Here is a 56,879-nt window from a genome sequence, read left to right as displayed (position 1 = left end):
GCGCTACCTGGGGCAGTTTTTGTCCGATCAGCGGGTGGTAGAAATTCCCAAACCGCTGTGGTGGCTGATTCTGCACGGCATCATTTTGCGCACCCGCCCCCGCAAATCAGCCGCCAAATACGCCAGCATTTGGACGCCCGAAGGCTCCCCCCTGGCCGTTTGGACGGCCAAGCAGGCGGCCTTGCTGCACGATGCGCTGGACGATGCTGGACAACAGGTGCTGGTGCGACATGCCATGCGCTATGGCAACCCTTCTATTGCCAGCCAACTCGACAGCCTGAAAGCCGAAGGCGCCACACGCATCCTCATACTGCCGCTATACCCACAATACTCTGGCCCCACCACAGCCAGTGTGTTGGATGCAGTCTATGCTTGGGCCGCGCGCACACGCCACATTCCCGAGCTGCGCTTTGTCAACCACTACCACGACGATGCAGGCTACATCGACGCCTTGGCCACCAGCCTCAAGGCCCACTGGAAACACCACGGCCCCCCCGACAAGTTGGTGATGAGCTTTCATGGCGTGCCTGAGCGCACTTTGCACCTGGGCGACCCCTACCACTGCGAAAGCCATAAAACCGCGCGCCTGCTAGCCGAGCGCATGGGTTTGCACCCAGACGACTATCAAGTCACCTTTCAGTCTCGTTTTGGCAAGGCCAAGTGGTTGCAACCCTATACCGAACCCACTCTGGTACAACTGGCCCAGTCTGGGGTAGGCCGGGTGGATGTGATCTGCCCCGGCTTTAGCAGCGACTGCCTAGAGACGCTGGAAGAGATCAACCAAGAAGCGCGCGAGGCCTTTTTGCACGCGGGGGGCAAAGAGTTCCACTACATTGCCTGCCTCAACGATAGCCCCAGCTGGATTGCGGCCCTGCAACACATTGCACAGCAACACCTGCAGGGCTGGCCCACCCAAGCCCCTGACCGGCTAGCACAGGCCAGCGCCAAGGCCCACGCCTTGGCTGGTGGTGCGCCCAACGGCGTCTGCCAAGCCCCCGATTAACCACTTGTCCCCTCCACCACACCCATCCATGCCTGCTGCCGCCCTTGCCCCCCACCAACTGCGACTGACCATCGATCCGGCCACCCTAGGTTTTGCCAGCACCGCAGAACTGCAAGGGCTGCCAGTACCTTGGATAGGCCAAGAGCGCGCACAAGCGGCAGCCCAATTTGGTCTGGGACTGCTCCAACCCGACTACCATCTGTTTGTGCTGGGGGAAGTGGGCAGCGGGCGCACCTCCCTGTTGCGCCAAGCCATGCAAGCAGTGGCCCAAGAGCGCCCCGTGCCACCCGACGTCTGCTACTTGCACGACTTTGATACGCCCGAGCATCCCCATGCACTGCGTCTGCCTGCAGGCCAGGGCCGCCTGTTGCGCCAAGGCATGGAGCAATGCACCCGCACCTTACAAACCGAGCTACCCAAGCGGCTAGAGGGAGCCGACTTTCGTGCCGAAGCCGAACGCATCGAAAAAACCTACCAAACGCAAGAAAACGCCGCCTTTGCCGCACTGGATGCCTTGGCCGAGACGCTGCACTTTCGCCTCAGCCGCGATAACGGTCACATGGTTTTTACGCTATTGGGCGCCAAAGGCCACCCCCTCACCGAGAACGAGGCCCATGCCCTGCCCCGTGAGCGCCGCACTGAAATAGAGGCGGCTGAACAGCGTTTACGTGCAGAAATTGCCCATTTTCTCGATACCACCCGCCCATTGGAGCGCGCTCGCGACGAGGCACTAGAGCAATTGCGCCGCCAAACAGCGCAGCCCTTGGTAGAGCAGGCCTTGCAAACGGTGCTCCACAGTCTGCAAGTGGCACCAGAGACTCCAGAGACCAACCACACCCGCCTGACACAATGGCTGGCCCAAGTGCAAAAAGAGGTACTGGAGCATCTGGAACTGTTTGTGGGCAGCGAGTCCGCCAACGAGGCTGCTGAAGAAGAGCGCAAGGACGATCTGGAAGACCTGCTGGCGCGTTGCCATGTCAATCTGGTGGTAGACAACGCCGGACTGAACAGCGCCCCAGTGCTGATTGAAGACAACCCGCAGGTGCGCACCCTGTTTGGCAGCATCGAATACCAAGCCCAAGACGACATGCTGCTGGCCGATTTTTCCTGCATCCATGCCGGTAGCTTGCTGCGGGCACATGGCGGCTTCTTAATGCTGCACCTGCGCGACCTGCTAGAGGATGAGGGCTTGTGGGAGCGTCTGCGCCGCTTTTTGCGCTGCAACCGGCTGCAAATTGAGGAGCCAGGCGCACCACACGGCCAGTTGGCTACGGTGGCGCTGCAACCCGAGGCCGTGCAGGTAGACGTCAAAATTGTGCTGATTGGCTCGGTGGAAGAATATTACGCCCTGCAAGAAGGCGACCCCGAAGTGGCCCGGCGCTTTCGTGTCAAGGTCGATTTTGTCGAATCTTTTCGTGCTACGGCACACACCCGGCACAACACTGCCGTTTTTATCGCCCAAACGGTGCGCAAGCGCCAGCTCACCCATTTTTCTGCGGCGGCTGTGGCCCGGCTGCTAGAGCAAAGCCACCGCGAGGCGGACGACCAAACGCGCCAGAGCGCCTTGTTTGCCCAAACCGAGGCACTGGCTATCGAGAGTGCCGCCCAATGCAGCAGCCGCAATGGCACACTGGTGGAAGCCTACGACATCGACGCTGCCCTGCAAGCGCGCATCTTGCGCCACAACTACCCCGAAGAACAGCTGCACGAATCCATCGCCGATGGCGAACGGCTGCTGAGTTTGCGCGGGAGCCACATCGGCCAGATCAATGCCCTGACACAAATTGACTTGGGCGACTACCGCTTTGGCTTTCCGGTGCGCATCACGGCACGGGCCTTTGCGGGGCACGAAGGACTGCTCAACATAGAACGCGAAGTAGAAATGTCTGGCCCCATCCACGACAAAGGGGTGCTGATTCTGCACAGCTACCTGATGGCGCTGTTTGGACACATTGCCCCGCTGGCGCTGAACGCATCGATTGTGTTTGAGCAAGAATACAGCGGCGTTGAGGGCGATTCGGCCTCCTGCGCCGAGCTGTATGCCCTGTTGTCGGCGCTGTCGGGTTTGCCATTGGCACAAGGCATTGCCGTGACTGGTGCCTTGAACCAGCATGGCGAGGTGCTGCCCGTGGGTGGTATCAATGAAAAAATCGAGGGTTGGTATCGCACCTGCGCGGCAGCAGGCTTGGATGGCAGCCAAGGCGTATTGATTCCAGCGCGCAACCGCCACCACCTGATGTTAGAGCCACACATTGTGCAAGCGGTGGCGCAAGGGCAATTTCATATCTACACGGCCAGCCATGTGGGTGATGGCATCGCCCTGCTCACGGGCTGCACCCCCGGCGTGGACGCCACCCGCATGACGGCAGAAACAGGCAGCGTGCTTGCACTGGCCGAACAAACACTGCGCCGCTTTCGCCGCGCCTGTCAGGCTGCGGCACGCACACGGCCATCACGGCGCCCATCATAAACCTGTCCCCCCACAGCCTATCGCCCTTTGCAGGAGGATAAAACAATGACCTCTGCGGCCCCTTCGCCCACGATGATGCTCATCGCCCTGCTGGGCGGCATTGGTTTGTTCCTGTTGGGCATGACCATGCTGACCGATGGCCTCAAATTGGCCGCAGGTCGGGCCTTAGAGCGGATTTTGGCGGCTTGGACACGCACCCGCCTGCACGGACTGATCACGGGCATTTTGCTCACGGCGCTGGTGCAATCGTCCACCGCCATGACGGTAGCTGCCATTGGCTTTGTCAATGCAGGGCTGCTCACGTTTTCTTCAGCACTTTGGGTGGTGTTTGGCTCCAACTTAGGCTCTTCGGTCACGGGCTGGCTGGTGGCTTGGATTGGCTTCAAAATGAAAATTGACGCCTTTGCCCTGCCCTTTATCGGCATTGGCATGGCGCTCAAACTCACCGGATCGGGCACGCGCCGGGCTGGTCTGGGCATGGCGCTAGCGGGGTTTGGTGTGCTGTTTTTGGGTATTGATATGCTCAAAAACGGCTTTGCGGGGCTGGGGCCAGAATCTTTGCCCCAATTGGGCAACGACTGGCACGGCGTGAGCACGGCCATGCTGATTGGGCTGGCGCTGACTATCGTTTTGCAAGCCTCATCAGCCACCCTGACGCTGGTGCTCACTGCCGTGGCCGGGGGCATGATGACGGTGGAAGTGGGCGCGGGCATGGTGATTGGGGCCAATGTGGGCACCACACTGACTGGCATTCTGGCCGCCATTGGTGCCACGGCCAATGCCCGGCGTCTGGCCGCAGCGCATGTGTTTTTCAACGCCGTCACGGCAGTGGTGGCCATGGCGCTGCTATCGCCCTTGCTGGGGCTGATCCATGCCATCAGCGTGGGTGCCGTGGGCAGTGGAGACGCTGTGACACAACTGGTGGTGTTTCACACCGCCTTCAATTTTCTGGGTGTCCTGCTCATGTGGCCACTCTCGCGCTGGCTGGTTCCGTTCCTGCTGGCCAGGTTTGGCAAAAGCAATGAGGATCTGGCCCGTCCACGCTACCTAGACCGCAACGTCACTGCCGTGCCCGTGCTGGCCTTGCAAGCCCTGCGGCGTGAGTTGGCCCGCATGGGCCATTTGGCAGTCCAACTGGGAAGCCACGCCACCCGCCTAAACCCCTTGGCCTTGCCCTGGGCTGCTGCGCCAGCCCACGCCGACCAGCAACTGGCCCGCGAGCTAGAGACCGTGGAGCACCTGCAACGCGCTATTGGTCACTTTGTGGGCGAACTCAGCCGCCAGCCCATGCCCTTGGATGTGTCGAGCCAACTGCCCGAGCTGTTGCGCATTGCCACCCACTTTGATACCTTGGCGCGTGTGATGCACCATGTGGGTCTGCAAGGCTGGCATATGCCCCGGCCCGAACCGGCCACGGCCAGCCCTGGCCCCTCACTGCTGATACTGCCCAACGCGCTACAACAGATACTGACCCCCACCAATACCCCCACCGCTGCAATGCCTGCGGATACGGCCCATGCCAGTGGCGACCACCCGCATACGCCCAGCGGCGATATCGTCGCTTGCGTGGTGCCGGTGTTTCAGGCGGCACTGGATTTTTTTACCGCCGCCGATCCCGAGGGAGAACAGCAAGGCCCAGGCAATGAATGGCTGCTGGCCGAAGCACGCGATAGTTTTGAAGACAGCTATCAGGCCGCCAAAGCCGCTTTGTTGCACGCCGGTGCAGGCGGGGCGGTGGAGGTGAGTGCGGTATACGACTGGCTGGCACGCCTGAGCGACTTGCGCCGTGCAGTAGAGCAAGGCTATAAAGCCGCAGAGCGGCTGGCGCGCTTGTCCGACTTGGCCCCGGTGCCACAAGATACCGATCCCATGCGCAACCCCAACGCCCCCGCATGAAGCCCCAACCGCCATGCACCTGATGATTCCAGCCCCACCACCATTTTGTTGCACAGTTGCAGGCTTTGATTTTGCCGTGCCAGCCACATCTGTCCAGTCTATGCTCCACCCACCCTTGCCATGAACCCACCCGAAACCTTGCGCATCGACAAATGGTTGTGGTGCGCGCGCTTTTTCAAAACCCGCAGCCTGGCGGCTGAGGAGATTGCCAAAGGCCGTGTCAGCGTCAATGGTCAGGCTGTGAAGGCCGCACGCGAGGTACGCCCTGGCGACACGGTGTCTCTGCGCCAAGGACAGGTGCCACGCACAGTGCTGGTGCTAGGCATCAGCCATACCCGTGGCCCCGCCCCTGTGGCACAACAGTTGTACCAAGAAACCGCTGACAGCCTCTTGGCCCGCGAGCAGGCTGCCGAACAGCGCCGCTTGGCCCCAGAACCCGCCGCCAGCCTGCACGAAGGCCGCCCCACCAAACGCAACCGGCGTGAACTCGAACGGGCCCGAGATTGGGGCGACCGTTGGAGTGCCTCGGTAGAAAAATGAGCCATCTTCACCCCCTTCCCTCCTTTTCTGGCAAACACCGTGTGGCCTGGGCAGCCAGCCTGTGCTGTCTGGCACTGCTGACTGGCTGCGCAACCAACCGCACCAAAGTGCTGGGGCCACAGGAGAATTTCTCCTCGGTGGCGACTTATTCACGGCTCTTTGATGCTGCCCCGGCACAAACCTGCGAGGCTGCGCGCCGCGCACTACTCAGCCAGGGCTACATCATTGAAACCAGCCGCCCCGACCTGATCGAGGGCAAGAAAAACTTTCAGCCCAATGGCGACACCCACCTGCAAATGTTGATCCGGGTTGTCTGCGTGCCCGAAGGCAACAACGGTGCGGTCAGCTTGGGCTTTGTCACGGCCGTGCAAGACAGTTACACCCTCAAAAAGATCAACAACTCTGCCAGCTTGGGGGTTGGGGGTGTGGGGTCGGTATCACTGCCATTTACTTCGGGTGGCGAATCATTGGTCAAGGTGGGCAGCCAGACCATCTCCTCCGACAGCTTCTACGAGAGTTTCTTTGATCTGGTCAAGCGTTACCTGCTCGATGGCACGCCACCGGACTCCTGAAGCAGCACCGCACTACACCACCACAGGCTCTGGCTCCAGCCGGATGCCAAAGCGTTCGTAAACGCTGGTCTGAATGGCCTTGGCCAGCGTCATCACTTCGCCGCCAGTGACGCTGCTCTCACCTCTGCCCCGATTGACCAGCACCAGCGCCTGTTTTTCATAAACAGCCGCTTGGCCCACGGTTTTGCCTTTCCAGCCGCAGGCATCAATCATCCAGCCTGCGGCCAGCTTGATGGTGCCATCGGGCATAGGGTAATGCACGATCTTGGGATCTCTGGCGATGATGTCTTGGCACTGCTCTGGCGTGACCGTGGGGTTCTTGAAAAAACTGCCCGCATTGCCAATCACCGCCGGATCGGGCAACTTGGCGCGGCGAATTTCGCACACCCAGTCAAAAATCTGCTGCGCACAGGGTTGCTGCACCCCTTCTTGGGCCCGGCGGCGCTCCAACTCCAGATAGCCCAGCTCAGGCTTCCAGGGCTTGGGCAAACGCAAACGCACCTGCGTAATGATGGCACGCCCAGCCAACCCCATGCCGCGCGGCAAACCATCGGCAGTGCCGGGTGCAGGCAGATGCTTGAACACCGAGTCTCGGTAGCCAAAGGCGCACTGGGCGGCATCCAAGGTAAAGGTCTGGCCTGTGGCCATGTCGATGGCATCCAGAGCATCAAAACGGTCTTGCAGCTCAACACCATAGGCACCGATGTTTTGTACCGGCGCTGCGCCCACCGTGCCCGGAATCAAGGCCATGTTCTCCAACCCTGGCCAGCCCTGCGCCAACGTCCAAGCCACGGTGTCGTGCCAAGACTCACCAGCGCCTACCTCCACTATCCAAGCACGCTCGGTCTCTTGCACCAGCCGACGGCCCCGAATTTCCATTTTCAGCACCACAGCCGCCACATCACCGGTAAAGACGATATTGCTGCCGCCGCCCAGCATCAGCCAAGGCTGACGCCCCAGCAAAGGGTCGGTGCGCAAGGCGTACAGATCGTCTACGCTGCGCACCCGCACCAAGGTTTGGGCACGGGCCATGATGCCAAAGGTGTTGCAAGGCTGTAAGGAAACGTTTTTCTCGACTAACATCGCCCGGATTGTCGCACCAGCCCTATAGGGCACAGTCTTGTGTGCGTCACCTGTTTTTGGAAAGAAACCGACCATGCCATCGTTTGATACCGTTTGCGAAGCCGATTTTGTCGAAGTAAAGAATGCCGTGGACAACGCGGCCAAAGAAATTGGTACCCGCTTTGACTTCAAGGGCACCTCTGCGGGCATTGAGCTCAAAGACAAAGAAATCACCCTGTTTGGTGATGCAGAATTCCAGCTCCAGCAAGTAGAAGACCTGTTGCGCAACAAATTGACCAAACGCAATGTGGACGTGCGCTTTCTGGACATTGGCAAGCCACAAAAGGTGGGCGGCGATAAGGTCAAGCAGGTCATCAAGGTGCGCAACGGCATCGAGGGCGAATTGGCCAAGAAGCTGCAAAAGCTCATCAAAGAGAGCAAACTCAAACTGCAAGCGGCCATTCAAGACGAGAAGGTGCGCGTTACGGGAGCCAAACGTGATGACTTGCAAGCTGCCATGGCCCTGATCCGCAAAGAGATTGCCGATATGCCGCTGTCGTTCAACAACTTCCGCGACTGAGCCAGACCGCCACAGCACTGCGCACACCCCACCATGCCCCCACTCTTTCGGCCTCCCATCGGCTCGGCGCTGGCAGCGGTGCTGTTGGCGCTGGCCCCCACACTGACGCCAGCACAAACCGTAGCCTTGAGCGGCGTGCTGGGGCACAAGGCACTGCTGGTGGTGGGCAACGGTGCGCCACGGGCTATGGCAGCCGGTGAAACACACCTAGGAGTGCGGGTGATTTCGGTAGGCAAAGACGAGGCCGTGGTAGAGGTGGCGGGCAGCCGTAGCACACTACAACTGGGCCAAGCCCCTGTGAGCGTGGGTGGCAGCGGTGGCGGCAGTGGTCGGCGTGTGGTGCTGATGGCCGATGCCCGAGGGCATTTTGTCCAACAAGGGCAAATCAATGGCCAGCCCATGCCGTTCATGATCGATACCGGGGCATCTACCATTGCCCTGGGGCAGGCCCAAGCCCAGCGCCTAGGGCTAGACTACCGCAGCGGTCAACCCGTGCGCATGAGCACCGCCAACGGCACCGCCCAAGGCTGGCGTTTGCGCCTCGACAGTGTGCGCCTAGGTGATGTGCAGGTCTATGGCATTGAGGCTGTAGTCACGCCCCAACCCATGCCTTATGTGCTGCTGGGCAATAATTTTCTCAACCATTTTCAGATGACACGCACCCCAGACCAGATGGTGCTGGAGAAGCGCCGTTGAGCGCCTGCCCACCATGAATCCCAGAGTACAGCATCGTGCCGCCCAAGACGAGGAATACGAAGATTTGCTAGGTCTGTGGGCCGATCTGGAATCCACCCTGTCGGTGTTGCTGGCGCATCCCATGCAGGCCCGGAATTTTGCCGCCAAGGTGCGCCAATGTGACCGCTGGTTGCAAGACTTGGTGGCGCACGACATTGACGCTGCGCTGTATTTGATGTTTCAGTTGGCGTCCACTTCCACGGTGGGCTACAGCACCTCGCACGCCTTGGTGTGCGCCACCCTGTGCCACATCATGGCAGGCGAGTTGGCACTGACGCTGCGCGAGCGCAACGCCTTGGTGCGCGCCGCCCTGACCATGAACGTCGGCATGACGGCCTTGCAAGATGAACTGGCCAATCAGCACGAGCGCCCCAGTGCCGCCCAGCAAGAAGCCATTCGCAAGCACCCCGAAGAGGGGCAGGCCATTCTGGAGCGGCTGTATGTGACCGACCACCTGTGGCTAGACGTGGTGGGCCAACACCATGTCAACCTGCCCCAACGCACACCGTTGGCGGCGCTGGAAGAAGTAGACCGCCTTACCCGTGTGCTCAATACCATCGACCGCTATGCGGCCATGATCAGCCCACGCCACAGCCGCCCTGGGCGCAGTGCCACCGACTCGGTACGGGCGTTGGTCGGCCCCGGCATTGACCAGCGTGACGAGGTAGGCTATTTGCTGGTGCGCAGCATTGGCTTGTGTCCACCGGGCACCTTTGTCCGTCTGGACAATGGCGATACCGCCATCGTGCTGCGCCGCAGCGACAAAGCCAACCTGCCCTTAGTGGCCCGTTTGGCCGACCGCCAAGGCAAACAATACAGCCCAGCCCGCCTGCACCAAACCGCTGACAGCAAACCCCAGATCCAATCGTCTCTGCCGCGCGCTACCGTAACGATGGAACTGAACCACCGCACTATGGTGCGCGTGGGACTGTATGCCGCCCAACGCAGCACCAGTTTGGTCACACAACCGGGAGGGCTGTAGCTGGGGGAGAAGAGGATGCCTTCTGCGGCAGGCTCAACGGCTCTGGCTGGCTGCCCCGTGCACATGCCCCCAATACAGCAACGCATCGCGCCCCTGCACCGACAGCTCTACCGTGGCCCCCACGGGCAGCAATACTTTGGTCTCGACATGACCATAGGGCAGGCCCGTCAGCACCGGCACTTGGAGCTGACTGCGCAGCCCTTGCACCACCGTAGCCAGCTTAAAACCCTTGTCATGGGCCGCCAAGGTATAGCCCGTAAACTGCCCCAATAGCACGGCCTGTTGCTGCGCTAGCACTCCGGCATGCAATAGCTGCGTCAACATGCGCTCAATGCGGTAGGGGTGTTCGTTCACATCTTCCAAAAATAGGATGCCGCCCGGCACCTGCGGAAAATACGGGGTGCCCAGCAAAGAGCACAGCACCGTCAGGTTGCCCCCCCAAAGCCGCCCAGACTCGATATACAGCTCCTGCGCTGGGGCGGGTGGTTGGTCTATGGGCTGCTTGGGAAGAGGTGGCAGCCGCCAACCGGAGCCTTCGCCGTGGCCTTCCAGCAAGTCTTCAAAGCAGGCTTGCATGATGTCATCAGGCGCCTCTACACCGCCAAAATCTGGACACAGGGCTGGGCCAGCCCAAGTGGTAGCCCCGGTTTGTGCCAGCACAGCGAGTTGAAAAGCCGTGAAATCACTCACCCCCACAAACTGTGTGCCCCGCTCAATGGCCTTGGCCACTGCCGCATAAGGCAGGCCCGGCAAAATGCGCGTGAGGCCATAGCCTCCGCGAGAGATCAGCGCCACATCGGCACCACTGGCGGCCGCACGCCCAATGGCGGCCAAGCGTGTGGCGTCATCGCCTGCAAACCGGGTATGGCTGCTCAGCGCATCGGTATCAATCTCCACCTCATAGCCCAGCGCCTGCAAACGCTTCACACCCCGACGGAAGGCGATTTTGTCGCGCACCGCACTGGAGGGCGAATAGATATAAATGTGTTTGGGGCCGGTGCTGTGGTGGTGGCCGCAATGGCAGGAAGGGTGGTCAGCGGACAAAACATCCAGGCCCGACAAGGGCCTGCTCCATGCAAGCTAAAAAAGGGGTACACCAGCATTGGATGCACCCTGCAAGAAAGAAAAATTCAGGCACCGAAGTATTCCATAGCCTGCTGCGCCAGCGCCGCTGCTTTGACCCGACTGCTGTGGCGCTGTTGTCCATACAACACTGGCAGACCAGCCACATCCATGGCCCCTCCACAAGAGTGCTGGGCCATGGATGCCCAAGCCCGTGGCCCGGCCGCAAAACCCCGATCTGGAAAAGGCGCCTGCCACACAGCCGCCAAAGTGGGATCTGCGGGGCCAGCCTCCAGCACCAACACCCCCACACAGCCCTGCAATACAGGCTGCCGCGACAGCAGCATGGCCTCATACAGCCCCAGACTTTCGACCACCAACACCCAACGCGCAATGCCCAACCGCTGTATCCATTCACACCACACCTGCATATGCTGCTGTGGGGTATGCCAGCGTTCTTTCTTGGGCTTGTCGCTGCGGCCAAACCCTATCAGATCCGGCACCAACACCCGCTGGTCAAGGGCCGTGAGGGCAGTGACCAAGTGGCGGTAGACATAACCCCAATGCTGTGGCCCATGCAGGCACAGCCAAGCGGTTGGGGCATGGGGGGCACCCTCATCCAGATAATGCAGTCGCAGCCCCGCCAATGCGGGCAGATCGCTACAGTAATGTGCGGCCCACGGCCAATCTGGCAGGGCAGCAAAACGTGCATCAGGGGTGCGCAGGGCATCATCGCGCAAGGGATGGGCCGCCAAGGCCACCGCCCGCCGCTGGCGGCGGCGCTGACGAAAAAAATCCCCGAGTATCTGTGCGCAGTCTTGCGCCAACACGCCCCCCTGTATTTGGGTGTGGTGATTAAGCTGTGCTTGGGCAAACAGATTGAGCACCGAACCGGCCACACCAGTTTTGGCATCGGCAGCACCAAATACCACCCGTGGCAGGCGAGCGTGAAGCATGGCACCACTGCACATGGCACAAGGCTCTAGCGTGACATAGAGGGTACAGTCTTCTAGCCGGTAGTTGCCCAGTTGTTGCGCTGCTGCACGCAGAGCAACAATCTCTGCATGGGCCGTAGGATCATGGCCCGCCACTGGCCCATTACGCCCTGTAGCCACCAACTGGCCCGCACGCACCACCACGGCGCCTACCGGCACCTCGCCAGCCTGCGCAGCTGCTTGCGCCTGCTCTAGCGCCAGTCGCATCCAGTAGGCATCATCATGCAAATTCATGGCCTGCACTATAGACCGGTGCGCAATGCACTTGGGGCAAGAAAGCGCCTATTGGGCGTCGGCAGGCAGAGGTCTGGGCTGTTGCATCTGGGCCTCAACCGCCTGCCGGTATTGCTGCACCTGCTGCGTGGGTGGCAATGGCTGTCCTGCCGCTCCGGGGGCTACGCCTGGGGCCGATGGCAGTGACGCACGAGAAGCAGACAACTGCTGACGGGCCAGCAAGCCCACCACGGCCAACGCCAGCACCAAAGCCACTATGGTGAACACTGTACGCATATTCAGGGAGGCGACAAAGTACCGGCACCACGCTGATCTTTGAGGGCTACCTCATACTGCAACGTGAGGTTGTCGGCAATCTCCAGCAAACGCTCGCTGGCGCTGGCCATAGCACGCAAGCCACGAACATCGGGCTCACGGCCAAAAGAAGCGGCAAAAAACACCCATTGCATATCAGCCGCCGACAACTCGGTGCGCAAGCTGGTGTTGGTCACGGTAGCGGCACCCAAGGTGCTGAAGATACGCTTGCACTCGTCCAGATCGGCTTGGCGCTGCTCGCGCAAGCCCGCCATATCCTGTCCGGCAGCCTGTAGAAAGTAGCTTTTGGCCAATCGCTGTGAACGCATCCGCAACCCTGCCGAGGCCTGCACCAAAGGGTGCATGGGCGCTTTGCCCAGACGCTCTAGGCCATGAAACAGCACCTCAGTGGCAACCAGCATCTGATCGGCCTGGGTTGCTACTGCGGTGGCCCCCTCACGGGTGGCTGGCACCAGCACCAGTCCATCGAGCGTTTCGGCCTGCTTGCGCACCTGGGCCTGATGCCCGGCAATATCGGCAGGCCAAGAGACCTTGGTCATGTCATCCAACGTAGCCTGCACCAGCCGCTGTGAAGCACTGAGGGCGGCCTTGACATCATCCGGCTGGACTTTGAGGTGAAGCTGCAAATAAAGCTTGGCCATGCGCTGCGCCAATGCCCCCAAGCGACTGGCCCGATGCAACCAAGTGCTGGCCGTGGGGCCAGGGGGCTGTGCCCCCACAGCCCCCACCACGGACGACAGGCCGACCGCCCCGACCATCTGCAACAGCATCCTGCGCCGCACCACAGGGGTGGCAGATACGCTAGGACAAAACAAACGCTCGGGCAAGGATGGTAGAGACAACATCGATGAAATGCTCCGGGTCGTGGATGCGGAAGAAATATGCTGTGATTCTGGAACCTGCATGGTGGCCGTACCATGATGCAAGTCAAGCTGGCCCGCATTGCAGTACCCAACAGCCCACAGACGCCCCCCGATGCCCAATACTGCACGGCAAGCAAGAACCTGCCACACTGCCCAGCCCTTGTTGTCCCTGACCACGACCCATGTCAGCACTAGCCCTGCCTCTGACCGACACCCTGGGCAGACCACTGCGTGAACTACGGATCAGCGTTACCGACCGCTGCAATTTCCGCTGCCCCTACTGTATGCCTGCCGAGGTATTCGGGCCTAACTACCCTTACCTGCCACGCCATGCACAACTCCATTTTGATGAGATCGTGCGCTTGGCTAGGTTGTTTTTGGGTCAAGGGGTACGCAAAATCCGCCTCACGGGGGGGGAACCGTTGCTGCGCCCGCAACTAGAAACCTTGATTGCCCAGTTAGCCCTGCTGCGCACGCCAGAGGGCCAAGCCGTAGAACTGACCCTGACCACCAACGGCACCCTGCTGGCGCGCAAAGCAGCCGCCCTGCGCAAGGCAGGACTGCAACGCCTGACGGTGAGCCTAGATGCACTTGACGATGCAATTTTTACCCGAATGAATGGCGTAGGCTTTGCCGTGAGCGAGGTACTGGCGGGCCTGACAGCAGCGCAGGCCGCAGGCTTTACCGGCACTAAAGTCAATATGGTGGTGCAACGGGGCGTGAATGAACAAGACGTATTGGCGATGGCCCAGCACTTTCGGGGCACAGGCATCACGCTGCGGCTGATCGAGTACATGGATGTGGGCCAAAGCAACGGCTGGCACATGGCTGCCGTGGTGCCCAATTCCGAACTGATAGCCCGTCTGCAAGCCGTGCTGCCCTTGGTTCCGTTGGCACCACACCACCCGGGCGAAACCGCACAACGCTGGGGTTGGGCCAATGCCCAGGGGCAGCACGATCCCACACAGGGAGAAATCGGCCTTATCAGCAGTGTGACCCAAGCTTTTTGTCATACATGCAACCGGGCGCGGCTGGCAGCGGATGGACAGGTGTTCACCTGCTTGTTTGCCAGCCAAGGCTATGATTTGCGCGCGCTGCTGCGTGGTGGTGCCGATGACACCACCCTGAATGAGGCCATCGCCCAGTTGTGGCAGGGCCGCCATGACCGCTACTCGGCCCTGCGCACTCCATCGGCCTCCGTCAGGGGGCCAGCGGTGTATCCACTACACCGTATCGAGATGGGCTATATCGGCGGCTGAACGGGTGTCAGCGCCTTCAAGGCTGCAAACGCAACACATTCAAATCCATCCCTAAGGCTTGTTGGGCCAACGGCACCAAATGCTCGTGGTGGGTGAGGAAAATCACCTGGGTTTTGCGTGCCAACTGGCCCAAGGCCTGTAAACCGGCACTGGTGCGCTGCTCATCAAAATTGATGAACAAGTCATCGGCAATAAATGGCATGGCCCGCCCAGGCTGTGTCTGCCTGTCCAGTGCGGCCAGTCGCAGGGCCAGATAGAGTTGATCGCGCGCGCCTTCGCTCAACCCCTCCACGCCCACCAACGTACCCTGTGGGCGATGACCATACAGACGCGGCACAGGGCCATCGGTATCCACCACCAGCCGGTCAAAGGCGCCCAGCGTCAGATCAGCAAAAATCTGGCTGGCCAGTGCCAACATCGGGCCTTGCTGGGTCTCACGAAACCGTGCCACACTCCAGTGCAACCAACGCGCCATGGTATACACCTGCACATAACGCTGCGCTGCTTCGCTCATGCGGGTGATGGCCTCTTGGCGCAGACCCTCGGCCTGTGCAGCCCGATCAGTGCCATCAAATGCAGCTAACTGGCTCCGCCACTGCTGGGCAGTGGCACTGAGCTGCTCGGTGCTGGCCTGCCACTGCTGGTCTTGCGCTTGCAAATGCTGAAGTGCCGCCAGAATGTCGGTCGATGCCAGTGAGGCTACCTCGGCCCGCAAGGCCTCCAAGGGCAGACCATCGCCCTGTTCATGCAGGCGCGCTTGGGCCTGGGTCAGTTCCTGCTGGTACTGGCGTGCCTGTGTGGCCTGTGCTATCGCATGGGTCAGAACACGGTGCCGTTCTTCTGCCGTGCAGGCATCCCCCGATGGCCCGAGCAAGGCATACAGTCCGGCCAAACTGGCCTGCAACTCGGTTTGGCGGTGTTGGGCCTGCACCCCACCCGCACGGGCCTGCTCTAATGCCTGTTGCCAACGCTGGCGCTGGCTTTGCGTTTCTTGGGCCAGCGCCAAACGCTGGCGCAGCGCCAGCACTTGGGCTTCAGCCCCCTGACCTTGCAACTCTGGTGCCAGGCGCTCGCACAACGCCTGTGCAGCCACAGCCAGCGCATCCAGATCGGCGCGCATGGCTTCAATGCGCTCGGTACGGATGCTGTCGATCCTGTCTAGTCCAGCACTGATGCGCTCCATCACCTCTAAGGCGGTGCGCAATGGGGCCGGCTCGACATAGCCCCCATAACCCGCCTGATGCAATTGCTGCTGCCATTGCAATTGCCAGTGCTGCCACTGCTGCTGTGCGGCCGCCCAATCCTGTTGCAAGTCGAGCAAGACTCGGCGGGCTGTGCTGGCTTGTTGGCGCAGGCTTTCACGCTGACCATGCAATCGTTCGGTCTCGGCCAGCATCTGACGGGCCAAGGCCATGCACTCGGCCAAATCAGGATAGTGCTTTGCAGACTTAGGTGCCGATACGGCACCCTCTGCCGATGGATACAACAGGGCCAACAAGGCCGCATGTACCTCCTGTGCCACTTGGGTGCTGTCTTGGTATTGGCGCTGCAAACGGGCCAAGTTCTGCTGCAATGCCAAAGCACGGGTGCGCCGCTCCAACCAACCAGCGGCAGCGGCCAATGGCAGCTGTGCAGGCAAATGGCAAGCCTGCACCAGTTGTTGCCATTGCGATTGACGCTCCTGCAAACGCTGGCTCATCTGCTGGCCGCGTTGGGCTTGTTGCTCTACCTCCAAAGCCAGCCGCTCAATATGCTGCACCTCGGCCTGATACTGGGTCTGGTGCTCAAGATGCTCTAGTCGGGCATCGGCCAAACCATCAGCCTGCGCCACCAAACGCTGGTATTGCAGTATCTGAGCCAGTTCCAAACACAGCGCAGGCGCGCTGTACCACTGCTGCCAACAGGCATCACGCCACTGGCGGGCTTCTTGTACCTGCTGCAGGCTCACGGGTTGCCACCGTGAGACAGACTGTGCCAACGCCAATTGCAAACGCTCCAGCTCTGCCTGCTGCATCTGGTGCTGGGTTTGTGCTGCCTCCAGCGCAGCCTGATCGGTGCGCTGGGCCAACAACAATGCCTGCACCTCGGTTGCATCGGGGGCCAACATACCGTGCAACGAGTCCAACGGCACGGTATGTGGCCCCATTGCCTGCAACTCCGCATCCAAAGCACTTTGGCACTCCAGGATTTGGCTTTGCAGGGCTTTACACTGGCCTGTGTGGTCGCCAAGTTGGTGGGCGCGGGCCAAAACCACCTCCAGCGCAGTGCCATCGCTGTGGATCGTCAGATGTTGCTGTTCGGCTTGGGCCTGCTCCAATTCGCGCTGTTTGGCCTCTACCTGAATTTGAGCAAACTGGCACTTTTGCTGTAGTACCTCATGGGTTTGCAGTAAAGCCGTCAAGGCCATCCGCATGGCAGGCGCAGGCAGGCGCTCACGCACGGCGGCCAAGGAACTGGCATCCCAGCCCAAAGCATGGGCATCAGCCTGCACCCCCAGCCAATAGGTGTGCACCTCCGCCTGGCGCTTTTCTATGTCGGGGCGGTGGGCACGGTACTGCATTCGTCGTGCATCCAGCTCGGTGATCTCTGCGGCCCATGCCAAACAAGCCGCATCTGTGGGCAACGCCTCCAAGGCTTGATGGGCCTCCCGCTCCGCAGCCTGACAACGCTGGGCCTCGGCTTGGGCCAAGGCCATGCCCCGATCTGCATCCTGCAACCATTGGGCAGCCTGCTCGGGAAAGTCGGGCACTGCGCCCAGCCCTTGCAGGGCCTGTACAGCAGCATCGTAGCGATGCAACCAAGGCGCTACGCGGCGCACACGCTCCAACTGCTCGCGCTGGCAACGGGCCTGATCGCGTTCAGCATGCAAAGCCAACAACTGCTGCTCTGTACGCATCAACGCATCGCGCTGCTCTTTCCAGCCCGCAGCCCGGGCCGTTGCCACCTTTAATTGCGCCTGCGCCGCCTTGAGATCATTTTCGGCTTGGTAATACGACCGCTTGTCCGATTTACGTGGTGCCCAGAGCTGATCTGCCTCCGCCTCCAAGCCCCTGAGTACCTGCCCCAGTTGCTCCAAGCCCGATGCCGACTGAAACAACATCCGCCCAACATCATCAGCCGCCGACAAAATGCCTGCACCACCAGCCAACAAGGCACTATGGTCTAAGGAGAACATCTGCTCAAACAGCGGGCGTTGCATGTCGCCCAACCAGGGCAGCAAAGCCGTATCAGGCAAAGGCGCATCAGCCAGTGAACGCAAAGTGTTTTTGTTGCCCTTGGTACGCTCAAAAGCCAGCTGCTGGTCATTGGCTTGCAGCACACCGCCCAATCGCAAGTCAGGCATAGGATGCAAAAAGGCCATCGTGGTGCGTGCTTCAATGCCAAACAACCAGTCTCCCAAAGCGGCACGGGTGGTGGATTTTCCTGCCTCATTGGGGCCAACAATCAAGTGGATGTCCTGCGCAGCAGGCGGCAAATCCAGCACATGGTTGGTAAATTTTCCATAACGGATCAGTTGCAACTGGCGAATACGCATAGGGTTTGCTCCTCAAACCTCTTTCTGCTCTACCCGCGCCAACAGCAGGGGCAGGGTATCGGCCAACAGTGTCTCTATCGGGCCATCGCGCAAAGCTTGTAGTTCCGGGCTGGCGGCCAGCACCTCGGCTGGCAACCGCCCCCAAAGTGGCGCCAGACCACGGCGCAACTCCTGCAAAAAATCTGCATCCTCCAAAGCCCCCAGTGCCAAGCCATGCAGCGTAGCCAAAGCGGCCAGCCCATCACCTTGGTGTGCAGGCACCTGCACTGGTGCCTGGGTTTGCACACATACCTTTTCAATCCACAACCGCTCGGCATCCAAAGCAATGGCCTGGGCCAATACCTCTTGGCGCAGTTGTGTTGGCTGTGCCAATAAGGCCGTATGTACCGTGCTACGACCTTGGAGCTGCACCCGCACCGCTAATGGGCGCTCCCCCACCTGTTGCGCCAGCAGCCCCTGCAAAGATTGGCCCACCGCACGTACAGCGCCAGCCCAGTCACTGCAACCGCTCACATCCACCACCAACTCCGCCCAGCGCAACACATCCACCCACAGCGGTTCGATACTGCGCACATCCCCTGCGTCTACGGTGATGAGCAATGCGCCATGTGGGCCTGTCTCACGGATATGGCGGCCTTGCAAATTACCCGGAAATGCAATGGTGGGCTCTCCTTGCCGCACCCACTGCGTGTGCACATGGCCCAAGGCCCAGTACTGGTAACCCTTGGCATCGAGTTCAGCCACCGAGCAAGGCGCATAGCTGGCATGGGAGGTGGAGCCTTCCAGCGCCGTGTGCAGCACCCCAATATTGAACCAGCCAGGCACTGGTGGCGGGTAGCTGGCAGCCAAATTCTCGGTAGTGGCTGCCTGTTTGAAACTGCGGCCATGCAAGGCCACCTGTAGCGGTGGGATGCGCAAGGTCTGGGCCTTACTGCTAGAGAAAACATGTACGTTATCGGGCAACTCCAACCGCTTGGTGATTTCGCTGTCGGCATCATGGTTGCCGTACAACAAATACACATCAATGCCCGCTTGGCGCAAGCGCCCCATTTGGCGCACCAAAAACAGCCCGGTATTGAAATCGCGCCAATCGCCATCGTACAAATCACCGGCAATCACCATGAAATCTACCGCCTCATCCATAGCCCGGCTGACCAACTGCTCCAGAGCATCGCGGGTGGCCGTGCGCAAACGTTCAGCGGGGGCGTCAGGGTAAGCAGACAGTCCACGCAACGGACTGTCCAGATGAATATCAGCAGCGTGGATGAATTTCATGCCCTGCACTGTACCCAGTTCTGCTAGCCCCTGGTTGGACGATATGGTGGCACATCCCAAACGCTGTGCCCTCACGCAAAAAACCCGGCACACAGGCCGGGTTGGTCGTTTTCCGGCACCCTAAGGTGCCGACAAACACACTGATCAATTGGTGCGGGCCAATTGTTCCAAGATATGCGGATTTTCCAGTGTGGAAGTATCTTGGGTCAGGGTCTCACCCTTGGCAATACCACGCAGCAGACGGCGCATGATCTTGCCCGAGCGGGTCTTGGGCAGGTTTTCACCAAAGCGGATTTCCTTGGGCTTGGCGATAGGGCCGATTTCCTTGCCCACCCAGTTGCGCAGCTCGTTGGCCAAGGCCTTGGCATCATCGCCAGTGGGCACGGGGCCTTTGAGCACCACAAAGGCCACGATGGCTTCGCCAGTCAGATCGTCAGGGCGGCCCACCACAGCGGCTTCGGCCACGATGTCGCTCTTAGCCACCAAAGCCGATTCGATTTCCATCGTGCCCATGCGGTGGCCAGAGACGTTGAGCACGTCGTCAATACGGCCCGTGATGCGGAAGTAACCACGGTCTTCGCTGCGCACGGCACCATCACCGGCCAAGTAGTAGCCCTTGAGCTCTTCAGGGAAGTAGCTCTTCTTGAAGCGTTCGGGGTCGCCCCAGATAGTACGGATCATCGAAGGCCAAGGCTTCTTCACCACCAAAATACCGCCCGAACCATTGGGCACGTCTTGGCCGGTTTCGTCCACGATGGCGGTGGTAATACCTGGCAGTGGCAGGGTGCAAGAGCCTGGCACCAGCGGCGTAGCGCCCGGCAGTGGGGTGATCATGTGACCGCCGGTTTCGGTTTGCCAGAAGGTGTCGACAATCGGGCAACGCTCGCCGCCCACGTTCTTGTAGTACCACATCCAGGCTTCGGGGTTGATAGGCTCACCCACCGAACCCAAAATGCGCAGGCTCGACAGATCGGAGCGGTCTGGATGCACGCTGGCATCGCTGTCGGCAGCCTTGATGAGCGAACGGATAGCAGTGGGTGCCGTGTAGAAAATGGTGCACTTGTGCTTTTCGATCATCGTCCAGAAGCGGTCGGCCTTGGGGAAGGTGGGCACGCCTTCAAAGATGATCTGTGTGGCACCAGCGGCCAACGGGCCATAGGCCACATAGCTGTGACCAGTGATCCAGCCGATATCAGCGGTACACCAGAAAACGTCGCTGTCTTTCAGATCGAAAGTCCAGTCCATCGTCAGCTTGGCCCACAGCAAATAGCCACCGGTGCTGTGTTGCACGCCCTTGGGCTTGCCAGTAGAACCCGAGGTGTAGAGCACAAACAGCGGGTGCTCGGCACCAACAAACTCGGGTGCGCACTCGGTGGATTGGGCTGCCATTTCTTCGTGCATGAAGGTATCGCGGCCAGCCACCATGTTCACCGCAGTGGGGGTACGCTGGAACACAATCACGCTCTTGGCCGAATCGCAGCCACCCATCGCCAGGGCTTCATCCACAATCGACTTGAGCGGCAACTCTTTGCCGCCACGCATTTGGTAGTTGGCCGTTACCACCGCCACCGCACCCGCATCTTGAATACGCTCGTGCAGCGCCTTGGAAGAGAAGCCACCAAACACCACGCTGTGTGTTGCACCAATGCGAGCGCAAGCCTGCATGGCAATCACGCCTTCAATCGTCATGGGCATGTACAGCACCACACGGTCGCCCTTTTGTACCCCCTTGGACTTGAGCACGTTGGCAAACTGGCTCACCTTAGCCAGCAGCTCTTTGTAGGTCACTTTGGTGACTTCACCACCATCGGCCTCAAAAATGATGGCCGTTTTGTTTTCTGTGGGGGTACCAATGTGTTTATCCAGGCAGTTGGCCGAAGCATTCAGCTCGCCGTCTTGGAACCACTTAAAAAACGGGGCATCGGACTGGTCAAGCGTTTGGGTAAAAGGCTTGTTCCAGACCACATTCTCACGGGCCAAACGGGCCCAGAAGCCCTCATAGTCGTTCTCAGCTTCGGCACACAGGGCTTCGTAGCCAGCCATGCCTGCAACACGCGCTGCGGCCACTGTGGCATCAGAGGGCGGGAAAACGCGGTTTTCGACCAGGGTAGATTGGATGGCGTTGGATGGTGCAGTCATGCGGTTTGTCTCCTGAGGTTGACTGTCAAAGATTTCGATCTACTTTGGACGCCTGCACTTACAGGCCACTGACTGACCACTGGCTGACGCCAAGTTTTGGCACCGGGTATCTCGCTATCATCCGTTCCGCGATGCAAGCCCCTCACCCCGCCCCCCACTCCCCCTCACCCTTGGTAGCCGTAGCTGCTGGGGTTCACCATAGTCGCCGCATAGCAGTGGCCAGCCTATTGCTGCTCATTGCGCTGTGCCTGGCTTGGGAACTGTTTTTAGCCCCCGTGCGTCCTGGTGGCTCTTGGCTGGCACTCAAGGCATTGCCTCTGTGCCTGCCGCTGGCTGGGCTGCTAAAAAACCGTATGTACACCTACCGCTGGCTGAGTCTGATGGTTTGGCTTTATGTCACCGAAGGGGCCGTGCGTGCTTGGAGCGACCGCCCCCCCGGCAATGTGTTGGCACTGCTCGAAGTGGTGTTGTGCTTGGTGCTGTTCACCGCCTGCACTGTGCATATCCGCCTGCGTCTGCGCAACGCCAAGCTGGCAGCCAACGGCAGCGCCAGCACGCCAGCCACCCCCACCTAACCGCCGATTGCTCCTGCCATGTCTGACCTGCTCGATGTTTTGCGCCATACCGTGGGTAGCCACCATGTGCTGACCGGAGAAGGTCTGGGCGCGTGGGAGCAAGACTGGCGCCAACGCCGCCCCCAAGGCAAAGCCTTGGCGGTGGTGCGTCCAGCCAATACCGCCGAAGTGGCCGCTGTGGTGCGCGCCTGTGCGGCCACTGGCACCCCTATCGTGCCGCAAGGTGGCAACACCAGCTTATCGCTAGGCTCTACCCCTGATGCCTCGGGGCGTGAAATCGTGTTGAGTCTGGCCCGGCTCCATGCCATCCGTGCCATCGACCCACACAACCTGAGCATGACATTAGAGGCTGGTTGCATCTTGCACCATGCCCAAGAAGCGGCCAAACAGGCTGGGTTGCTGTTTCCGCTGTCGCTGGCCTCTGAGGGCAGTTGTACCGTGGGGGGCAATCTTGGCACCAATGCCGGGGGCACCCAAGTAGTACGCTATGGCAATGCCCGTGAGTTGTGTCTGGGGCTAGAAGTGGTCACGCCCCAAGGCGAGGTCTGGGACGGCCTGCGCGGCCTGCGCAAAGACAACACCGGCTACGACCTGCGCCACCTGTTCATTGGCAGTGAGGGCACACTGGGCATCATCACCGCCGCCACCATGAAGCTCTTTCCCCTGCCTAGCGCACAACTCACAGCCTGGGCCGCTGTGCCCACCATAGAACAAGCCGTGGCCCTGCTAGGACTGGCACACCAACACCTGGGCGCGGGCCTGACCGGGCTAGAGCTGATGGGCCGCTCTGCACTGGAGTTGGTAGCACGCCATCTGCCCCATTTGCGTGTCCCGCTGCTCGCCGAGATGGCATCCCCTTGGTTTGTATTGCTAGAAAACACCGACAGCGAATCCGAAGACCATGCCCGCGACCGTTTCGAAGCCCTGATGGAGGCAGCCTTGGCCGCAGGCTGCGTTCACGATGCCGTAGTGGCACAAAACCAGACACAGGCGCAGATGTTTTGGCAGGTGCGCGAAAGCATTTCCACGGCCCAAGCACAAGAAGGGCTCAATATCAAACACGATATCGCCATCCCGATCACACGCATCCCGGCGTTTGTAGCCCATACCGATGCCCTGCTCAGCCAAGCCATTGCTGGCGTGCGAATCATCAACTTTGGGCACCTAGGCGATGGCAATTTGCACTACAACGTGCAAGCCCCCGCAGGTGATGACCCCGCCATTTTCTTGCGTGAGCAAGAGGCACGCATCAACCAAATCGTCTATGAGGCGGTGGCACAGTTTGGTGGTTCTTTCTCTGCCGAGCATGGTGTCGGTGCGCTCAAGGTGGAGCAATTGGAGCAATACCAGTCCCCCGTGGCCTTAGGCCTGATGCGGGCCATCAAGCAAGCACTAGACCCACAAAACCTGATGAATCCGGGGCGCATGCTGCGCCTCTGAACGGCCCCCCAGCAGCCTACAATCTGCTCCTTTGGCCCTCTGCTTTGCCCCATGTCTAGCCGCCCCGTCCGCTCCCAATACGAAGATTTCATGCGCCATGTTTATGAACATGGGGTCAGCAAGGGCGACCGCACCGGCACCGGCACACGCAGTGTGTTTGGCTACCAAATGCGTTTTGACTTGGGCGAGGGCTTTCCACTGGTCACAACCAAAAAGGTTCACCTCAAATCCATCATTTTGGAGTTGCTGTGGTTTTTGCGCGGCGACAGCAATGTGAAGTGGCTGCAAGAGCGCGGTTGCACCATTTGGAACGAATGGGCGCGTGAAGATGGTGATTTGGGCCCAGTGTATGGCGTGCAATGGCGCAACTGGCCCACCCGCGATGGCGGCCATATCGATCAAATTGCCCAAGTCGTCAACCAACTCAAAACCAACCCCGACAGCCGCCGCATCATTGTCAGCGCCTGGAACGTGGCCGATTTGGAGCAGATGGCGCTCATGCCCTGCCATGCCTTTTTCCAGTTCTATGTGGCAGATGGCAAGCTTTCTTGTCAACTCTACCAGCGCAGTGCCGATATCTTTTTGGGTGTGCCGTTCAACATTGCCAGCTATGCGCTCCTGACCCACATGCTGGCCCAACAATGCGACTTGCAAGTGGGCGACTTTATCTGGACTGGCGGCGACTGCCACATCTACAACAATCACTTTGCACAGGTAGAAACCCAGTTGGCACGCCCCCCACGGGCCTACCCCACACTGCACATCCGGCGCAAACCCGAATCCCTCTTCAATTACACCTACGAAGACTTTGAAGTGCAAGGCTATGAACACCACCCAGCCATCAAGGCGCCCGTGGCCGTCTGACCTCTACCTCCCCACACTATGCGTCTGCACCTGATTTATGCCCGCGCCGACAACGGCACTATCGGCTTGAATGGCCAGATGCCTTGGCACCTGCCAGAAGACTTGGCACATTTTCGCCAGCACACCCAAGGTTGCCCAGTCATCATGGGCCGCAAAACCTGGGATTCACTGCCCCCACGCTTTCGCCCATTGCCTGGCCGCAGCAATATTGTCATTACCCGCCAGCCCGACTGGACTGCTGCTGGTGCTGTGCGGGCTGCCAACCTGCAAGAGGCCGTGACTCTGTGCGGTGCAGCCCCTGTAGCCTGGGTGATGGGTGGCGCACAAATTTACGCACAAGCGGCACCCCATGCCCATGCGGCCATCATCACTGAAATTCACCAACCATTTGAGGGCGATGCGTTTGCTCCTGTGCTGGGAGATGGCTGGCAAGAAGTGCAACGCAGCCGCCACCAAGCAACCAACGGGCTGGAATACAGTTTTGTGCAACTAGAGCACCCACAGCCACTGCCACTGAGCTAACAAAGCTACCCACTCTGGGCCACGTCAGCCGACAGCCATCATGGCTTGTGCTCCCGCAGCCACGCCTCAAAAGTGTCGCAAGCAAATCGCCCTAATGCAGCAGCAAAAATTTCTTTGTGGCCGAGATAAAGGCTATGGCGCATCACCGCATAGGGATTGAGCCTGCGGCCTCCCCTTTGCTCTTCAATATATTGCTTGTACCGCTTCACGGTACCGATGTTCTCACGCAGCAACGTGTTAAAACGGGTGCGCGTGATGCCGGGCGACCAGCCATGTATGTCAGCAACAAAGCTGTCAACACGCCGAGGCTCAAAGGCGTAGTCATTGAAAAAGTGGCTGGCGATTTTCAGGAAGGTAAAAGCATTCAAATCGCTGCTGACCACTGGCGCCTGTTCAAGTGGGGGTTCTGGGGTGATCGTCGTCTCGTCAGGCGCCGCTAACAACTGCGCCTCCGTTGCATCACGAATCTGGCGAAACTCTCGGTCAGCAAGCTCAAACAGCGCCGCCAACACATTGATGCGCCGCTTCAGCGGGCTAGGAATCGATTTTTTGTATTTGATCTTGTGGTCTAGCACAGCCCAGGCATCTTGCACGATGGTGCGTACCTGCAGTTCAAAAGGGTAACCCACCACCGGCAAGCCATGCAATACTGGCGCCATCTGCGGCGTCCAACGGGGCTTCAAGTCCAAGTGCAGGCCTTTGTAACCAAAAGCGCCTTCTGTGCCCTCAACCGCTGCGGTTTTGTCGGTCACGTCCATCACCTCAAAATGCTGGCGCACGGCCTGCATTATTTTTTCGATCTCGTCTTCGTAGAGACAGACCACACGAACACCGATCAGATCGCTGATGTACGCCGCAATGGTGTAGGGGGTGTTACTCTCCTCTAAGGCCGTGCGGTATTTACGCGAAAATTTGCGCACGCACTCGGTTTTCTCTTTGATGCGCCCCTCGATTCTAGAGACCTCAATTCCCCCTGCCTGGGCCAGCACCTCTGTCAGGGTAGCCAGGTATTGGGCCAAGGCCGCTTCCATCCCTTGGCGGTGCTGCGCGTGAAACCCATGAAAGGCGGCTTCTTCAAAATCAAAGTCCAAAGAGGCCATGACAGTGCTCCTCACTCAAAAATCGTCGCTGGAACCCGTGGCTAGACTTTCAAAGCGTGTCTGGGATTTTTGAAAATACAGCTTCACAGTACCGGTAGGGCCATTACGCTGCTTACCGATGATGATCTCGGCCACATTGGGCTCTTTGCTGTCCTTGTTGTAGTAGTCATCACGGTAGATAAACATGATGATGTCTGCATCCTGCTCAATCGCCCCCGATTCGCGCAAATCAGACATCATCGGACGCTTATCTGTGCGCGTCTCCACACTGCGGTTGAGCTGCGACAGTGCAATCACTGGGCAGCCTAGCTCTTTAGCCAGCATTTTCAGACCACGCGAAATCTCGCCCAACTCGGTGGCCCGATTTTCACCCTGAGCACCTGCCGAGCCACTCATCAGCTGCAAATAGTCCACCACAATCAGGCCCAACTTCCCGCACTGGCGGGCCAAGCGCCGAGCGTTGGCTCGCAGCTCAGAAGGCGTCAGCCCCGGTGTCTCATCAATGTGCAGTGACACATTGCGCAGCCTCTCGATGGCTTCGGTCAGGCGCGGCCATTCGTCCGAGGTGAGCTTGCCCGTTCGCAGGCGCGACTGGTCTACCTTGGCAATAGAGCCCACCACCCGCACTGCCAACTGTGCGGCCCCCATTTCCATCGAAAAAATGGCTACCGGCAAATTTTCGTGCAAAGCAACATGCTCGGCAATGTTCACGGCAAAAGCCGTTTTCCCCATCGAGGGCCGGGCAGCCAACACCACCATATCGCCCGCCTGCAAGCCCGAGGTCATGCGATCGAGGTCAATAAAACCGGTGGGCACCCCAGTGATATCGTTGGGGTTCTCGGCCATCTCCTGCACACGGTCGAGCAGATCGACCACCAACTGCTCCATCGCCTGAAAGCCCTGCTTCATGCGCGAGCCTTCTTCACCGATGTTAAAAATTTTCTGCTCAGCCTCGTCCAATATTTTTTCTACTGGGCGCCCTTTCGGATTGAAGGCATTGGTGGCGATCTCGTCGCTGGCTGTGACAAGCTTGCGCAAAATGGAGCGTTCACGCACGATCTCGGCATAGCGGCGGATGTTGCTGGCACTGGGTACATACTGGGCCAGCGCGTTCAGGTAGGCCAGCCCCCCCACTTCTTCACCTTTGCCAGTGCTTTGCAGCTGCTCATATACCGTGATGACATCGGCGGGCTTGTTGCCATTGATGAGCTTGGCGATGCTAGCATAAATCAGTTGGTGATCATGGCGATAGAAGTCCGAGTCAATCAACAAGTCACCCACCCGATCCCAAGCATTGTTGTCTAGCAACAAACCACCCAGCACGCTGGACTCGGCCTCAATCGATTGGGGGGGCACCCGCAATTGCGACAGCTCACGATCATCGTAGGGTGCAAAGCCACCATCCATAGGCATGAAGGGGTCAGAAGACATTGGATTCCTTGGAGCAAGCCGGGGATGCTAGCCTTGTGCTGCCCGCATGTCATCGGACAACCCTGTGGATAAGCGGTGAAAACAGCGGAAACAACAAAAAACCGCCCGAAGGCGGTTAGCTGGACAGCGCAGGGCGCTATCAGGCGGTTTCGCCGTACACCGAAACGGTCACTTCAGCCACCACATCGGTGTGCAGAGCAACGTTGACTGTGTTGTCACCAATGGTCTTGATAGGGCCGTTGGGCAGACGGATCTGCGACTTGAGCACCTTGAAGCCTTGCTTGTTCAGCTCATCAGCGATGTCGTGGTTGGTCACGGAACCAAACAGACGGCCATCGACGCCAGCCTTTTGTGTCAACTTGAACACCTTGCCAGCCAGCTTTTCGCCTTCGGCTTGGGCAGCGGCCAGCTTTTCAGCGGCAGCTTTTTCCAATTCAGCGCGCTTGGCTTCGAATTCGGCCTTGGCAGCAGCAGTGGCGCGGCGGGCGCGGCCTGTAGGGATCAGGAAATTGCGGGCGTAACCGTCTTTGACCTTGACCAGATCACCGAGGTTACCGAGGTTCACAACCTTGTCGAGCAGGATGATTTGCATGGGTTGTGCTCCTTAGATCTTGTGCTGGTCGCTGTAGGGCACCAGGGCCAAGAAGCGGGCGCGCTTGATGGCGGTGTTGAGCTGGCGCTGATAGATGGCGCGGGTGCCGGTCAGGCGTGCGGGAATGATCTTGCCGTTTTCAGCAATAAAGTCGCGCAGGGTGTCCACGTCTTTGTAGTCGATTTCTTCGACGCCAGTGACCGTGAAGCGGCAGAAACGCTTGCGCTTGAACAGCAGCGATTGGGTGTTGCGCTTGGGGCGCTTGTCTTTGTTGAATTTCTTGAACGTGGCCATTGCGGACCTCTTGAAAATTAATTTTGTTGAATATCCTGAACGTGCAGCACGACCTGCCTGCCATTGCGCGGAGTAGCCAAAAAACCGCCAAACTGCCAAAGGCTACCTACAGGCTGGCGAGCCAACTGCTCGGCCAAGGTGCCAAAGGCTACGGCCTTGATGCTGGCCTTGACTTCTCGGGGTTGCCCGGCTTCTTGCTGGCGGGAGCTGTGCTCCAAACGCAAGGCAATGGCAGGCAGTCCGGCAGGCGTGAATCGCAGAGGCTCGGCTTCGGCGATACAGGCAGTCAAGGCAACGCGGTTTTGCACTCCGGTGGCAGGCGCTGGTGCTTAGCGTTCTGCGCGTTCGCCGGCAGCAGCGTATTCGGCTTGGCTGGCTTTGCGGGCTTCTTCGCGCTCAACGGTCTTCATCATCGAAGAGGGGCCAGTTTCAGCCTTCTTCTTTTGCACGGTGAGGTGACGCAGCACGGCATCGTTGAACTTGAAGGCGTGCTCCAACTCAGCCATCACAGCCTGGTCGGCTTCGATGTTGACGCACAGATAGTGGGCTTTGGCCAGCTTGTTGATCAGGTAAGCCAGTTGACGGCGGCCCCAGTCTTCAACGCGGTGGACTTGACCGCCGCCAGCGACGATCATGCCCTTGTAGCGTTCGAGCATGGCAGGAACCTGCTCGCTTTGATCCGGGTGGATCAACAAAATGATTTCGTAATGACGCATGCATACTCCTTCTGGATAAGAACCACCTGCTGCGCCTGTAGCAGTGTGGCAAGGCAAAACCCGAGATTATAGCCATAGCCTACGGCACCTGTACACTTGACAGGCTCTCCTGCACGTTCTTGCGCAGGCTGCTCCTCTTGCTTATCTCATGTGGTGATGCGCTTGAAATGTGCAAGGGGCGCCCCAAATGTGCAACGCACACTGTTTCACCAGTTTCTTCCACCAGAGTTTCCGACATGTCTGAAAACAATACTTCTGCTCCTGCCGTGGCCCCCGCTCCTGAAGAGATCGAGGCCGCAATGGCCGCCAATGCCTCTGACGAAATGGCACGCTTGCAGTCTGAACTGGCCGAACTCAAGGCCAAGAGCGCCGATCTGGCCGACCAGTTCCTGCGTGCCAAAGCTGAGGCCGAAAACGCCCGCCGCCGTGCGGAAGAGGAAATCGCCAAAGCACGCAAGTTTGGCATTGAAGGCTTTGCCGAAAGCCTGCTGCCCGTTTGCGATAGTCTGGACGCTGCACTGGCCCTGCCCAACGCCACAGCCCAACAGTTGCGCGAAGGCTCCGATGCCACCCTGCGCCAGCTCACTGCCGCGCTAGAGCGCAACAAAGTAGTAGCTATCAACCCACCCGCAGGCGAAAAATTCAACCCCAACTTCCACCAAGCCATCAGCGTGGTGCCTGCAGAACAAGAGTCCAATACAGTGGTGGCGGTGCTCCAAAAGGGCTATGTGATTGCCGAGCGTATCCTGCGCCCTGCACTGGTCACCGTCACAGCACCCAAATAAAAAAGTGGGCTGGCCCGACTTGAACCGGCGCAGACAGTCCACACGTTAGACGCATTCAATAATTTCACCTACATCGCGGAGAGAGAAACATGGCAAAAATCATCGGTATTGACTTGGGCACCACCAACAGCTGCGTTGCCATCATGGATGGCAACACCACCAAGGTGATCGAAAACAGCGAAGGCGCACGCACCACGCCCTCTATCATTGCTTACCAAGAAGATGGCGAAATTCTGGTGGGTGCTTCGGCCAAACGCCAAGCGGTCACTAACCCCAAAAACACGATCTACGCCGCCAAACGCCTGATTGGCCGCAAGTTTGACGAGAAAGAAGTGCAAAAGGACATCGACCTGATGCCCTTCACCATCACCAAGGCAGACAACGGTGACGCTTGGGTAGAAGTGCGCGGCCAAAAACTGGCTCCGCCACAAATCAGCGCCGAAGTGCTGCGCAAGATGAAGAAAACCGCCGAGGACTACCTGGGCGAGACCGTGACCGAGGCCGTGATTACTGTGCCGGCCTACTTCAACGATGCCCAGCGCCAAGCCACCAAAGACGCTGGCCGTATTGCTGGCCTGGACGTCAAGCGCATCATCAACGAACCTACTGCTGCCGCGCTGGCCTTTGGTTTGGACAAAACCGAAAAGGGCGACCGCAAAATTGCTGTCTATGACTTGGGTGGCGGCACCTTTGACGTGTCCATCATCGAAATTGCCGATGTGGATGGCGAAAAGCAATTTGAAGTGCTGTCTACCAACGGCGACACCTTCTTGGGCGGTGAAGATTTTGACCAACGCATCATTGACTTCATCATCGGTGAATTCAAGAGAGAGCAAGGCGTTGACCTCTCCAAAGACGTGCTGGCCCTGCAACGCCTGAAAGAAGCAGCAGAAAAGGCCAAGATCGAGCTGTCCAACTCGGCGGCCACCGACATCAACCTGCCCTACATCACTGCGGATGCCTCTGGCCCCAAGCACCTGAACATCAAGTTGACCCGCGCCAAGTTGGAGCAACTGGTCGAAGAACTGATTGAGCGCACCATTGCACCTTGCCGCACCGCCATCAAAGATGCAGGGATCAGCGTCTCTGAAATCAATGACGTGATCTTGGTCGGTGGCATGAGCCGCATGCCCAAGGTGCAAGAGAAGGTCAAAGAGTTCTTTGGCCGCGAACCACGCAAAGACGTCAACCCCGACGAAGCCGTGGCCGTAGGCGCTGCCATCCAAGGCCAGGTGCTGTCGGGTGACCGCAAAGACGTGCTGCTGCTGGACGTGACTCCGCTGTCTTTGGGCATTGAAACCCTGGGTGGCGTGATGACCAAAATGATCAGCAAGAACACCACCATCCCCACCAAGTTTGCGCAAACATTCTCGACCGCTGACGACAACCAGCCCGCCGTGACCATCAAGGTGTTCCAAGGTGAGCGCGAAATGGCCTCGGGCAACAAGCTGCTGGGCGAATTCAATTTGGAAGGCATCCCCCCCGCAGCGCGTGGCGTGCCGCAAATTGAAGTGTCGTTCGACATCGATGCCAACGGTATCTTGCATGTGGGTGCCAAAGACAAGGCCACCGGCAAAGAAAACAAGATCACCATCAAGGCCAACTCGGGCATTTCGGAAGAAGAAATCCAACAGATGGTCAAAGATGCCGAACTCAATGCAGCCGAAGACCACCGCAAACTGGAACTGGTGCAGGCACGCAACCAAGGTGAGGCGGCCGTTCACAGCGTGAACAAGAGCCTGACCGAGTTTGGCGATAAGCTCGACGCAGCAGAAAAGGGGGCGATTGAGTCGGCAGTCAAGGCGCTGGAAGAAGCACTCAAGGGCGAAGACAAAGCAGCCATTGACGAAAAGACCACGGCTTTGATGGCCGCCAGCCAAAAACTGGGCGAAAAGATGTATGCCAATGAGCAGGCCGCGCAGGCAGCAGCCGCTGCGGGTGCCGGTGCCACAGGTGCCGCAGGCGGCCCCCAAGGCTCCAGCGCCAAGCCAGCTGACGACGACAATGTGGTCGACGCCGAAGTGAAGGAAGTTAAGAAGGGCTAAGGTAGCGATTGCGCTGACCCATGCCGCCGCGCCAGGCTCCTGTACCGGGGAGTCCGGCGCGGCGTTCCTGTTCCAACCGGGTACCTATCCATGTCTAAAAGAGACTTTTATGAAATCCTCGGGGTAGCAAAAACTGCCTCGGATGAAGAAATCAAGAAGGCGTATCGCAAGCTGGCGATGAAATACCACCCGGACCGCAACCAGGGTGAGGCCAGCAAGGGTGCAGAAGAGAAGTTCAAAGAGGTCAAAGAGGCCTACGAGATGCTCTCAGACGCACAAAAGCGGGCTGCTTACGACCAGTACGGCCATGCGGGCGTAGACCCTAACATGCGCGGCCACGGTGGCGCTGGGGCCGAGGGGTTTGGTGGTTTTGCCGAAGCCTTTGGCGATATTTTTGGCGATATGTTCAACCAAGGCGGGCGCGCAGGCCGCGGAGCGGGTGGGCGCCAAGTCTATCGGGGCAGTGACCTGAGCTATGCGATGGAGATCACCCTGGAAGAGGCGGCCAAGGGCAAAAACGCCGAAATCCGTATTCCTTCGTGGGAAGCCTGTGACACCTGCCACGGCAGTGGTGCCAAACCCGGCACCAGCCCCAAAACCTGCTCCACCTGTAGCGGCTCTGGCACGGTGCAGATGCGTCAAGGCTTCTTTAGCGTACAACAGACCTGCCCCCATTGCCGAGGCACGGGCAAGATCATTCCCGACCCCTGCACAGCCTGCCACGGTCAGGGCAAGCTCAAGAAGCAAAAAACACTGGAAGTGAAAATTCCTGCCGGTATTGACGATGGCATGCGCATCCGCAGCACCGGCAACGGAGAGCCAGGCACCAATGGTGGCCCACCGGGCGATTTGTACATCGAAATTCGCCTCAAAAAGCACGATATCTTTGAGCGCGATGGTGACGATTTGCACTGCCAAGTGCCAGTGAGCTTTATCACCGCAGCACTGGGCGGCGAGATCGAGGTGCCCACCTTGGCTGGCAAGGCTGCCATCGACATCCCAGAGGGAACCCAAGCGGGCAAACAATTCCGACTGCGTGGCAAAGGGATCAAGGGAGTGCGTTCGAGCTACCCTGGCGATTTGTATTGCCATATCGCGGTAGAGACGCCCGTCAAGTTGACCGAGCACCAACGCAAATTGCTGCGCGAACTGGAAGAATCGCTCAAGAAGGGCGGCGCTCGCCACTCGCCCAGTGGCGAAAGCTGGACAGACAAGCTCAAGAGCTTTTTTAGCTAACCCAGCAGGCCCAAACTGCCATGCAACCGCCTGTGCCCTCTTCTGGGCCAGGCGGTTTTTTGCCCCTAAAAACCGGCAGCGGCTGCTTGGTTGAGCAGTTGTGAGAGCATTCCGGCCAATGCCAGATTCCCCCCTGGCATCGTCAACAGCACCAGCCCGTCAACAGTAAACAGGCAAATACCACTGGTGGCGTAGTTGCGACCATAGGCGCCCGGAAAGTTCTGCAAACACGCATGGTTTTGGCTAGAGGCACTGCCTGTGCCCAAGGTATTGCCAAATAAGTGCTGTGCCCAAGCAAAGACGCGATCGGCAGATTTGATCTGTGCTGGGGGCAAAGGCGCATTGGCGGCCAGTTTCAGAACGGGCACCAATGCCGTACGTTGTACACGGCTCCAAGCGTCCGATACTTCCACCGTGATCGGGTGCTCCCCTGTGGGCAGGGCCGCCAGATTGGCTATCACTTGGTGTGTTTGCCCAGGTGCCAATTCTGTCGCTTGCCCCAAAAGGGTACTGCCACTGAGCACCCTGATGTTGAGCAGATCACCATCGGCATCGTCTAGTTGCACCGTGATGGGAAGCACATAGCGTGCAGAAGGCGTGGAGCGCAATTGCGCTGTTCCCACGTAAAAGGAGCGTGACTCCGGAAACTCTAACGGATCAATGCGCAGGTAGCGCACCCCATCTGCCCAAGTGCGCGCTGTAGCAGGCTCGTACACCAACTTGTTCATGTCAAACCAGTAGCGTTGCAGCCCTGGTCGCAGGATGATGTCATCGGTGGTGACACCGGGGTCGGCATCATTGGATTTCCAGGCCAGCCGCATCACAGCCCCTCTGGTCAATTCACTTTGGGCCGTGGCATCCATCGGAACGTACAGGTCAAAACCCAACCAACGGTAGGTATTGGCATCGATGGGGTGGGTGTTTTCCTGAAATGCCAAAAATACATGGGGATCACCCTCTGTGTGGCCCGCAGTCGCAGGTCGGGAGGTGGCATGAAAAAAAGCGCCGGTAGGTTGCAGGTCAGGAATACCTGTGGTGTATTCCCAATGCAGGAGATTGCTCAGTTCAGGGCGCAGCACCTGGCCCGATTGCATGGCCCAAGCCTTTCCCTGCTCTACCAAGGCGTAATCTTCCCCATCTTCAGGGCTAGGGGAAAGAATTTCGACCGTAGGACGGGCGTTGATGTGCAGCGGAGCATCGTTGTACACAACGGTTTCTTGAAATCCGGCCGCTTGTGTCAGACGCACACTGTGCAAGGTCAGTCCAATATTTTGCCCAGCATGGGGGCCGTTCAGAGGATCAATACGCAAGGCACGCACCAGCCCTGTCCATTGTGGAGACCGACCCAAATCGATCTGGTAGGTAGCACGGCCTGCCCGTACCGAAATAAAGTCACTGGGATTGCTGACCGTACCGGCCTGATCGCCCCACCAAACCAACAAACCCGACTCCTGTGCAGGAACCTGATCCAGTGTCATATCGACGGTGATGTAACGGTATTTCTGGGTATCAATCGGGCTTTGCTGGTCGATATCGAGCAAAACAAATGGATCTGGATCATTGGTGGTGGCTTGCAAGCCACTGCGCCCCGTGGTGGCCCCCGACAAGCCATGATTGCTCGCCCAAAGGGTGTCAGAGTTGCTGTCAAAGACCCAAGCCTTGCCCCGTTGGCTCAAGGCATAGTCGCCATCGGTGATAGCCGCAATACGGTAATGCCCTGGGGGCAGACGGGCTGTGGCACCGGGATGGCTATTGATTGGCAACGCCGTACTCAAAGTCTGGCTACTGCCAGTGGGCTGTATTTCAGCCAGCCAATGTGTTTTTCCGGGAGGCAGCTGGGTGTCACTGGCTTCGTTGTGGTGGTACAAACGCGCCCAATCGATCTGAAACTCCACATTGCAGCCCAAGCAGGGATCAATCCGCAGCCCCTGAATGTTACCCCCCAAGGCTGGCCTGTGCTGGGCAGCATAGCTGCCAGATCAAAGTGGTACAGATGCCAGCCGGGGTAGACCGGAAACAAAGGCGACTCGGCATAGGCTGCATCAAAAGCCGCCACAGTATCGCCACCGTGGTGCCATACCAAACGACCACCGCGCGAGCCGGGCACCACGCTGTCTGGCAACCGCATCATGAACGCCAGATGGGTGTAGCGATTGGCGTCCATAGCAATCGGCACCCCATTGGCAGCCGGCATGGCCGACGGAATGGGTGGAAACTGTAGCCAGAAGTGGGGGTCGGTATCGCGGGCCGTGCCCGTCATGGTGCCATTGGCAACAATGGCGGCACTCAGGTTGTGTGTCCACCAAAGAGGAAACACATCTCCCTGCGTAGACATATCCCAAGCATTGCCTAGCACTTGCGTTGCATGGTCTGGGCCTTCAGCGACCGTCTGGGCGTGGGTGCCTTGAATACAGGCCACCAGCAGACAGGCGGCAAGCGATGCGCGAAGAAAAGGCGGGTGCAGATGCATAGCTATATCCTTTACGGTAATGAAGGAGCCGACACCAGCGTGAACCGCAGCCCCTGCGTCCATCGTAGCGGGAACCGTTGAAAACGGGCACTTTGGGTGCCACTTTCAATGCTATCGGGCGAGTCTGGTTGGCCCAGCCTAAAATCACGCTCCCCCTGAACGCAAAGAGACCACCATGGGACGCACCCTGTACGACAAGATCTGGGACGAGCACGTCGTCCATACCGAAGAAGACGGCACTGCCGTGCTCTACATCGACCGCCATCTGGTACATGAAGTCACCAGCCCACAGGCTTTTGAGGGTTTACGCCAAGCTGGGCGCAAAGTCTGGCGCGTCAGCTCCATTGTGGCCACTGCCGACCACAACACCCCCACCACCGGTTGGGAACTGGGCTACGATGGCATTACCGACCCGATCAGCAAAGAACAAATCACCACGCTGAATGCCAACATCGCCGAAACCGGCGCAGCCGCCTTTTTCCCGTTCATGCACCAGCGCCAAGGCATTGTGCATGTCATGGGGCCAGAAAATGGGGCCACTTTGCCAGGCATGACGGTGGTCTGCGGTGACAGCCACACCAGCACACACGGCGCTTTTGGCGCGCTGGCGCACGGTATCGGCACCAGCGAAGTCGAGCACGTCATGGCCACCCAAACCCTGTTGGCCAAAAAAGCCAAAAATATGCTGGTGCAGGTGGATGGACAACTCGCCAAGGGCGTGACGGCCAAAGATGTGGTGCTAGCCATCATTGGCAAGATTGGCACGGCAGGCGGTACAGGCTACACGATTGAATTTGCGGGCTCTGTCTTTCGCACCATGAGCATGGAAGGCCGCATGACGGTATGCAACATGGCCATTGAGGCTGGTGCGCGCGCTGGTTTGGTGGCTGTGGACGACAAAACGATTGATTACGTCAAGGGCCGTCCGCTGTCGCCCACCGGCGTGGAGTGGGATCAGGCCGTGGCGTACTGGAAAACGCTGCACTCGGATGCCGACGCCGTGTTTGACACCGTGGTCACGCTCCATGCCGATGACATCGTGCCCCAAGTGACATGGGGTACCTCGCCCGAAATGGTGCTGGGTGTTGACGCCACCGTGCCCGACCCCGACAAAGAAAAAGACGCCAACAAGCGTGGTGCCATCGAACGCGCCTTGCAATACATGAACCTGCAACCGGGCAAACCTATCAACGATATTTTTGTCGATAAGGTATTCATTGGTTCTTGCACCAACAGCCGTATTGAAGATATGCGCGAAGCCGCTGCCGTGGTGAAAAAGCTGGGGCAAAAAGTAGCCAAGAACGTGAAGCAGGCGCTGGTAGTGCCCGGCTCCGGGCTGGTCAAAGAACAAGCCGAGCGCGAAGGACTGCACGAGATTTTCAAGGCGGCCGGTTTTGAATGGCGTGAGCCAGGCTGCTCGATGTGCTTGGCCATGAATGCCGACCGTCTGGAGCCGGGTGAACGCTGTGCCTCGACCAGCAACCGCAACTTTGAAGGCCGTCAAGGCGCAGGTGGGCGCACCCACTTGGTCAGCCCTGCTATGGCGGCTGCGGCTGCGGTGCATGGTCACTTTGTGGATGTCCGTACTTTTGCTTGATAGCACCCTAGGAGCACTGTCGTGAAAAAGATCGCCACACTCATCACCCTATCGCTGGCCTTTGTGCTGAGCGGCTGTAACACCGTCAAAGGTGTAGGCCAAGATATTGAGAAAGCTGGTTCTGCCATCGAACGCGCTGCCACCAAGTAAACAAGCCCCCCATGCAAAAATTTATCCTTCACCAAGGCATCGTGGCTCCGATGGACCGCGAGAACGTCGATACCGACGCCATCATTCCTAAGCAGTTCCTCAAGTCGATCAAAAAGACCGGCTTTGGCGTCAACCTGTTTGACGAATGGCGCTACCTTGACCACGGCGAGCCGGGCCAAGACCCCGCCAGCCGCCAGCCCAACCCCGACTTTGTGCTCAACCAGCCACGCTACCAAGGTGCCTCTATCTTGTTGGCCCGCAAAAACTTTGGCTGCGGCTCTAGTCGTGAACACGCCCCCTGGGCACTGGAGCAATATGGTTTTCGCGCCATCATTGCACCCAGCTTTGCCGATATCTTCTTTAACAACTGCTTCAAAAACGGCTTGCTGCCCATCGTGCTGCCCGAGGCCACGGTGGCGCAGTTGTTTGATGAAGTAGCCGCCTTTGCGGGCTACCAGCTCACCATTGATCTGGAGCGCCAAGTGATCGTACGCCCACAAGGCGAAGAAATCCCCTTTGATGTGGTGCCATTTCGCAAATACTGCCTGCTCAACGGTTTTGACGACATCGGCCTGACCTTGCGCCACGCCGACAAAATCAAAGCGTTTGAGGCCGAGCGGCTGGCCGTCAAGCCTTGGCTGGCCCACACCATGGTGGCGTAAACGCCCACCACAGATATTCAATCTCCTGAAAAGTAAATCATGAAAATTGCAGTATTGCCGGGTGACGGCATTGGTACCGAAATCGTCGCCGAAGCCGTCAAGGTGCTCAACGCCTTGGATTTGAAATTTGAGATGGAAACCGCCCCTGTGGGGGGTGCTGCCTATGAAGCAGCAGGCCATCCGCTGCCCGAGTCCACCCTCAAGCTGGCCCAAGAAGCCGATGCCATCCTGTTTGGTGCCGTGGGCGACTGGAAATACGACAGGCTCGACCGCCCACTGCGCCCCGAGCAAGCCATTTTGGGCCTGCGCAAGGCGATGGGCCTGTTTGCCAACTTCCGCCCGGCCATTTGCTACGAGCAGCTGACCCACGCCTCCAGCCTCAAGCCCGAACTGGTGGCCGGGCTGGACATCCTCATCATTCGCGAACTGACCGGCGACATTTACTTCGGCCAACCCCGTGGCCGCCGCATTGCCACCGATGGGCACTTCCCCGGTGCCGAAGAAGCCTTTGACACCATGCGCTACTCGCGCCCAGAGATTGAGCGTATCGCCCACGTCGCTTTCCAGGCCGCACAAAAGCGCAGCAAGCGCGTCACCAGCGTAGACAAAGCCAATGTGCTCGAAACCTTCCAACTCTGGAAGGACGTGATGACCGAAGTGGGCCAACAGTACCCCGATGTCGCGTTGGACCATATGTACGTCGACAACGCCGCCATGCAACTGGTGAAAGAGCCGAAAAAGTTTGACGTGCTGGTCACGGGCAATATGTTTGGCGACATTCTGTCGGATGAAGCCTCGATGTTGACAGGCTCGATTGGTATGTTGCCTTCGGCCAGCTTAAACAGCAAAGGCCAAGGCTTGTACGAACCCAGCCACGGCAGCGCCCCCGACATCGCCGGCAAAGGCATTGCCAACCCGCTGGCTACCATTTTGAGCGCCGCCATGATGCTGCGCTTTAGCCTGCAACAGCCCGAAGCCGCTGACCGCATCGAAAACGCCGTCAAAGCCGTGCTGGCCCAAGGCCTGCGCACCGGCGACATCTACAGTGAGGGCACCACCAAGGTCAACACCGTGCAAATGGGTGATGCAGTCGTCAAGGCACTGGGCTGATACGCAGGCCTGGCATCCGCTACAATGAAAAGCTATGTTTGCCGCCTGCCCGTTCCTGCTGAACAACACCTCTGCCATCACGGCAGGTGGGGCCGTGCGCGCAACCATCACCACCACCACGACCATTAAGGGCTGATCCAGCTCCGGTATCGTCGTGCGCCCCTCCCCGGCCAGACGAGCCGGGCAACCGATCAGCCCCTACGGTGTGGTAACGTTTTTTATCATCGAAGGGGCTTGAAATGAGCAAATTGGTAGGTTTGGTCGGCTGGCGCGGTATGGTCGGCTCGGTGTTGATGGATCGTATGCAGGCCGAGGGTGACTTCGACCTGATCGAACCCATCTTCTTCTCTACATCCAATGCGGGCGGCAAGGCTCCAGCGCAAGCCAAAGCACACAGCACACTGCAAGACGCCAATGACATCGCTGCGTTGGCCCAGTGCGACATCGTTATCACCTGCCAAGGTGGCGACTACACCAAGGAAGTGTTTCCCAAGCTGCGCGCCTCCGGCTGGCAAGGCCACTGGATTGACGCGGCTTCGTCGCTGCGCATGGAGCAAGATGCCGTCATCGTGCTCGATCCCGTCAATGACAACGTGATCCAGAAGGCGCTGGCCGCAGGCGGCAAGAACTGGATTGGCGGCAATTGCACCAACTCTATCTTGCTGATGGGTTTGGGCGGTCTGTTCAAGGCCGATTTGGTGGAATGGGTCAGCTCCATGACCTACCAAGCCGCCTCGGGTGGTGGTGCCAACCACATGCGCGAGCTGCTCAAAGGCATGGGCGTAGTCCATGCCGCAGTGGCCGACGAGCTGGCAACCCCCGCCTCCGCCATTTTGGACATCGACCGCAAGGTCGCCAAAACCATCCGTGAAGATGTGCCCACCGAGTTCTTTGGCGCGCCGTTGGCCGGTGGCCTGATCCCTTGGATTGATGTGCAACTGCCCAACGGCCAATCCAAAGAAGAATGGAAAGGCCAAGCCGAGGTCAACAAGATCTTGGGTACTGAGGCCACCATCCCCGTCGATGGTTTGTGCGTGCGCATCGGCGCCATGCGCTGCCACAGCTTGGCCCTGACGCTCAAGCTGAAAAAAGACCTGCCACTGGCCGAGATCGAGACCATCATCCAAGGCGGAAATCCTTGGGTGAAGTGGGTGCCCAATGACCGCGCTATCACCGTTAAAGAACTGACCCCAGCCTCCATCACCGGCGGCCTGCAAGTGGGCGTGGGCCGGGTGCGCAAACTCAACATGGGGCCAGAGTACCTGTCGGCCTTCGTGATTGGTGACCAGCTGCTGTGGGGCGCTGCCGAACCCCTGCGCCGCATGCTGCGTATCCTGTTGGCAGCCTGATTGGCACGGTAAGAACCGGGTGTTTCGCTTAGAAACACCCGGTTACTCTCGTTGTCAGGGGACAACACCCTAAGGTACCAGCAGCAGCGATTCATTGATCGGCATGGGTCTGAGGTGCTGCTTTTCTTGTCAGTCCAAGGCATTGCTGCTATGGTGTTTTGATACTTCTCCAAGCCGGAGCAAGCGCCGGGTTTCTTGTCTGTAGGCCGCTTGACCGGGCCTCTTTTTTCTTATCAGTTGATAGCAACCATGCATCGTTGGAAATACTCTGCGCTGGCAGGAGCGGTCGTGGCGACCCTTGGCCTGTACGCTGCTGACGCTTCGGCGCTGGCCTTGGGACCGATCATGGTGCAGTCTGCTCTGGGCGAGCCCTTGCGCGCCGAGATCGATCTGCCCCAAATCAGCCCCGCTGAAGCCGATACCCTGCGCGTCAGTCCTGCCGCCCCGGAAATTTTCCGCAGTCAGGGGATGGAATACTCCCCCGTGGTTACACAAATGCGGGTGCAACTGGAGCGCCGCTCTAATGGCCGCATGGTGTTGCAACTCTCCAGCGATCGGCCCGTGAACGATCCATTTGTTGACTTGGTGATTGATGCCTCTTGGGGCACAGGCCGCATCACGCGCAGCTACACCATGTTGTTTGATCCACCGGCGCTGCGGCGTCCGCCGGTCGCCTTGGCCGCCGCACCGCAAATTCCCCCCGCACCGGCCACACCTGCACCAACAGCAGCGACACCCGCCAGCCCACCAGCAGCCCCCGCACCAAGCCCCGTTGCTCCCATCACAGACGCAACCTCGCCCGCACCTGCGGCCCCCTCGCCAGCGCCAAGCCCTGCGCCCGCACCACGCCCAGAACGAACACAAACGCCTCGTCCAGCCGCCGCGCCAGCACCCACACCCGCGCCAGCCCAAAGCGTACAAGTCAAGCAGGGCGATACAGCCGGTCGAATTGCCGAGAGCCGTCGTGGGGCAGGGGTCTCGCTAGACCAAATGCTGGTAGCTTTGCTGCGTGCCAATCCAGAAGCTTTTGCCCAAGGCAACGTCCACCGCCTCAAAGCCGGTGCAGTGCTTGAAGTGCCCGATGCGCAACAAGCCCAGGCCGTGCCAGTGGCCCAAGCACGCCAAATCATGGCCGCACAGAGCCGTGATTTCAACGAATTCCGACGCCGACTGGCTGTCACAGCACCGGCGGCACAGGTCGAGGCCGCAGACCGTTCTGCCAAAGGCAGCGTCCAAACCCGTGTCGAAGACAAGCGTCCTGCCAGTGGTGCTCCCGATAAGCTCACTCTGTCCAAAGGCGCTATGACTGGGCAGAAGGCTGCCGCAGAGGAAAAACTGGCACAAAGCAAGCAAAAAACTGAAGCCAACAACCGGGCGCAGGAAATTGCCAAAAACATTGAAGACCTGAACAAACTCAATGCCAGCGTAACTGCCCCTGCCTTGGCACCTGCACCTGCGCCCGCCGCGACAGCAACTCCAGCACCTACACCAGCACCAAGCCCAGCCCCGGCACCCGAGCCTGCACCTTCACCGGCGCCAGCACCAGAAACACCAGCCCCAGCGCCAGCACCAGCGCCCACAGAGGCACCGCCGCCCCCTCCTGCACCTGCCCCCACACCTGCGCCTGCACCGGCTGTAGAAGAGCCTGGTTTTATCAGTGGCCTCTTTGAAGACCCTCTCTTGCCGCTGGCAGGTGGTGGTGTATTGGCACTGCTGGCAGGCTATGGCGTGTATGTTGCCATGCGCCGGCGCAAAGCCAAAGAGTCGGTCGATAGCTCCTTCCTTGAAAGCCGGATACAGCCTGACTCGTTCTTCAATACCAGTGGTGGTCAACAGGTAGATACGGCCAATGTGGCTGAATCGACAACTGGCGCATCTTCCTCCATGTCTTACAGCCCCAGCCAGCTTGATGCTGGGGGGGATGTCGATCCGGTAGCAGAGGCCGATGTTTATCTGGCCTATGGGCGTGATTTGCAGGCCGAAGAGATCCTGAAAGAAGCACTGCGCCATACCCCTGAGCGTATCGCCATCCACACCAAGCTGGGTGAAATCTATGCCAAACGGCAAGACCGCAAGGCACTGGAGGCAGCGGCTTCTGATGTGTACAAACTCACCCAAGGTCAGGGCCCAGACTGGAACCGCATGGTGGAGTTGGGGCGCGAAATAGATCCGGGCAATCCTATGTACCAACCAGGCGGCCAGCCCGCATTGGCGGGTGTTGCCGCTGCCGCAGCCACCGGTGCTGCGGCCACTGGTTTTGCCAGCACCTTGAGCGATCCAGCGCCAACGGCTGGACAACTGCCACCAGAACTGGATTTTGATCTTGATCTGGAGCTGCACGACACACCGGCAGAAGATGCCAGCGCCGATCCAGGTGGATTTGCTGCGGCCATCGCCTCAGCCACTGAAATGCCTGAATTGGCCATGCCCATCTTGGATACTGGCCCGATGTCACCGCCTGCGCCACCCGCCGCAGCTCCGGCGCCAGCTGCGGAGCCCGCCCCCGCCCAAGACATGGGGCTGTCTTGGGACGTGCCAGATCTGCCGATGGTGCCTCCTTCTGGCTCTGCCGCACCGGCTGCATTGGAGTTACCCACCCTGGATGCTCCCGCAACATCCACCATGACAGATCTGGAGTTCTCTCTGGACATGCCATCGGAGCAAGCCAACGCGCCTGTGCCAACCCCGGCATCTGAGCCGCTGCCAGATACTGCTGCACCAGCCACCGATTCGGGCCTGATGGACTTTGATTTGGGAGGACTGTCAACAGAACCACCCGCTGCGGCCCCAGAGCCTACACCAGCCACCAATGAAGCCGTAGCTGCTCTAGAGCAGGACGGCCCATTCGAAGGCCAATCAGAAGATCCACTGGAAACCAAACTGGCCTTGGCGCAGGAGTTCAATGCCATTGGAGACAGCGATGGTGCCCGCACCCTGATTGAGGAGGTCATTGCCGAATCCTCTGGCGCACTCAAGGCCAAGGCCCAGAGTTTGTTGGCCGAGCTGTCCTGATCCGTGCCCGGCATGCGAGTGGCCTTGGGGGTCAGTTATAACGGTCAGGCATACCAGGGCTGGCAAAGCCAGCCCTCGGGCCAGACCGTACAAGACCGGCTAGAGGCTGCTCTGAGCCGTTTTGCCACCGAGCCAGTGCATACCCTTTGTGCAGGGCGCACCGATGCGGGAGTGCATGGGCTGATGCAGGTGGTGCATTTTGATGCCCCCGTGCAGCGCCCTGCTGCCTCTTGGGTGCGCGGCACCAATGCGTTTTTACCCTCCGACATTGCCGTGCAATGGGCACACGCCGTGCCCGATGGTTTTCATGCCCGTGCCAGCGCCACAGCCCGGCGTTATGCCTATGTGCTGTTGCAATCCCCAGTACGTCCCAGCGTTGAGGCCGGGCGCGTTGGTTGGGTCTTCCAACCGCTAGATGGTGATGCCATGCGTGCGGCTGCCGCGCAACTGCTGGGCGAGCATGACTTCACCTCATTTCGAGCAGCAGCCTGTCAGGCGCTGTCGCCGATCAAGACGATGCAGCGCATCGATATCACCCAGCAAGTGCTCAGTGCAGGCAGCACTGGCATGAACATCCCCGTCTGCTACTGGCGTTTCGAGTTTGAGGCCAATGCCTTTTTGCACCACATGATCCGCAACATCATGGGTTGCCTGGTTGCCATAGGGCGTGGCAGTCAGTCTGTCTGTTGGATGGGTGAGGTATTACAAGCACGTTCGCGCCAAGTGGCGGCCCCCACCTTTGCCCCCGATGGCCTGTATTTTCTAGGGCCCGTGTACGACCCGACCTGGGGGCTGCCAGAACGCACCCCCGCCTTTGACTGGCTTCCCTGATTTTGTAATGACTTTGTCCCCCACCCCCGTAGGGCTGCACCGCACCCGTATCAAGATTTGTGGTTTGACCCGCGAGCAGGATGTAGATGCTGCGGTGGCAGCAGGTGTGGATGCCATCGGGTTCGTGCTGTATGCCCCCAGCCCACGCGCCATCACGGTACAACGTGCGGCAGAACTGGCGCGGCGCCTGCCCCCATTTGTCAGCCCTGTGCTGCTGTTTGTGAACGAATCCGCAGCACAGGTACAAGCGGCTTGCGCCCAGATCGCTGGGGCCACTGCCCAGTTTCATGGCGATGAATCGCTGGCAGACTGCATGGCAGCCACGGCCCATGGTGCCCGCCCGTTCGTCCGGGCGGCCAGAATCCCCTTGGGCGAAGGGGCCACACAATTTGACCTCGTAAAATACGCAGATTCCTATTCTCCAGCGCAAGCCATTTTGCTCGACGCCCATGTGGATGGCTACGGCGGTGGCGGCCAGGCATTCAATTGGTCACTCCTTCCTCCAAGCGTCAACGCTCACCTCGTCTTGTCTGGTGGACTTACGCCTGCAAACGTGAGCGATGGCATCGTGCAGGTGCGCCCGCGTTGCAAAACGCTGGCGGTTGATGTCAGCTCTGGCGTTGAACAAGACGGCCCCGATGGCAAACCCCTGCGGGGCGTCAAAGACGCCACAAAAATCCATCGCTTCGTAGCTGCCGTGCGTGCAGCCGATGCCCAACTTGCAAATACCTCTCATGGCTTCCTACCAGTACCCTGATGCTTCTGGCCACTTTGGCCGCTACGGCGGCAGCTTTGCCAGCGAAACCCTGACCTTTGCGCTACAAGAACTGCGCGAGGCTTACGCCCGCTACCAGCACGACCCCCAATTTGTGGCCGAATTCAACTACGAGTTGGCCCACTTTGTCGGGCGGCCCTCGCCGGTGTACCACGCCGCCCGCACCAGCCGCGAGATGGGCGGGGCGCAAATCTTTCTGAAGCGCGAAGACCTCAACCACACCGGCGCACACAAAATCAACAACGTGATTGGCCAAGCCATGCTGGCCAAGCGCATGGGCAAGCCACGCATCATTGCCGAGACGGGGGCCGGACAACATGGCGTAGCCACGGCCACTATTTGCGCCCGCTATGGCCTAGAGTGCATCATCTACATGGGGGCCGAGGATGTGAAACGCCAAAGCCCTAATGTGTTCCGTATGAAGCTGCTGGGCGCTACCGTTGTGCCGGTAGAGTCTGGCAGCAAAACCCTCAAAGACGCCCTGAACGAGGCCATGCGCGACTGGGTAGCCAATGTAGACAACACCTTCTACATTATTGGCACCGTAGCTGGGCCACACCCCTACCCCATGATGGTGCGCGACTTCCAAAGCGTGATTGGCACCGAATGCCTGACGCAAATGCCCGCCATGTTGGCCGAGCAAAACATGGCCACCGAGCAGCCCGATGTGGTGGTGGCCTGTGTGGGCGGTGGCAGCAATGCCATGGGTATCTTTTACCCCTACATTCCTTACGAAAAAACCCGCCTGATTGGCGTAGAAGCCGCTGGTGAGGGGCTAGATACCGGCAAGCACTCGGCCTCGTTGCAAAAGGGCAGCTCTGGGGTGTTGCATGGCAACCGCACCTTCATTTTGCAAGACGACAACGGCCAGATTATGGAGACGCACAGCATCAGCGCCGGGCTAGATTACCCCGGCGTGGGGCCAGAACATGCGTGGCTGCAAGAGCTGGGCCGGGCAGAATATGTAGGCATTACCGACAAAGAAGCACTGGCCGCCTTCCACTACCTGTGCCGCACCGAAGGCATCATCCCGGCCTTAGAGTCTAGCCATGCCTTTGCCTACGCTATGAAGCTGGCTAAAACCATGCGCCCAGACCAATCCATTTTGGTCAATCTGTCGGGCCGGGGCGATAAAGACATCGGCACCGTAGCCGATTTGTCGGGAGAAGATTTTTACGACCGCCCCTCCATGCGCGGCCTGAGCGTCAAGGGCGGAGAAAGCAACAAGCCATGAGCCGTATCCAAACTACGTTTGAACAATTGCAAGCCAAGGGCCGCAAAGCCCTGATTCCTTACGTTACGGCAGGTTTCCCGTTTGCCGACATCACCCCCGCGCTAATGCACGCGATGGTAGATGCAGGTGCGGACATCATTGAGCTGGGCGTGCCTTTTTCCGACCCGATGGCCGATGGCCCAGTGATTCAAAAAGCGGGCGAAAAAGCCTTGGCTTTGGGCGTGGGCATGGTGCAAGTGCTGGGCCATGTGCGCGATTTTCGCAAGCGCAACCGCACCACGCCCGTGGTGTTGATGGGCTACGCCAACCCCGTAGAACGCTATGACCAACTGCACGGCGAAGGCGCTTTTGTGCGTGATGCAGCAGCGGCAGGCGTGGATGGTGTGCTGATTGTCGATTACCCACCCGAAGAATGCGAAGCCTTTGCTGCCCAATTGCGCGCCAACGGCATGGACTTAATCTTCCTGTTGGCCCCCACCTCCACCCCCGAGCGCATGGCGCAGGTGGCACGGGTAGCCAGTGGCTACGTCTATTACGTGTCACTCAAGGGCGTCACCGGCTCGGCAGCACTCGACACCTCGGCGGTGGAAGAAATGCTACCCCGCATCCGCGAGCATGTGAAGATTCCGGTGGGGGTCGGCTTTGGCATTCGTGATGCTGCTACCGCCCAAGCCATTGGCCGGGTAGCCGATGCCGTGGTGATTGGCACGCGCATTATCCAATTGCTAGAAAATCAGCCCTACGAAAAAGTCGTGCCTATCATCATCGACTTTATGCGTGGTGTCCGCAAAGCCCTTGATGCTTGACCCGAACAAAGGAAGCAGTCCATGTCTTGGCTAGAAAAACTCCTGCCCTCCCGCATCCAACCCACCAACCCTACTGAGCGCCGCCAGATGCCCGAAGGGCTGTGGATCAAATGCCCCAGTTGCGATGCCGTACTGTACAAAAACGACCTAGAGCACAACCAGTGGGTCTGCCCACAGTGCAGCCACCACCACCGCATTGGTGCCCGTGCCCGACTAGATGCCTTTCTAGATCCTGAAGGCCGCTACGAAATCGGCCAAGAAGTCATCCCCGTAGATGCGCTCAAGTTCAAAGACAGCCGCAAATACCCCGAGCGCCTGAAAGAAGCCCTAGAAAGCACTGGCGAAACAGATGCCTTGGTGGTGTTTGGCGGCGCTGTGCAAAGCATCAATGTGGTGGTCGCCTGCTTTGAGTTTGAGTTTATGGGCGGCTCGATGGGCAGCGTGGTGGGTGAGCGTTTTGTGCGCGGCGTCGAAACCGCGATTGAACAAAAAGTGCCGTTCATCTGCTTTACGGCTACTGGTGGGGCACGAATGCAAGAAGGGCTGCTGTCTTTGATGCAGATGGCCAAAACCAATGCCGCCCTTACCCGGCTAGCCAAGAAAGGCTTGCCTTATATCAGTGTGCTCACCGATCCCACCATGGGGGGTGTCAGTGCTGGTTTTGCCTTTGTGGGGGATTTGGTGATTGCCGAACCCAAAGCCCTGATTGGCTTTGCCGGCCCGCGTGTCATTGAATCGACTGTGCGCGTCACTTTGCCCGAAGGCTTCCAGCGGGCCGAGTTTTTGGTAGAAAAAGGTGCCGTAGACCTGATTTGTGACCGCCGCGAACTGCGTGCCACCATTGCCAGCAGCCTGGCCATGTTGCAGCGGTTGCCAGCAGACGCCGTCGCCTGAATCTGACTCAGCGCAACACACCCGCTTGCAAGTAGCCCAACACCATTACCGCTACTTGCAATAGCACCAGCAACACCAGGGGAGCAAAGTCCACGCCCCCCACCAAGGGCATCAGGCGACGCAGGGGCCGCAGCAGCGGCTCGCTCAGTCGGTCAATCACGTCGGCCAACACCGAACGTGTCTGCACCCAAGACATGACCGCATGGATGATGATCAGGCCCGTCATGCCCGTCAGTGCCACACGCACCAAACCAAATAGCGCCAACCACGGCAGCCAAAGCAATCCGGCCCCCGCCCCAAGCAACAGCCAGAGCAGCAGGTATTGCAGCAACTCCACCAATGCAGCCGCCAACAAGCTAGCGGTATCGATACGGCCCAATGGTGGAATAACTTTGCGCAAAGGCAAAATCAGCCAATCGCTCAGGGCGAACACCATTTGCCCCACCGGATTACCAAAAGGTATGCGCTGCCATTGCATGTACAGGCGCAGCAGGCAGGCACCACAAAGCAGGCCAGCGGCCACATCAAGCAGGAAAGAAACAATCTGGTAAAGCATGTGAGTGGCAAATCTTGGAGCGCATGGTGTAAGTAGGATGATAACGACAACTTTTTTCAACACCGTGATGCCTGCCCCTCTCACCCTTCATTCTTTGCCCTTGTTTCCACTCCAAGTGGTGTTGTTTCCTAGCGGTACGTTGGCGCTACGGGTCTTTGAAGTGCGCTATTTGGATATGGTGCGCAAATGCCAACTGGCGGGGGCGCCTTTTGGTGTCGTGGCCTTGCAGCAGGGCCAAGAGGTGCGCCGTGCTGGGGCAGGCCCAGAGCAATTCCATGCCGTCGGAACGCTGGCACGCATCGTGCAGGCGGCCTCACCCCAACCTGGTCTGATCCAGCTGCAGGCACAGGGCAGCCAACGCTTTCATATCACTGGGCACCAACTGCTGCCCCACGGTTTGTGGGTGGCCGATGTGGCTTTAATACCCGCAGACCCACTCGTGGCAATCCCGGCCGATTTGGCAGGCATTGCCCAAGCCTTGGCGCAAGTGCTCGACTCTTTGCGCGAACGCGATCCCAACCATCCTTTGCCTGTGCCCACTGCGGCCCAATTGCAAGATTGTGGCTGGGTGGCTAACCGTTGGTGTGAGCTGTTGCCTGTGCCCTTGGCATTGCGCCAACAGTTGATGGCCTTGGACAACCCCTTGCTGCGACTGGAATTGGTGGGTGATGTGCTGGAGAAGACTGGAATTGTCGGCTCCTGAAGCTATGTCGCCCCCTGGTATATGCCTGACCCCATAAAATCGACCGTTTGGCTGTGAACAGCCCCTTTTTTACGTCCCGCACTGACGGCACTTATGTCTGACCATCTCCACGCCTCCCCCTCCCAAGACGAAAACCAACTCATGGCCGAGCGCCGCGAAAAACTGCGCGCCTTGCGCGAATCCGTGCAAAACGGCGCAGGCGTGGCCTTTCCAAACGACTTCAAGCCAGCCCACCATGCCGCCCACTTGCAGCAAGAGTACGCAGGCACTAGCGCCGAGGCATTGGAAACACAACCCGTGACGGTCTCGGTGGCTGGGCGCATGATGCTCAAGCGCGTAATGGGCAAGGCCAGCTTTGCCACCGTGCAAGACGGCTCTTTGGGCAGCACCGGGGGCCGAGTGCAGTTGTATGTCACGCGCGATGCACTGGGCGAAGACCTCTATGCGGCCTTCAAGCACTGGGACTTAGGCGATATTGTGGGTGCCGAAGGCACACTCATGAAAACCAAGACAGGTGAGTTGTCGATCAAGGTGACGCAACTGCGTCTGCTCACCAAGAGCCTGCGTCCCATGCCCGACAAGTTCCACGGCATTCACGACCAAGAAGTCAAATACCGCCAACGCTATGTCGATTTGATGACCGACGAATCGGCCCGCCGCCGTTTTATTGCACGCAGCAAGGCCGTCAGCGGTATCCGCGACTTTATGGTGCAGCACGACTTTCTGGAAGTAGAAACCCCCATGCTGCACCCCATTCCCGGTGGGGCCAATGCCAAGCCGTTTGTCACGCACCACAATGCCCTAGAGCAAGAGATGTACCTGCGCATTGCGCCCGAGTTGTACCTCAAGCGCCTATTGGTGGGTGGCTTTGAGCGGGTGTTTGAAATCAACCGCAACTTCCGCAACGAGGGTATCTCGGTACGCCACAACCCTGAGTTCACCATGATGGAGTTCTACGCGGCCTACTGGAACTACCGCGACTTGATGGACTTTACCGAAGCCCTGGTGCGCGATGCGGCCATGAAGGCCGTTGGCTCGTTGGAGTTGTCGTACCAAGACCGTGGCGTGGATCTGAGCCAGCCGTTCCAGCGCCTGACCATTCGCGAGGCCATTTTGGCGCACACCGAAGCCGGTGAGAATGTGGACGATGCCGCTTGGCTCATCACTGCCTTGCAAAAGCTGGGCCTGAGCGAAGCCAAAGACCGCTTGTCACAGCGCAGCTTAGCCAGCTTGCAAGTGCTGTATTTTGAAGAAACCGTAGAAGACAAGCTCTGGCAGCCCACCTTCATCATGGAGCACCCGACCGAGATCAGCCCCTTGGCGCGTGCCAACGACCAGCGCCCCGAAGTGACCGAGCGTTTTGAGCTGTACATCACGGGCCGCGAGTTTGGCAACGGCTTTAGCGAGCTCAATGATGCCGAAGACCAAGCGGCACGCTTTCATGGCCAAGTGGCCAACAAGCATGCGGGCGATGATGAGGCCATGTATTACGACCACGACTTTGTGCGTGCGCTGGAATACGGCATGCCCCCCGCCGGGGGTTGCGGTATTGGCATCGACCGCCTGATGATGCTGCTGACTGACAGTGCCAGCATCCGCGATGTGATCCTGTTCCCGGCGCTGCGCCGCGAACTCTGACGCACCCCAGAGTGAATGGCCCCGTGGCATGAGCATTCGGCGTAACTGGCGCTCACAACTGCCCGAATGGGTACAAGACTGGCTGGAAATCATCATTCCAGGCGGGCGCAAATTGTGCTCATTCTGCTGGCGGCCTGGGCCTTGCAGCGGCTGGTGCTGCGGGTAGTAGATCGGGCAGGCGCCCACTACCAAATGCCGCCGAAGCTGATGATGCCCATCAACGGCCTATTGCGCTGGACCATTCTGTCCAGCGCACTGTTGTTGGTACTGGAGCGCCTGGGGGTTTCGGCTACGGTATTGTGGACAGCCTTTACCGGCTTTGCCACAGTGGGCGCCGTGGCCTTCTTTGCCGCTTGGAGCGTACTCTCCAATTTATTCTGCGCCCTGTTGATTCTTACTGTGGGGCCGTTCAGTCTAGGCGACACCATTGAACTGCTCGACACTGCCGAGAAACCCGGTGCCAAGGGCCGGGTCATCGACATCAATCTGCTCTACACCACACTGGAAGACAGTGCCGCACCCGGCACCTTGCTGCAAATTCCCAATGCCCTGATTTTCCAACGGGTACTGCGCCGCTGGAAAAGCGAAGAGGTAGAGACCACTGGTGACCATCCCAGCACGGCAACAACAGTGCCTGCGACGCCAGAAAAAACCAACTCCCACTAACACAACCCGGTGCTGTACCGACCACAGCCCCTCGCCAGCAGCAAAGCATGGGCATGCACAGTCTCTTGCCGCCCTAGGTGCTCGTCTGCCTTGCTCCGGGGTCTTGGTGTGTGCTGACAGAACAGCCCCGTCTGGACTGTCATACGGCTGCCATACGGCGTCTGAAGAATGGCTCCTTTTTGCATTCCATTGCCCTTTGGAGCCTTGCATGACTGTACCCAGCACCTACGATGACAACGAAATCGTCAACCCTTCCAGCAACCTGCACATGGACGCGCTGATCGCTGCACGCCTGAGTCGCCGCCAAGCACTCAAAGGCGGGATGAGCGTGACGGCGGCCGCCTTGCTGGGCAGTGTGGGCCTGAGCGCCTGTGGTGGTGGCTCCGACGATGCCGCATCGTCTGATGGACTGCAACTGGGCTTTAGCGCCGTGGCCAAAAACAAGAATGACTGGGTCACAGTGCCCGAGGGCTACCAAGTCAGCATCTTGCACGCGCTGGGCGACCCACTGCAATTTGGTGAAGAATCGTGGAAGGGAGATGGCAGTGAAAGCGCCGACTCCTACCTGCGCCGTATTGGCGATGGTCACGATGGCATGTATTACTTTGGCCTGTCAGACGACGGCAAGTTCCATGCCGATCGCTCAGACCGTGGCTTGCTGGCCGTGAACCACGAATACGTCGTCGCCCCCTACGCCTTACATCCCAATGGCATGACTGCGGGGGCTGCCCGCCTGCCTGCCGAAGTAGAAAAAGAAATCTATGCCCACGGTGTCAGTGTGGTGGAGGTCAAGCGCAGCAGTGGCAACGACATGGCGATGGTGCGTGGCTCGCGCTTTAACCGCCGCATCACCTCGGCTACCGACATGGCATTCACTGGCCCCGTACAAGGCCATGCTTTGGTACGCACTAAGTTTTCACCCGATGGCCTCCAGACCCGCGGCACCAACAACAACTGTGCCAATGGTTACACCCCTTGGGGCACTTACCTGACCTGTGAAGAAAACTGGCTCAATGTGGTCAGCCGCGCTGCAGGCGACGATGCCAAGCGCAGCGCCAAAGAAGTGGTGGCCCTGAAACGTTACGGCCTGCCAGAAAACCGCCAAAGCCCCTACCTGTGGGACACCGCTGGCAGCGATGATTTGTTTGCTCGCTGGACATCTTCCGTCACTGGGGCCAACGCCCAAAACGACTACCGCAACACAGCCAACACCTTTGGCTGGGTGGTAGAGATTGACCCCTTTAACCCCGAGTCTACCCCCGCCAAGCGCAGCGCGTTGGGTCGGTTCAACCATGAAGGTGCTTGGCCCGCACCTGCCGTGGCCGGCCAGCCCATCGTGATTTATATGGGCGACGATGCGCGCAACGAATACATCTATAAGTTTGTCTCTAAAGCCCTGTGGAACCCACAAGACGTCAACGGTGGCATGGCTATAGGTGCCAAATACTTGGATGAAGGCACGCTGTATGTGGCCAAATTCAATGCCGATGGCAGCGGCCAGTGGCTGGAATTGAGCTATGGCAAGAACGGGCTGGATGCCAACAACACCTCCTACCCCTTTACCGATCAGGGTGATGTGGTGGTTCATGCCCGCTTGGCCGCTGACAAAGTAGGTGCCACAAAGATGGATCGCCCTGAATGGGGTGCTATCAACCCGCGCAATGGTGAGGTGTATATGACCCTGACCAACAACAGCAACCGCGTGGCCCCCAGCGCCACCCCCACTGGCAGCCAACTCAAACCCGATGCGGCCAATCCACGCTACTACAGCGACAGCTACACCAACAACGATGGCAGCAGCAAGAGCAACAAGGGCAACCCCAACGGTCACATCATCCGTTGGCGCGAAAATGGGGGCAGCAGTGCAGCCACGGCGTTTGCGTGGGATATTTACCTGTTTGCCGCCCAAGCCGATGCGGCGGGTGATGTCAACCTCTCGGGCTTGAGTGCGGTGAACGATTTCTCCAGCCCCGACGGCCTGTATTTTGACCCACGCGGCTTGCTGTGGATTCAGACCGATGACGGTGCATACACCGATGTCACCAACTGCATGATGCTGGCCGCCGTGCCCGGTCAGGTGGGTGATGGCGGTGTGGTCACTGCCGCTGGTGGCACAGCCACACGCAAGGGAGCCAACGCCTCGCCGGACAATCTACGCCGCTTTTTGGTCGGCCCCAAAGACTGCGAAATCACTGGCGTAGCCCTCACCCCCGATGGCAAGACACTGTTCTTCAATGTGCAACACCCCGGTGAGGACGGCAGCCTGAGCCAGCTAAACAGCCATTGGCCTGCCAGCCAGACCAACCCCGCAGCCACCCAGCGCCCCCGCTCGGCCACCGTGGTGGTCACGCGCACCGATGGTGGGGCTATCGGTCTTTAAGCAGTCAGTGACAAAAGCCTACTGGTTCACACCAGTAGGCTTTTTTGTTGGCACTTTAAAACGTACTATCGAGCTTGGTATCTGGCAAATCGACATCCGCAGCCTGTGGCGGCTCAAAGCAATCACGGAACGTGAACACAATGGAGCTAAAGAACATGGCCGCCATGATCATGGCCAATGCCACCATCAGGCCCGCCATCACTCCGGGGCTAAACAGGCCCAACCCCGCCAGCAGTGCGCCGACCAAGCTCATCAACACCCCCCCCAGGGCAAACGCGCCGAGCCAGCCCAAGCCAAAGCAGATAAAGGCTGTGATGTTGCGGCCACAGGCCACCAAGCTAAAAAATAGGCTCTTGACTGGTGGTACCCCATGCCAATGCACCAAACCTGGCGCATGCCAAAACAGCAGCGATAACGGCAGGTACAGCAGCATGGCTAACCACATGGCGTGTTGAAAATCATCGCTATTGGCCAGCTCTGCCGTCATGGGAATATGACCCAGATAGACCCGTGCAAACAGGCCGCCATCGACCAGCGCCGACAACGCCATCACCAACAAAAAGCCCACGGCATACATGCCACCCAGCACCAGCATGTGGCGCAGATGCTGGCGCCCCGTGCGAAAAGCCACCAGCAGCACCGCTGGTGTGGGAAAGCGCCCCTGCATCGCCTCGGCGGCAGCCACCATCATGGCAAGTGTGGCCGAAGGCAATAGGCCCAATGCCAGCGCCGGACCAATCAAGGGCACGATGGACGCCAACGACATGGAGGCCATCGTCATGAAAAACAACGCGGCAATGGCCATCGGCTGGCGACGGAATACGCTGATCCCCCCCTTGACCCAGGTGAGGCCAGTGGTGGCAGGGACGATGCGAAGTTTCATAAGCGAAAAGGGTATCAGAGCGCCAAGGGCTGGGCAATGCGCTGGCGTAACACACGCTCAAAATGGGTGGGATCGTGGGGCTTGAGCAGGGAGGCTTCACGCGGCAGGTGAAAATCCCACAGGCGCGAAATCCAGAAACGCAAAGCTCCTGCCCGCAGCATGGCATTGAGCAGCTCGCGCTCGGCTGCTGTGAGGGGCCGCACCGCCTGATAGGCACGCAGCATGGCCCCAGCGCGCACGGCATCATGGCTGCCAGTGCTTTGGTCAATACACCAGTCGTTCAGGCACACCGCCAAATCGAACATCCAAGTGTCGACCCCGGCAAAGTAGAAGTCAAAAAAGCCCGTGAGTGCCTCGCCATCGAACATCACGTTATCACGGAACAGATCGGCATGCACTGGGCCACGCGGCAAAGCCGTATAGGCCGAAGATGCAGCGACATGGTTTTGGTAGGACAGCTCAGACTGCAACAGAGCGGCCTGCTCGGGCGCAAGGTAAGGCAGCACCACGGGCACGGTCTCGTTCCACCACGGTAGACCACGCAAATTGGGTTGCTGGCGCTCGTAGTCGCGCCCAGCCAAATGCATTCGTGCCAGCATGTCGCCCACAGCAGCACAATGCACGGGTTGGGGTGCCAGTTCACTCTTGCCGCTGAGGCGGTTGACCAGTGCAGCGGGCTTGCCACAGACGGTGTGCAAGATCTCACCATGCTTATCAGCCCGTGGGTCGGGCACTGGGATGCCCGCATGGGCCAAATGCTTCATCAGGTGCAGGTAAAACGGCAACTGCTCAGCCGTCAGACGCTCAAACAGCGTGAGCACAAACTCGCCCTGGTCGGTGGTGAGAAAGTAATTGGTGTTCTCAATGCCGCCTTCAATGCCACGCAGGGCTTGCAGTTCTCCGAGTTGCAACCGGCGCACCAGAGTACGCGCATCTTTCAGGGGGACTTGGGTAAATACGGCCATCGCTCAACAGACTAGGGGAAATGGGCTAGAAAAAAACGCCACAGCGCAACCCAACCCACACGGGCTTGGCAACGCACGGGCAAAAATCAAAACTGCTTGAGATTCCAGACACGGGTGCCGGTATTGGTTTCGGCACCATTGCGGGGGCGGTTGCGCACACCGTCAGAGGGCTGCACTTCGTAGGCAGGCAGGTCACCCACTTTGGGCTGAACGGTGATGCTTTGCGTTTGGCCGCCGATGCGCAATTCATCTACACGGCTACCACCATCTTCCACATGGATGCGCTCGGTGCGTTGTTCCAGACGACTGCCCTTAGACTCGGCGTCTGGCAAGCTCTCGCGTGGGTTGGACACCGCTTTGCGGCCCAGAGAATCGGTAGTTTGGGCCAAGGCCGGGCTGGCTATCAGGGCCAGCAGCAGAAGGTGAGTGACAGCGCGCATGGCGCGATTGTAGGCGGCCCCTGCACAGGCGGGGCTGTGCCATGCACAATCGCCCCTATGAGCAAGCCTAAAACCTTGGTGCTGGTGGATGGTTCCAGCTACCTTTACCGTGCCTACCATGCCATGCCCGACCTGCGCGCCGTGCCGGGCGATCCTCACAGCCCTGCAACTGGGGCTATTCGGGGCATGATCAACATGTTGCAGGCGCTGCGCCGCGAACATCCTGCCGATTATGCCGCCTGCATTTTTGATGCGCCCGGCCCCACCTTTCGTGATGCGATCTATCCTGCCTACAAGGCCACACGCAGCCCGATGCAAGACGACTTGCGCGCACAAATTGCACCCATCCACGAAGTGGTGCGCCAACTGGGCTGGAACGTGCTGGCTGTGCCGGGCGTGGAGGCCGATGATGTGATTGGCACCTTGGCCCATACAGCGGCGCATCAAGGCATAGATGTGATTGTTTCCAGTGGTGATAAAGACCTGAGCCAGTTGGTCAATCAGCATGTCACCATCATCGACACCATGAACGGCAAGCGCCGCGATGTGGCTGGTGTGACGGCAGAATTTGGCGTGCCCCCGGCGCTGATGGTAGATTTTCAGACCCTGGTGGGCGACACCATAGACAATGTGCCCGGCGT

At 59.2% G+C, this 56,879-nt stretch carries 51 protein-coding genes and 1 pseudogene (2 of these 52 cut by a window edge); 32 read left to right on the top strand and 20 right to left on the bottom strand.

Annotation, left to right across the window (positions count from 1 at the left end; genetic code table 11):
- The 5 genes from hemH to ACFO6X_RS07450 all read left to right on the top strand — a co-directional run.
- A protein-coding gene (gene hemH / locus ACFO6X_RS07470; protein WP_382431608.1) for a ferrochelatase crosses the window boundary here: on the top strand, positions 1–1,003 show its 3' portion. Its footprint begins 113 nt before the window's first position; 1,003 of the gene's 1,116 nt are visible here — the last part of the coding sequence; its start codon lies off the left edge, out of view; it ends in the stop codon at positions 1,001–1,003.
- Positions 1,004–1,031: 28 nt separating this feature from the next.
- Complete coding sequence (locus tag ACFO6X_RS07465) at positions 1,032–3,473, top strand: Lon protease family protein (protein WP_382431606.1); 2,442 nt, start codon at positions 1,032–1,034, stop codon at positions 3,471–3,473.
- 45 nt (positions 3,474–3,518) lie between these two features.
- Positions 3,519–5,369 carry a Na/Pi cotransporter family protein gene (locus tag ACFO6X_RS07460; RefSeq protein ID WP_382431604.1) on the top strand — a complete coding sequence of 617 codons (1,851 nt, stop codon included), beginning with the start codon at positions 3,519–3,521 and terminating at the stop codon, positions 5,367–5,369.
- Between the two features lie 120 nt (positions 5,370–5,489).
- The gene (locus ACFO6X_RS07455) at positions 5,490–5,909 is read left to right on the top strand and encodes an RNA-binding S4 domain-containing protein (protein WP_382431602.1); all 420 of its coding nucleotides are present in this window, start codon (positions 5,490–5,492) and stop codon (positions 5,907–5,909) included.
- On the top strand, positions 5,906–6,481 hold the full coding sequence (locus ACFO6X_RS07450; RefSeq protein ID WP_382431600.1) for a DUF2242 domain-containing protein: 576 nt from the start codon (positions 5,906–5,908) through the stop codon (positions 6,479–6,481). The genes ACFO6X_RS07455 and ACFO6X_RS07450 overlap by 4 nt, the downstream gene beginning before the upstream one ends.
- A gap of 12 nt (positions 6,482–6,493) precedes the next feature.
- On the opposite strand, the gene murB is transcribed toward ACFO6X_RS07450, so the two are convergent.
- Positions 6,494–7,564, bottom strand: coding sequence for a UDP-N-acetylmuramate dehydrogenase (murB, locus tag ACFO6X_RS07445; protein ID WP_382431598.1), 1,071 nt, complete (start codon positions 7,562–7,564; stop codon positions 6,494–6,496).
- 73 nt (positions 7,565–7,637) lie between these two features.
- Between murB and ACFO6X_RS07440 the strand changes: the two genes are divergently transcribed.
- From ACFO6X_RS07440 to ACFO6X_RS07430, 3 genes are read left to right on the top strand one after another with little or no spacing between them, the layout of a single operon-like run.
- Positions 7,638–8,123 carry a YajQ family cyclic di-GMP-binding protein gene (locus ACFO6X_RS07440; RefSeq protein ID WP_382431596.1) on the top strand — a complete coding sequence of 162 codons (486 nt, stop codon included), beginning with the start codon at positions 7,638–7,640 and terminating at the stop codon, positions 8,121–8,123.
- 33 nt (positions 8,124–8,156) lie between these two features.
- On the top strand, positions 8,157–8,819 hold the full coding sequence (locus ACFO6X_RS07435) for a retropepsin-like aspartic protease family protein (protein ID WP_382431594.1): 663 nt from the start codon (positions 8,157–8,159) through the stop codon (positions 8,817–8,819).
- 13 nt (positions 8,820–8,832) lie between these two features.
- Positions 8,833–9,840: an HD-GYP domain-containing protein gene (locus ACFO6X_RS07430; protein WP_382431592.1), complete on the top strand. Its 1,008-nt coding sequence runs from the start codon at positions 8,833–8,835 to the stop codon at positions 9,838–9,840.
- A gap of 33 nt (positions 9,841–9,873) precedes the next feature.
- On the opposite strand, the gene ACFO6X_RS07425 is transcribed toward ACFO6X_RS07430, so the two are convergent.
- From ACFO6X_RS07425 to ACFO6X_RS07410, 4 genes are all read right to left on the bottom strand, one after another.
- A complete protein-coding gene (locus ACFO6X_RS07425) occupies positions 9,874–10,902 on the bottom strand; it encodes an LD-carboxypeptidase (protein ID WP_382431590.1) in 1,029 nt (342 codons plus the stop codon).
- A 68-nt stretch (positions 10,903–10,970) separates the two neighbouring features.
- Positions 10,971–12,131, bottom strand: a complete 1,161-nt coding sequence (gene tadA / locus ACFO6X_RS07420) for a tRNA adenosine(34) deaminase TadA (protein WP_382431588.1) — start codon at positions 12,129–12,131, stop codon at positions 10,971–10,973.
- A 48-nt stretch (positions 12,132–12,179) separates the two neighbouring features.
- Positions 12,180–12,407: a hypothetical protein gene (locus ACFO6X_RS07415; RefSeq protein ID WP_382431586.1), complete on the bottom strand. Its 228-nt coding sequence runs from the start codon at positions 12,405–12,407 to the stop codon at positions 12,180–12,182.
- Between the two features lie 2 nt (positions 12,408–12,409).
- Positions 12,410–13,291, bottom strand: coding sequence for a hypothetical protein (locus ACFO6X_RS07410; protein WP_382431584.1), 882 nt, complete (start codon positions 13,289–13,291; stop codon positions 12,410–12,412).
- A gap of 200 nt (positions 13,292–13,491) precedes the next feature.
- Here ACFO6X_RS07410 and moaA point away from each other — a divergent pair, with 200 nt between their 5' ends.
- Positions 13,492–14,568, top strand: a complete 1,077-nt coding sequence (gene moaA / locus ACFO6X_RS07405) for a GTP 3',8-cyclase MoaA (protein WP_382431582.1) — start codon at positions 13,492–13,494, stop codon at positions 14,566–14,568.
- A 16-nt stretch (positions 14,569–14,584) separates the two neighbouring features.
- Here the strand turns inward: moaA and ACFO6X_RS07400 are convergent, their stop codons facing one another.
- From ACFO6X_RS07400 to acs, 3 genes are all read right to left on the bottom strand, one after another.
- Complete coding sequence (locus ACFO6X_RS07400; protein ID WP_382431580.1) at positions 14,585–18,103, bottom strand: ATP-binding protein; 3,519 nt, start codon at positions 18,101–18,103, stop codon at positions 14,585–14,587.
- A gap of 12 nt (positions 18,104–18,115) precedes the next feature.
- Positions 18,116–19,378 carry a metallophosphoesterase family protein gene (locus ACFO6X_RS07395; protein ID WP_382431578.1) on the bottom strand — a complete coding sequence of 421 codons (1,263 nt, stop codon included), beginning with the start codon at positions 19,376–19,378 and terminating at the stop codon, positions 18,116–18,118.
- Between the two features lie 144 nt (positions 19,379–19,522).
- Complete coding sequence (gene acs / locus ACFO6X_RS07390) at positions 19,523–21,517, bottom strand: acetate--CoA ligase (RefSeq protein WP_382431576.1); 1,995 nt, start codon at positions 21,515–21,517, stop codon at positions 19,523–19,525.
- 131 nt (positions 21,518–21,648) lie between these two features.
- Here acs and ACFO6X_RS07385 point away from each other — a divergent pair, with 131 nt between their 5' ends.
- Genes ACFO6X_RS07385 through ACFO6X_RS07370 form a run of 4 tightly spaced genes read left to right on the top strand, consistent with a single transcriptional unit; the run spans position 21,649 to position 24,918 of the window.
- Positions 21,649–22,092, top strand: coding sequence for a DUF2069 domain-containing protein (locus ACFO6X_RS07385; protein WP_382431574.1), 444 nt, complete (start codon positions 21,649–21,651; stop codon positions 22,090–22,092).
- Between the two features lie 18 nt (positions 22,093–22,110).
- Positions 22,111–23,532, top strand: a complete 1,422-nt coding sequence (locus ACFO6X_RS07380) for an FAD-binding oxidoreductase (protein ID WP_382431572.1) — start codon at positions 22,111–22,113, stop codon at positions 23,530–23,532.
- A gap of 51 nt (positions 23,533–23,583) precedes the next feature.
- On the top strand, positions 23,584–24,396 hold the full coding sequence (locus ACFO6X_RS07375; RefSeq protein ID WP_382431570.1) for a thymidylate synthase: 813 nt from the start codon (positions 23,584–23,586) through the stop codon (positions 24,394–24,396).
- 18 nt (positions 24,397–24,414) lie between these two features.
- Positions 24,415–24,918, top strand: coding sequence for a dihydrofolate reductase (locus ACFO6X_RS07370; protein WP_382431568.1), 504 nt, complete (start codon positions 24,415–24,417; stop codon positions 24,916–24,918).
- A gap of 38 nt (positions 24,919–24,956) precedes the next feature.
- On the opposite strand, the gene ACFO6X_RS07365 is transcribed toward ACFO6X_RS07370, so the two are convergent.
- The 6 genes from ACFO6X_RS07365 to rpsF all read right to left on the bottom strand — a co-directional run bounded on the left by ACFO6X_RS07365 (position 24,957) and on the right by rpsF (position 29,051).
- Positions 24,957–26,018, bottom strand: a complete 1,062-nt coding sequence (locus tag ACFO6X_RS07365; protein WP_382431566.1) for a GTP pyrophosphokinase — start codon at positions 26,016–26,018, stop codon at positions 24,957–24,959.
- Positions 26,019–26,033: 15 nt separating this feature from the next.
- Positions 26,034–27,449, bottom strand: coding sequence for a replicative DNA helicase (gene dnaB, locus ACFO6X_RS07360; protein WP_382431564.1), 1,416 nt, complete (start codon positions 27,447–27,449; stop codon positions 26,034–26,036).
- 139 nt (positions 27,450–27,588) lie between these two features.
- The gene (gene rplI / locus ACFO6X_RS07355; protein WP_091453998.1) at positions 27,589–28,041 is read right to left on the bottom strand and encodes a 50S ribosomal protein L9; all 453 of its coding nucleotides are present in this window, start codon (positions 28,039–28,041) and stop codon (positions 27,589–27,591) included.
- A gap of 12 nt (positions 28,042–28,053) precedes the next feature.
- Positions 28,054–28,335 carry a 30S ribosomal protein S18 gene (rpsR, locus tag ACFO6X_RS07350; protein WP_044397946.1) on the bottom strand — a complete coding sequence of 94 codons (282 nt, stop codon included), beginning with the start codon at positions 28,333–28,335 and terminating at the stop codon, positions 28,054–28,056.
- Between the two features lie 17 nt (positions 28,336–28,352).
- Complete coding sequence (gene priB, locus ACFO6X_RS07345) at positions 28,353–28,643, bottom strand: primosomal replication protein N (RefSeq protein ID WP_382431561.1); 291 nt, start codon at positions 28,641–28,643, stop codon at positions 28,353–28,355.
- Positions 28,644–28,664: 21 nt separating this feature from the next.
- Positions 28,665–29,051: a 30S ribosomal protein S6 gene (gene rpsF / locus ACFO6X_RS07340; protein WP_382431559.1), complete on the bottom strand. Its 387-nt coding sequence runs from the start codon at positions 29,049–29,051 to the stop codon at positions 28,665–28,667.
- Between the two features lie 236 nt (positions 29,052–29,287).
- Between rpsF and grpE the strand changes: the two genes are divergently transcribed.
- The 3 genes from grpE (at position 29,288) to dnaJ (ending at position 33,117) form a co-directional block, all read left to right on the top strand.
- Entirely contained in the window at positions 29,288–29,836 is a 549-nt protein-coding gene (grpE, locus tag ACFO6X_RS07335; RefSeq protein ID WP_382431557.1) for a nucleotide exchange factor GrpE, read from the top strand.
- Between the two features lie 89 nt (positions 29,837–29,925).
- Positions 29,926–31,881 (top strand): molecular chaperone DnaK, encoded by a 1,956-nt coding sequence (dnaK, locus tag ACFO6X_RS07330; RefSeq protein WP_382431555.1) that lies wholly within the window; start codon positions 29,926–29,928, stop codon positions 31,879–31,881.
- A 90-nt stretch (positions 31,882–31,971) separates the two neighbouring features.
- The gene (gene dnaJ / locus ACFO6X_RS07325; protein ID WP_382431553.1) at positions 31,972–33,117 is read left to right on the top strand and encodes a molecular chaperone DnaJ; all 1,146 of its coding nucleotides are present in this window, start codon (positions 31,972–31,974) and stop codon (positions 33,115–33,117) included.
- A 65-nt stretch (positions 33,118–33,182) separates the two neighbouring features.
- Here dnaJ and ACFO6X_RS07320 read toward each other — a convergent pair whose 3' ends face one another.
- Together ACFO6X_RS07320 and ACFO6X_RS07315 are read right to left on the bottom strand one after the other, a co-directional pair.
- The gene (locus tag ACFO6X_RS07320; RefSeq protein WP_382431551.1) at positions 33,183–34,880 is read right to left on the bottom strand and encodes a hypothetical protein; all 1,698 of its coding nucleotides are present in this window, start codon (positions 34,878–34,880) and stop codon (positions 33,183–33,185) included.
- 8 nt (positions 34,881–34,888) lie between these two features.
- A complete protein-coding gene (locus ACFO6X_RS07315; RefSeq protein WP_382431549.1) occupies positions 34,889–35,587 on the bottom strand; it encodes a hypothetical protein in 699 nt (232 codons plus the stop codon).
- 175 nt (positions 35,588–35,762) lie between these two features.
- Between ACFO6X_RS07315 and leuC the strand changes: the two genes are divergently transcribed.
- From leuC to accD, 11 genes are all read left to right on the top strand, one after another.
- The gene (gene leuC, locus ACFO6X_RS07310; protein ID WP_382431547.1) at positions 35,763–37,184 is read left to right on the top strand and encodes a 3-isopropylmalate dehydratase large subunit; all 1,422 of its coding nucleotides are present in this window, start codon (positions 35,763–35,765) and stop codon (positions 37,182–37,184) included.
- A gap of 21 nt (positions 37,185–37,205) precedes the next feature.
- Positions 37,206–37,334, top strand: a complete 129-nt coding sequence (locus tag ACFO6X_RS07305; RefSeq protein WP_382431545.1) for an entericidin A/B family lipoprotein — start codon at positions 37,206–37,208, stop codon at positions 37,332–37,334.
- An 11-nt stretch (positions 37,335–37,345) separates the two neighbouring features.
- A complete protein-coding gene (leuD, locus tag ACFO6X_RS07300; protein WP_382431543.1) occupies positions 37,346–37,996 on the top strand; it encodes a 3-isopropylmalate dehydratase small subunit in 651 nt (216 codons plus the stop codon).
- A gap of 39 nt (positions 37,997–38,035) precedes the next feature.
- Positions 38,036–39,106, top strand: coding sequence for a 3-isopropylmalate dehydrogenase (leuB, locus tag ACFO6X_RS07295; protein WP_382431541.1), 1,071 nt, complete (start codon positions 38,036–38,038; stop codon positions 39,104–39,106).
- Between the two features lie 239 nt (positions 39,107–39,345).
- The gene (asd, locus tag ACFO6X_RS07290) at positions 39,346–40,455 is read left to right on the top strand and encodes an aspartate-semialdehyde dehydrogenase (protein ID WP_382431539.1); all 1,110 of its coding nucleotides are present in this window, start codon (positions 39,346–39,348) and stop codon (positions 40,453–40,455) included.
- A gap of 249 nt (positions 40,456–40,704) precedes the next feature.
- Positions 40,705–43,467, top strand: coding sequence for a motility hub landmark protein FimV (locus ACFO6X_RS07285; RefSeq protein WP_382431537.1), 2,763 nt, complete (start codon positions 40,705–40,707; stop codon positions 43,465–43,467).
- Positions 43,468–43,479: 12 nt separating this feature from the next.
- Positions 43,480–44,298: a tRNA pseudouridine(38-40) synthase TruA gene (gene truA / locus ACFO6X_RS07280; RefSeq protein WP_382431779.1), complete on the top strand. Its 819-nt coding sequence runs from the start codon at positions 43,480–43,482 to the stop codon at positions 44,296–44,298.
- Between the two features lie 7 nt (positions 44,299–44,305).
- Entirely contained in the window at positions 44,306–45,055 is a 750-nt protein-coding gene (locus ACFO6X_RS07275) for a phosphoribosylanthranilate isomerase (protein ID WP_382431535.1), read from the top strand.
- Entirely contained in the window at positions 45,033–46,307 is a 1,275-nt protein-coding gene (gene trpB, locus ACFO6X_RS07270; protein WP_382431533.1) for a tryptophan synthase subunit beta, read from the top strand. Before ACFO6X_RS07275 ends, trpB begins: the two co-directional genes overlap by 23 nt.
- Positions 46,304–47,113, top strand: coding sequence for a tryptophan synthase subunit alpha (gene trpA, locus ACFO6X_RS07265; protein WP_382431531.1), 810 nt, complete (start codon positions 46,304–46,306; stop codon positions 47,111–47,113). The genes trpB and trpA overlap by 4 nt, the downstream gene beginning before the upstream one ends.
- Before the next feature lie 21 nt (positions 47,114–47,134).
- Positions 47,135–48,007, top strand: a complete 873-nt coding sequence (gene accD, locus ACFO6X_RS07260; RefSeq protein WP_382431529.1) for an acetyl-CoA carboxylase, carboxyltransferase subunit beta — start codon at positions 47,135–47,137, stop codon at positions 48,005–48,007.
- 7 nt (positions 48,008–48,014) lie between these two features.
- Here the strand turns inward: accD and ACFO6X_RS07255 are convergent, their stop codons facing one another.
- Positions 48,015–48,563 carry a YggT family protein gene (locus ACFO6X_RS07255; protein WP_382431527.1) on the bottom strand — a complete coding sequence of 183 codons (549 nt, stop codon included), beginning with the start codon at positions 48,561–48,563 and terminating at the stop codon, positions 48,015–48,017.
- 67 nt (positions 48,564–48,630) lie between these two features.
- On the opposite strand from ACFO6X_RS07255, the gene ACFO6X_RS07250 reads away from it, so the two are divergent.
- From ACFO6X_RS07250 to ACFO6X_RS07235, 4 genes and pseudogenes are all read left to right on the top strand, one after another.
- The gene (locus tag ACFO6X_RS07250) at positions 48,631–49,266 is read left to right on the top strand and encodes an LON peptidase substrate-binding domain-containing protein (protein WP_382431525.1); all 636 of its coding nucleotides are present in this window, start codon (positions 48,631–48,633) and stop codon (positions 49,264–49,266) included.
- Between the two features lie 93 nt (positions 49,267–49,359).
- Positions 49,360–50,904, top strand: a complete 1,545-nt coding sequence (gene lysS, locus ACFO6X_RS07245; RefSeq protein WP_382431523.1) for a lysine--tRNA ligase — start codon at positions 49,360–49,362, stop codon at positions 50,902–50,904.
- A 28-nt stretch (positions 50,905–50,932) separates the two neighbouring features.
- A pseudogene (locus tag ACFO6X_RS07240) lies at positions 50,933–51,570 on the top strand (mechanosensitive ion channel family protein).
- A 208-nt stretch (positions 51,571–51,778) separates the two neighbouring features.
- Positions 51,779–53,950: a PhoX family protein gene (locus ACFO6X_RS07235; protein ID WP_382431521.1), complete on the top strand. Its 2,172-nt coding sequence runs from the start codon at positions 51,779–51,781 to the stop codon at positions 53,948–53,950.
- A 55-nt stretch (positions 53,951–54,005) separates the two neighbouring features.
- On the opposite strand, the gene ACFO6X_RS07230 is transcribed toward ACFO6X_RS07235, so the two are convergent.
- From ACFO6X_RS07230 to ACFO6X_RS07220, 3 genes are all read right to left on the bottom strand, one after another.
- A complete protein-coding gene (locus tag ACFO6X_RS07230) occupies positions 54,006–54,833 on the bottom strand; it encodes a BPSS1780 family membrane protein (protein ID WP_382431519.1) in 828 nt (275 codons plus the stop codon).
- A 14-nt stretch (positions 54,834–54,847) separates the two neighbouring features.
- Positions 54,848–55,798 (bottom strand): homoserine kinase, encoded by a 951-nt coding sequence (locus ACFO6X_RS07225; protein WP_382431517.1) that lies wholly within the window; start codon positions 55,796–55,798, stop codon positions 54,848–54,850.
- Between the two features lie 86 nt (positions 55,799–55,884).
- Complete coding sequence (locus ACFO6X_RS07220) at positions 55,885–56,238, bottom strand: hypothetical protein (RefSeq protein WP_382431515.1); 354 nt, start codon at positions 56,236–56,238, stop codon at positions 55,885–55,887.
- Positions 56,239–56,295: 57 nt separating this feature from the next.
- On the opposite strand from ACFO6X_RS07220, the gene polA reads away from it, so the two are divergent.
- Positions 56,296–56,879, top strand: partial view of a DNA polymerase I gene (gene polA, locus ACFO6X_RS07215; RefSeq protein WP_382431513.1) — the start only. It continues 2,284 nt past the right edge of the window; only the first 584 of its 2,868 coding nucleotides appear in the window; its start codon is at positions 56,296–56,298; the stop codon falls past the right edge of the window.

Origin of the sequence: Giesbergeria sinuosa, from assembly GCF_042652905.1 — a bacterium.
Taxonomy (GTDB): domain Bacteria; phylum Pseudomonadota; class Gammaproteobacteria; order Burkholderiales; family Burkholderiaceae_C; genus Simplicispira; species Simplicispira sinuosa.
The sequence above is the reverse complement of the archived record's forward strand: the minus strand, read 5'-3'. Positions and strand labels throughout refer to the sequence as shown.

What these genes read in the sequence shown, in the direction of transcription:
- ACFO6X_RS07440 (WP_382431596.1), top strand. Translation starts at nt 7,638, where the DNA reads ATGCCATCGTTTGATACCGTTTGCGAAGCCGATTTTGTCGAAGTAAAG.
- leuB (WP_382431541.1), top strand. Translation starts at nt 38,036, where the DNA reads ATGAAAATTGCAGTATTGCCGGGTGACGGCATTGGTACCGAAATCGTC.
- ACFO6X_RS07415 (WP_382431586.1), bottom strand. Translation starts at nt 12,407, where the DNA reads ATGCGTACAGTGTTCACCATAGTGGCTTTGGTGCTGGCGTTGGCCGTG.
- leuC (WP_382431547.1), top strand. Translation starts at nt 35,763, where the DNA reads ATGGGACGCACCCTGTACGACAAGATCTGGGACGAGCACGTCGTCCAT.
- dnaB (WP_382431564.1), bottom strand. Translation starts at nt 27,449, where the DNA reads ATGTCTTCTGACCCCTTCATGCCTATGGATGGTGGCTTTGCACCCTAC.
- ACFO6X_RS07255 (WP_382431527.1), bottom strand. Translation starts at nt 48,563, where the DNA reads ATGCTTTACCAGATTGTTTCTTTCCTGCTTGATGTGGCCGCTGGCCTG.
- trpB (WP_382431533.1), top strand. Translation starts at nt 45,033, where the DNA reads ATGGCTTCCTACCAGTACCCTGATGCTTCTGGCCACTTTGGCCGCTAC.
- grpE (WP_382431557.1), top strand. Translation starts at nt 29,288, where the DNA reads ATGTCTGAAAACAATACTTCTGCTCCTGCCGTGGCCCCCGCTCCTGAA.
- tadA (WP_382431588.1), bottom strand. Translation starts at nt 12,131, where the DNA reads ATGAATTTGCATGATGATGCCTACTGGATGCGACTGGCGCTAGAGCAG.
- ACFO6X_RS07220 (WP_382431515.1), bottom strand. Translation starts at nt 56,238, where the DNA reads ATGCGCGCTGTCACTCACCTTCTGCTGCTGGCCCTGATAGCCAGCCCG.
- ACFO6X_RS07365 (WP_382431566.1), bottom strand. Translation starts at nt 26,018, where the DNA reads ATGGCCTCTTTGGACTTTGATTTTGAAGAAGCCGCCTTTCATGGGTTT.
- ACFO6X_RS07380 (WP_382431572.1), top strand. Translation starts at nt 22,111, where the DNA reads ATGTCTGACCTGCTCGATGTTTTGCGCCATACCGTGGGTAGCCACCAT.
- dnaK (WP_382431555.1), top strand. Translation starts at nt 29,926, where the DNA reads ATGGCAAAAATCATCGGTATTGACTTGGGCACCACCAACAGCTGCGTT.
- ACFO6X_RS07250 (WP_382431525.1), top strand. Translation starts at nt 48,631, where the DNA reads ATGCCTGCCCCTCTCACCCTTCATTCTTTGCCCTTGTTTCCACTCCAA.
- ACFO6X_RS07450 (WP_382431600.1), top strand. Translation starts at nt 5,906, where the DNA reads ATGAGCCATCTTCACCCCCTTCCCTCCTTTTCTGGCAAACACCGTGTG.
- ACFO6X_RS07400 (WP_382431580.1), bottom strand. Translation starts at nt 18,103, where the DNA reads ATGCGTATTCGCCAGTTGCAACTGATCCGTTATGGAAAATTTACCAAC.
- rplI (WP_091453998.1), bottom strand. Translation starts at nt 28,041, where the DNA reads ATGCAAATCATCCTGCTCGACAAGGTTGTGAACCTCGGTAACCTCGGT.
- ACFO6X_RS07225 (WP_382431517.1), bottom strand. Translation starts at nt 55,798, where the DNA reads ATGGCCGTATTTACCCAAGTCCCCCTGAAAGATGCGCGTACTCTGGTG.
- accD (WP_382431529.1), top strand. Translation starts at nt 47,135, where the DNA reads ATGTCTTGGCTAGAAAAACTCCTGCCCTCCCGCATCCAACCCACCAAC.
- acs (WP_382431576.1), bottom strand. Translation starts at nt 21,517, where the DNA reads ATGACTGCACCATCCAACGCCATCCAATCTACCCTGGTCGAAAACCGC.
- leuD (WP_382431543.1), top strand. Translation starts at nt 37,346, where the DNA reads ATGCAAAAATTTATCCTTCACCAAGGCATCGTGGCTCCGATGGACCGC.
- ACFO6X_RS07385 (WP_382431574.1), top strand. Translation starts at nt 21,649, where the DNA reads ATGCAAGCCCCTCACCCCGCCCCCCACTCCCCCTCACCCTTGGTAGCC.
- ACFO6X_RS07395 (WP_382431578.1), bottom strand. Translation starts at nt 19,378, where the DNA reads ATGAAATTCATCCACGCTGCTGATATTCATCTGGACAGTCCGTTGCGT.
- ACFO6X_RS07230 (WP_382431519.1), bottom strand. Translation starts at nt 54,833, where the DNA reads ATGAAACTTCGCATCGTCCCTGCCACCACTGGCCTCACCTGGGTCAAG.
- ACFO6X_RS07375 (WP_382431570.1), top strand. Translation starts at nt 23,584, where the DNA reads ATGTCTAGCCGCCCCGTCCGCTCCCAATACGAAGATTTCATGCGCCAT.
- ACFO6X_RS07460 (WP_382431604.1), top strand. Translation starts at nt 3,519, where the DNA reads ATGACCTCTGCGGCCCCTTCGCCCACGATGATGCTCATCGCCCTGCTG.
- rpsR (WP_044397946.1), bottom strand. Translation starts at nt 28,335, where the DNA reads ATGGCCACGTTCAAGAAATTCAACAAAGACAAGCGCCCCAAGCGCAAC.
- ACFO6X_RS07370 (WP_382431568.1), top strand. Translation starts at nt 24,415, where the DNA reads ATGCGTCTGCACCTGATTTATGCCCGCGCCGACAACGGCACTATCGGC.
- ACFO6X_RS07435 (WP_382431594.1), top strand. Translation starts at nt 8,157, where the DNA reads ATGCCCCCACTCTTTCGGCCTCCCATCGGCTCGGCGCTGGCAGCGGTG.
- dnaJ (WP_382431553.1), top strand. Translation starts at nt 31,972, where the DNA reads ATGTCTAAAAGAGACTTTTATGAAATCCTCGGGGTAGCAAAAACTGCC.
- ACFO6X_RS07315 (WP_382431549.1), bottom strand. Translation starts at nt 35,587, where the DNA reads ATGCATCTGCACCCGCCTTTTCTTCGCGCATCGCTTGCCGCCTGTCTG.
- truA (WP_382431779.1), top strand. Translation starts at nt 43,480, where the DNA reads ATGCGAGTGGCCTTGGGGGTCAGTTATAACGGTCAGGCATACCAGGGC.
- lysS (WP_382431523.1), top strand. Translation starts at nt 49,360, where the DNA reads ATGTCTGACCATCTCCACGCCTCCCCCTCCCAAGACGAAAACCAACTC.
- ACFO6X_RS07285 (WP_382431537.1), top strand. Translation starts at nt 40,705, where the DNA reads ATGCATCGTTGGAAATACTCTGCGCTGGCAGGAGCGGTCGTGGCGACC.
- ACFO6X_RS07235 (WP_382431521.1), top strand. Translation starts at nt 51,779, where the DNA reads ATGACTGTACCCAGCACCTACGATGACAACGAAATCGTCAACCCTTCC.
- ACFO6X_RS07275 (WP_382431535.1), top strand. Translation starts at nt 44,306, where the DNA reads ATGACTTTGTCCCCCACCCCCGTAGGGCTGCACCGCACCCGTATCAAG.
- moaA (WP_382431582.1), top strand. Translation starts at nt 13,492, where the DNA reads ATGTCAGCACTAGCCCTGCCTCTGACCGACACCCTGGGCAGACCACTG.
- asd (WP_382431539.1), top strand. Translation starts at nt 39,346, where the DNA reads ATGAGCAAATTGGTAGGTTTGGTCGGCTGGCGCGGTATGGTCGGCTCG.
- trpA (WP_382431531.1), top strand. Translation starts at nt 46,304, where the DNA reads ATGAGCCGTATCCAAACTACGTTTGAACAATTGCAAGCCAAGGGCCGC.
- ACFO6X_RS07430 (WP_382431592.1), top strand. Translation starts at nt 8,833, where the DNA reads ATGAATCCCAGAGTACAGCATCGTGCCGCCCAAGACGAGGAATACGAA.
- rpsF (WP_382431559.1), bottom strand. Translation starts at nt 29,051, where the DNA reads ATGCGTCATTACGAAATCATTTTGTTGATCCACCCGGATCAAAGCGAG.
- ACFO6X_RS07465 (WP_382431606.1), top strand. Translation starts at nt 1,032, where the DNA reads ATGCCTGCTGCCGCCCTTGCCCCCCACCAACTGCGACTGACCATCGAT.
- murB (WP_382431598.1), bottom strand. Translation starts at nt 7,564, where the DNA reads ATGTTAGTCGAGAAAAACGTTTCCTTACAGCCTTGCAACACCTTTGGC.
- ACFO6X_RS07410 (WP_382431584.1), bottom strand. Translation starts at nt 13,291, where the DNA reads ATGTTGTCTCTACCATCCTTGCCCGAGCGTTTGTTTTGTCCTAGCGTA.
- ACFO6X_RS07455 (WP_382431602.1), top strand. Translation starts at nt 5,490, where the DNA reads ATGAACCCACCCGAAACCTTGCGCATCGACAAATGGTTGTGGTGCGCG.